Annotated in this window: 53 protein-coding genes and 1 riboswitch (2 of these 54 running past the window's edge); of the genes, 14 read left to right on the top strand and 39 right to left on the bottom strand. The window is 41.9% G+C overall.

What is annotated here, in order from left to right; all coding sequences use genetic code 11:
• On the bottom strand, nucleotides 1–1600 hold the 5' portion of the coding sequence (gene ftsH / locus H8B17_RS17645) for an ATP-dependent zinc metalloprotease FtsH (protein ID WP_190310557.1). Its footprint begins 455 nt before the window's first position; only the first 1600 of its 2055 coding nucleotides appear in the window; it begins with the start codon at nucleotides 1598–1600; its stop codon lies off the left edge, out of view.
• Nucleotides 1601–1643: 43 nt separating this feature from the next.
• Complete coding sequence (rsfS, locus tag H8B17_RS17640) at nucleotides 1644–2018, bottom strand: ribosome silencing factor (protein ID WP_190310556.1); 375 nt, start codon at nucleotides 2016–2018, stop codon at nucleotides 1644–1646.
• Between the two features lie 28 nt (nucleotides 2019–2046).
• Between rsfS and H8B17_RS17635 the strand changes: the two genes are divergently transcribed.
• From H8B17_RS17635 to pfkA, 4 genes are all read left to right on the top strand, one after another.
• Complete coding sequence (locus H8B17_RS17635) at nucleotides 2047–2841, top strand: biotin--[acetyl-CoA-carboxylase] ligase (RefSeq protein WP_190310555.1); 795 nt, start codon at nucleotides 2047–2049, stop codon at nucleotides 2839–2841.
• A gap of 152 nt (nucleotides 2842–2993) precedes the next feature.
• Complete coding sequence (locus H8B17_RS17630) at nucleotides 2994–3443, top strand: protein-disulfide reductase DsbD domain-containing protein (RefSeq protein WP_190310554.1); 450 nt, start codon at nucleotides 2994–2996, stop codon at nucleotides 3441–3443.
• A gap of 77 nt (nucleotides 3444–3520) precedes the next feature.
• Nucleotides 3521–5230 (top strand): protein-disulfide reductase DsbD family protein, encoded by a 1710-nt coding sequence (locus H8B17_RS17625; protein WP_190310553.1) that lies wholly within the window; start codon nucleotides 3521–3523, stop codon nucleotides 5228–5230.
• 26 nt (nucleotides 5231–5256) lie between these two features.
• Nucleotides 5257–6231: a 6-phosphofructokinase gene (pfkA, locus tag H8B17_RS17620; RefSeq protein ID WP_190310552.1), complete on the top strand. Its 975-nt coding sequence runs from the start codon at nucleotides 5257–5259 to the stop codon at nucleotides 6229–6231.
• A gap of 32 nt (nucleotides 6232–6263) precedes the next feature.
• Here the strand turns inward: pfkA and H8B17_RS17615 are convergent, their stop codons facing one another.
• A complete protein-coding gene (locus H8B17_RS17615) occupies nucleotides 6264–6950 on the bottom strand; it encodes a response regulator transcription factor (protein WP_190310551.1) in 687 nt (228 codons plus the stop codon).
• A gap of 14 nt (nucleotides 6951–6964) precedes the next feature.
• Nucleotides 6965–8824 carry a sensor histidine kinase gene (locus tag H8B17_RS17610; RefSeq protein WP_190310550.1) on the bottom strand — a complete coding sequence of 620 codons (1860 nt, stop codon included), beginning with the start codon at nucleotides 8822–8824 and terminating at the stop codon, nucleotides 6965–6967.
• A gap of 198 nt (nucleotides 8825–9022) precedes the next feature.
• On the opposite strand from H8B17_RS17610, the gene H8B17_RS17605 reads away from it, so the two are divergent.
• The 3 genes from H8B17_RS17605 (at nucleotide 9023) to H8B17_RS17595 (ending at nucleotide 10951) form a co-directional block, all read left to right on the top strand.
• Nucleotides 9023–9298 carry a hypothetical protein gene (locus tag H8B17_RS17605; protein ID WP_190310549.1) on the top strand — a complete coding sequence of 92 codons (276 nt, stop codon included), beginning with the start codon at nucleotides 9023–9025 and terminating at the stop codon, nucleotides 9296–9298.
• A gap of 78 nt (nucleotides 9299–9376) precedes the next feature.
• Nucleotides 9377–10018 (top strand): 4'-phosphopantetheinyl transferase family protein, encoded by a 642-nt coding sequence (locus H8B17_RS17600; RefSeq protein WP_190310548.1) that lies wholly within the window; start codon nucleotides 9377–9379, stop codon nucleotides 10016–10018.
• 102 nt (nucleotides 10019–10120) lie between these two features.
• Complete coding sequence (locus H8B17_RS17595; protein ID WP_190310547.1) at nucleotides 10121–10951, top strand: UDP-2,3-diacylglucosamine diphosphatase; 831 nt, start codon at nucleotides 10121–10123, stop codon at nucleotides 10949–10951.
• On the opposite strand, the gene H8B17_RS17590 is transcribed toward H8B17_RS17595, so the two are convergent.
• Nucleotides 10948–11469: an NADPH-dependent FMN reductase gene (locus H8B17_RS17590; protein ID WP_190310546.1), complete on the bottom strand. Its 522-nt coding sequence runs from the start codon at nucleotides 11467–11469 to the stop codon at nucleotides 10948–10950. The genes H8B17_RS17595 and H8B17_RS17590 overlap by 4 nt on opposite strands.
• Before the next feature lie 452 nt (nucleotides 11470–11921).
• On the opposite strand from H8B17_RS17590, the gene H8B17_RS17585 reads away from it, so the two are divergent.
• Genes H8B17_RS17585 through lepB form a run of 5 tightly spaced genes read left to right on the top strand, consistent with a single transcriptional unit; the run spans nucleotide 11922 to nucleotide 16669 of the window.
• Nucleotides 11922–12719, top strand: a complete 798-nt coding sequence (locus H8B17_RS17585) for a ParA family protein (protein WP_190310545.1) — start codon at nucleotides 11922–11924, stop codon at nucleotides 12717–12719.
• Nucleotide 12720: 1 nt separating this feature from the next.
• Nucleotides 12721–13638, top strand: a complete 918-nt coding sequence (locus H8B17_RS17580) for a ParB/RepB/Spo0J family partition protein (protein ID WP_190310544.1) — start codon at nucleotides 12721–12723, stop codon at nucleotides 13636–13638.
• Complete coding sequence (locus H8B17_RS17575) at nucleotides 13638–14417, top strand: DUF5683 domain-containing protein (protein ID WP_190310543.1); 780 nt, start codon at nucleotides 13638–13640, stop codon at nucleotides 14415–14417. Before H8B17_RS17580 ends, H8B17_RS17575 begins: the two co-directional genes overlap by 1 nt.
• Before the next feature lie 12 nt (nucleotides 14418–14429).
• On the top strand, nucleotides 14430–15170 hold the full coding sequence (gene dapB, locus H8B17_RS17570) for a 4-hydroxy-tetrahydrodipicolinate reductase (RefSeq protein WP_190310542.1): 741 nt from the start codon (nucleotides 14430–14432) through the stop codon (nucleotides 15168–15170).
• Nucleotides 15171–15178: 8 nt separating this feature from the next.
• Complete coding sequence (gene lepB, locus H8B17_RS17565; RefSeq protein ID WP_190310541.1) at nucleotides 15179–16669, top strand: signal peptidase I; 1491 nt, start codon at nucleotides 15179–15181, stop codon at nucleotides 16667–16669.
• Nucleotides 16670–16739: 70 nt separating this feature from the next.
• Here lepB and H8B17_RS17560 read toward each other — a convergent pair whose 3' ends face one another.
• Nucleotides 16740–17459, bottom strand: coding sequence for a pyridoxine 5'-phosphate synthase (locus H8B17_RS17560; protein WP_190310640.1), 720 nt, complete (start codon nucleotides 17457–17459; stop codon nucleotides 16740–16742).
• Between the two features lie 25 nt (nucleotides 17460–17484).
• A complete protein-coding gene (gene nagB / locus H8B17_RS17555; protein ID WP_190310540.1) occupies nucleotides 17485–18285 on the bottom strand; it encodes a glucosamine-6-phosphate deaminase in 801 nt (266 codons plus the stop codon).
• Nucleotides 18286–18415: 130 nt separating this feature from the next.
• Between nagB and cdaA the strand changes: the two genes are divergently transcribed.
• A complete protein-coding gene (gene cdaA / locus H8B17_RS17550) occupies nucleotides 18416–19210 on the top strand; it encodes a diadenylate cyclase CdaA (protein WP_190310539.1) in 795 nt (264 codons plus the stop codon).
• Nucleotides 19211–19216: 6 nt separating this feature from the next.
• Here the strand turns inward: cdaA and H8B17_RS17545 are convergent, their stop codons facing one another.
• The 4 genes from H8B17_RS17545 to metE form a co-directional block, all read right to left on the bottom strand.
• Nucleotides 19217–23794 carry an efflux RND transporter permease subunit gene (locus tag H8B17_RS17545; protein WP_190310538.1) on the bottom strand — a complete coding sequence of 1526 codons (4578 nt, stop codon included), beginning with the start codon at nucleotides 23792–23794 and terminating at the stop codon, nucleotides 19217–19219.
• 38 nt (nucleotides 23795–23832) lie between these two features.
• Nucleotides 23833–24936, bottom strand: coding sequence for an efflux RND transporter periplasmic adaptor subunit (locus H8B17_RS17540; RefSeq protein WP_190310537.1), 1104 nt, complete (start codon nucleotides 24934–24936; stop codon nucleotides 23833–23835).
• A 251-nt stretch (nucleotides 24937–25187) separates the two neighbouring features.
• Complete coding sequence (locus H8B17_RS17535; protein ID WP_190310536.1) at nucleotides 25188–25559, bottom strand: hypothetical protein; 372 nt, start codon at nucleotides 25557–25559, stop codon at nucleotides 25188–25190.
• Nucleotides 25560–25696: 137 nt separating this feature from the next.
• Complete coding sequence (metE, locus tag H8B17_RS17530) at nucleotides 25697–28009, bottom strand: 5-methyltetrahydropteroyltriglutamate--homocysteine S-methyltransferase (RefSeq protein WP_190310535.1); 2313 nt, start codon at nucleotides 28007–28009, stop codon at nucleotides 25697–25699.
• Nucleotides 28010–28081: 72 nt separating this feature from the next.
• A riboswitch (SAM riboswitch) is annotated at nucleotides 28082–28181 on the bottom strand.
• Nucleotides 28182–28319: 138 nt separating this feature from the next.
• Here metE and H8B17_RS17525 point away from each other — a divergent pair.
• Entirely contained in the window at nucleotides 28320–29489 is a 1170-nt protein-coding gene (locus tag H8B17_RS17525; protein ID WP_190310534.1) for an alpha-hydroxy acid oxidase, read from the top strand.
• A gap of 31 nt (nucleotides 29490–29520) precedes the next feature.
• Here the strand turns inward: H8B17_RS17525 and H8B17_RS17520 are convergent, their stop codons facing one another.
• The 28 genes from H8B17_RS17520 to H8B17_RS17385 form a co-directional block, all read right to left on the bottom strand.
• Nucleotides 29521–30567 carry an AI-2E family transporter gene (locus H8B17_RS17520; protein ID WP_190310533.1) on the bottom strand — a complete coding sequence of 349 codons (1047 nt, stop codon included), beginning with the start codon at nucleotides 30565–30567 and terminating at the stop codon, nucleotides 29521–29523.
• Between the two features lie 36 nt (nucleotides 30568–30603).
• A complete protein-coding gene (locus tag H8B17_RS17515; RefSeq protein ID WP_223816654.1) occupies nucleotides 30604–31386 on the bottom strand; it encodes an enoyl-CoA hydratase/isomerase family protein in 783 nt (260 codons plus the stop codon).
• 134 nt (nucleotides 31387–31520) lie between these two features.
• Nucleotides 31521–34055: a DUF5686 and carboxypeptidase-like regulatory domain-containing protein gene (locus H8B17_RS17510; RefSeq protein WP_190310532.1), complete on the bottom strand. Its 2535-nt coding sequence runs from the start codon at nucleotides 34053–34055 to the stop codon at nucleotides 31521–31523.
• Nucleotides 34056–34165: 110 nt separating this feature from the next.
• Nucleotides 34166–34432, bottom strand: a complete 267-nt coding sequence (locus H8B17_RS17505; RefSeq protein ID WP_190310531.1) for a 5-oxoprolinase — start codon at nucleotides 34430–34432, stop codon at nucleotides 34166–34168.
• A 228-nt stretch (nucleotides 34433–34660) separates the two neighbouring features.
• Nucleotides 34661–36043: an NADH-quinone oxidoreductase subunit N gene (locus H8B17_RS17500; RefSeq protein ID WP_190310530.1), complete on the bottom strand. Its 1383-nt coding sequence runs from the start codon at nucleotides 36041–36043 to the stop codon at nucleotides 34661–34663.
• Between the two features lie 19 nt (nucleotides 36044–36062).
• Entirely contained in the window at nucleotides 36063–37508 is a 1446-nt protein-coding gene (locus H8B17_RS17495) for a complex I subunit 4 family protein (RefSeq protein ID WP_190310529.1), read from the bottom strand.
• Nucleotides 37509–37524: 16 nt separating this feature from the next.
• Nucleotides 37525–39444, bottom strand: a complete 1920-nt coding sequence (gene nuoL / locus H8B17_RS17490) for an NADH-quinone oxidoreductase subunit L (protein WP_190310528.1) — start codon at nucleotides 39442–39444, stop codon at nucleotides 37525–37527.
• A gap of 31 nt (nucleotides 39445–39475) precedes the next feature.
• On the bottom strand, nucleotides 39476–39805 hold the full coding sequence (nuoK, locus tag H8B17_RS17485; RefSeq protein WP_190310527.1) for an NADH-quinone oxidoreductase subunit NuoK: 330 nt from the start codon (nucleotides 39803–39805) through the stop codon (nucleotides 39476–39478).
• The gene (locus H8B17_RS17480; RefSeq protein WP_190310526.1) at nucleotides 39805–40311 is read right to left on the bottom strand and encodes an NADH-quinone oxidoreductase subunit J family protein; all 507 of its coding nucleotides are present in this window, start codon (nucleotides 40309–40311) and stop codon (nucleotides 39805–39807) included. Before H8B17_RS17480 ends, nuoK begins: the two co-directional genes overlap by 1 nt.
• A 2-nt stretch (nucleotides 40312–40313) precedes the next feature.
• On the bottom strand, nucleotides 40314–40838 hold the full coding sequence (locus tag H8B17_RS17475) for a NuoI/complex I 23 kDa subunit family protein (protein WP_190310525.1): 525 nt from the start codon (nucleotides 40836–40838) through the stop codon (nucleotides 40314–40316).
• A 4-nt stretch (nucleotides 40839–40842) separates the two neighbouring features.
• The gene (gene nuoH, locus H8B17_RS17470) at nucleotides 40843–41880 is read right to left on the bottom strand and encodes an NADH-quinone oxidoreductase subunit NuoH (RefSeq protein WP_190310524.1); all 1038 of its coding nucleotides are present in this window, start codon (nucleotides 41878–41880) and stop codon (nucleotides 40843–40845) included.
• Nucleotides 41881–41893: 13 nt separating this feature from the next.
• On the bottom strand, nucleotides 41894–42904 hold the full coding sequence (locus tag H8B17_RS17465; protein ID WP_190310523.1) for a 2Fe-2S iron-sulfur cluster-binding protein: 1011 nt from the start codon (nucleotides 42902–42904) through the stop codon (nucleotides 41894–41896).
• A gap of 11 nt (nucleotides 42905–42915) precedes the next feature.
• On the bottom strand, nucleotides 42916–44262 hold the full coding sequence (nuoF, locus tag H8B17_RS17460) for an NADH-quinone oxidoreductase subunit NuoF (RefSeq protein ID WP_190310522.1): 1347 nt from the start codon (nucleotides 44260–44262) through the stop codon (nucleotides 42916–42918).
• Nucleotides 44263–44264: 2 nt separating this feature from the next.
• The gene (locus tag H8B17_RS17455) at nucleotides 44265–44789 is read right to left on the bottom strand and encodes an NADH-quinone oxidoreductase subunit NuoE family protein (RefSeq protein WP_190310521.1); all 525 of its coding nucleotides are present in this window, start codon (nucleotides 44787–44789) and stop codon (nucleotides 44265–44267) included.
• Complete coding sequence (locus H8B17_RS17450; RefSeq protein ID WP_190310520.1) at nucleotides 44782–46017, bottom strand: NADH-quinone oxidoreductase subunit D; 1236 nt, start codon at nucleotides 46015–46017, stop codon at nucleotides 44782–44784. The genes H8B17_RS17455 and H8B17_RS17450 overlap by 8 nt, the downstream gene beginning before the upstream one ends.
• An 18-nt stretch (nucleotides 46018–46035) precedes the next feature.
• Entirely contained in the window at nucleotides 46036–46539 is a 504-nt protein-coding gene (locus H8B17_RS17445; RefSeq protein WP_190310519.1) for an NADH-quinone oxidoreductase subunit C, read from the bottom strand.
• Nucleotides 46532–47086: an NADH-quinone oxidoreductase subunit B gene (locus H8B17_RS17440; protein WP_190310518.1), complete on the bottom strand. Its 555-nt coding sequence runs from the start codon at nucleotides 47084–47086 to the stop codon at nucleotides 46532–46534. The genes H8B17_RS17445 and H8B17_RS17440 overlap by 8 nt, the downstream gene beginning before the upstream one ends.
• A 21-nt stretch (nucleotides 47087–47107) precedes the next feature.
• A complete protein-coding gene (locus tag H8B17_RS17435; RefSeq protein WP_190310517.1) occupies nucleotides 47108–47488 on the bottom strand; it encodes an NADH-quinone oxidoreductase subunit A in 381 nt (126 codons plus the stop codon).
• 103 nt (nucleotides 47489–47591) lie between these two features.
• The gene (locus tag H8B17_RS17430; RefSeq protein ID WP_190310516.1) at nucleotides 47592–49331 is read right to left on the bottom strand and encodes a tetratricopeptide repeat protein; all 1740 of its coding nucleotides are present in this window, start codon (nucleotides 49329–49331) and stop codon (nucleotides 47592–47594) included.
• Between the two features lie 143 nt (nucleotides 49332–49474).
• Nucleotides 49475–50434, bottom strand: a complete 960-nt coding sequence (locus tag H8B17_RS17425) for a PstS family phosphate ABC transporter substrate-binding protein (RefSeq protein ID WP_190310515.1) — start codon at nucleotides 50432–50434, stop codon at nucleotides 49475–49477.
• Between the two features lie 253 nt (nucleotides 50435–50687).
• Entirely contained in the window at nucleotides 50688–51563 is an 876-nt protein-coding gene (locus tag H8B17_RS17420; RefSeq protein ID WP_148918578.1) for an energy transducer TonB, read from the bottom strand.
• Nucleotides 51564–51582: 19 nt separating this feature from the next.
• Nucleotides 51583–52134 (bottom strand): ExbD/TolR family protein, encoded by a 552-nt coding sequence (locus tag H8B17_RS17415; protein ID WP_190310514.1) that lies wholly within the window; start codon nucleotides 52132–52134, stop codon nucleotides 51583–51585.
• A 19-nt stretch (nucleotides 52135–52153) separates the two neighbouring features.
• Nucleotides 52154–52804 (bottom strand): ExbD/TolR family protein, encoded by a 651-nt coding sequence (locus H8B17_RS17410; RefSeq protein ID WP_190310513.1) that lies wholly within the window; start codon nucleotides 52802–52804, stop codon nucleotides 52154–52156.
• Between the two features lie 187 nt (nucleotides 52805–52991).
• Nucleotides 52992–53825: a MotA/TolQ/ExbB proton channel family protein gene (locus H8B17_RS17405; RefSeq protein WP_190310512.1), complete on the bottom strand. Its 834-nt coding sequence runs from the start codon at nucleotides 53823–53825 to the stop codon at nucleotides 52992–52994.
• A gap of 434 nt (nucleotides 53826–54259) precedes the next feature.
• Complete coding sequence (locus tag H8B17_RS17400) at nucleotides 54260–54607, bottom strand: translation initiation factor (protein ID WP_190310511.1); 348 nt, start codon at nucleotides 54605–54607, stop codon at nucleotides 54260–54262.
• A gap of 20 nt (nucleotides 54608–54627) precedes the next feature.
• Complete coding sequence (locus H8B17_RS17395; protein ID WP_190310510.1) at nucleotides 54628–55506, bottom strand: diacylglycerol/lipid kinase family protein; 879 nt, start codon at nucleotides 55504–55506, stop codon at nucleotides 54628–54630.
• A gap of 213 nt (nucleotides 55507–55719) precedes the next feature.
• Entirely contained in the window at nucleotides 55720–56472 is a 753-nt protein-coding gene (locus H8B17_RS17390; protein WP_190310509.1) for a DUF3823 domain-containing protein, read from the bottom strand.
• 40 nt (nucleotides 56473–56512) lie between these two features.
• On the bottom strand, nucleotides 56513–57671 hold the 3' portion of the coding sequence (locus H8B17_RS17385) for a RagB/SusD family nutrient uptake outer membrane protein (protein WP_190310508.1). The gene runs 806 nt beyond the window's last position; 1159 of the gene's 1965 nt are visible here — the last part of the coding sequence; the start codon falls outside the window, past its right edge; it ends in the stop codon at nucleotides 56513–56515.

Here is a 57671-nt window from a genome sequence, read left to right as displayed (position 1 = left end):
TAAACGTAATATCTTCTGCTACGCGCCCCCCCATGGTCATACACATACTATCTAGCAATTGCTCCGTCGTATATAAGAACTGCTCTTTCGGCAAATATTGAGCATATCCGAGTGCGGCAACACCACGCGGAACTATAGAAACCTTAACCAAGGGATCCGCAAACTCCAAGAACCAACCAGCGATAGCATGGCCCGCTTCGTGATAAGCCACTATTTTCTTCTCTTCTGGAGAGATAATTTTATTTTTCTTTTCAAGCCCTCCAATAACCCTGTCAATGGCGTCCTGGAAATCTTGCATATTAATAGACGCTTTATTTTTTCGAGCTGCGATTAATGCCGCTTCGTTACATACGTTAGCGATCTCTGCCCCCGCAAAACCCGGTGTTTGTGCCGACAGCTTCTTCGCGTCCACTTCTTCTGCTAATTTCAACGGTTTTAAATGGACGTTAAATATATGCTCACGTCCGATCAAATCGGGCTTATCGATAGAAATCTGTCTATCAAATCGTCCCGGACGCAACAACGCTTGATCCAATACATCTAAACGGTTGGTCGCTGCTAAAAGGATGACGCCTAAGTTCGTACCGAAACCATCCATTTCCACTAACAACTGGTTTAACGTGTTTTCGCGCTCGTCATTCCCGCCCATAACCGAGTTTTTACCACGGGCGCGTCCAATCGCATCAATTTCGTCGATAAATATAATACAAGGTGCTTTTTCTTTCGCTTGTTTGAATAAATCTCGTACACGAGATGCGCCAACACCTACAAACATTTCTACGAAATCCGATCCTGATAAAGAGAAGAACGGCACCTGCGCTTCTCCAGCTACAGCTTTTGCTAATAATGTTTTACCTGTCCCTGGAGGCCCCACCAGTAAAGCTCCTTTTGGAATTTTACCCCCTAGATCTGTATATTTCTTTGGATTTTTCAGAAAATCAACGATCTCCATCACTTCTGTTTTTGCTTCTTCCAGTCCGGCAACATCATTGAAGGTGATGTTTATCTGAGACTCCTTGTCAAAAAGCTGCGCTTTAGATTTCCCGATATTGAAAATTGCGCCACCACCAGTACCCGCGCCTCCGCCCATACGACGCATCAATAACATCCATATAGCCACAATGATTAATAACGGAAGCATAAACGAAATGAACCAACCCGCCCAGGGATTAGATCTATTTTCGTAATGTGGCTCAATGCGTGGTTGATCTTCTGGCAAGTTCGCTTGTGAGTTTTTCAGCTTCTCATTTAAAATCACATCAGAAGGCTCCGTAAATGTATATTGCGGCCCCACCTCTGGAGACAACAATAGCGAATTGGGGCTAGGTGCCACATCCTTATACCGATCTTCTTTAAGTTTATCTTTTTTTATGTATACTTCCACCTCGACTAAATCATTACTCTTAAAGGCAACAAGCTTTTCTACATCGCCAGGTAGTAATATCTCCTTTTCAAATTTTGAATAAGTAATCTCTTCAGTATTATCGCTACTAAAAAAGTACTGCAGTCCAAAGAACCCGAGGATAATTAATATCCATAACCACATCATATTAAATTTGGGTGGAACAGGAGTTACTTTTTTACTTGGAATTTTCTTCATTACAATCTATTATATCTATTTCTTCTACTCTTACTTGTTAAATTTACGCACTTCGATATGTTTCTACCTGAGCGTCACCCCATAAATCTTCTATGCCATAATGGCTTCTTTTTTCCGTTTTAAAGATGTGAACAACAACATCTACAAAATCTAACAAGATCCATTCTGCGTTATGTTGACCTTCTTTGCGCCATGGTTCTTGCCCGAAGGCTTTATAAACCTCCTCTTCTACACTACTCGCTATGGCATTGATTTGTGCTGCAGAGTCCGCATGACAGATCACGAAATAATCAGATAAGGTGGCATTAACGTTCCGCATATCCATCCGCACAATATCGTTGCCTTTTTTCTCTTGCATACCCTGTACGACAACTTCTGCAAGTCTACCTGATAGTTCCTTTTTTGTATCTTTATTCATTAAAAAACATTAGTTTTGAACGCTATTTATGTCTTTAAATATTTTTCCTTTGCAAAATAACACATTTTCCCGACTTTACCTTAGACAAAATTTAATTGTACTGGAAGAAGTAACGTCTACAAACGATTATTTAAAACAACTTTTGTCAAATATTAAGCCACTTCCCGAAGCAACTGCCATTATGGCAACCCACCAAGTAAGAGGAAAAGGGCAACGGGGGAATTCTTGGCTTGATGAGCCTTCTGAAACATTAGCGATAAGTTTCGTCTTATATCCCAAAGACATTTCCATACACCAATCGTTTAATTTAAACATGTTAATTTGTGTAGCCATCCAACGATGGGCTTCTACATTACTTCCTGATGTCCAAGTCAAATGGCCCAATGATATTTATATCCGTGGCAAGAAATTGGGCGGAGTCTTAATTGAAAATCAATTGTCTGGTCAATATATTCGCTCTAGCGTAATTGGCATCGGTATCAATATAAAGCAAGAAACCTTCCCCATAACGATACATGGCAAAGCAACTTCTCTTCATATCGAAAACCCCGAAGCGTCAAAACATTCTCTTGAACACTATGGCCTATCTCTCCTTTCCACGATAATAGCACAATACGAACATACAGATCTACAAGATACGGGAAAACTACTGGACATCTACAATAATCTACTGTTCAGGAAGGGGATTCCCGCATTCTATGAAATAGAAGGAGAAACGGTTATGGGAATTATCCAAGGCGTGGAAAGCAACGGTAAATTGAATATGATGATCCATGACGAAGAACGCATATTTGACCTCAAGGAAATTCGTTTTAAGGTATAAGCAGCACATGAACCCGCCAATTTTCGACTCAAGAATGCTGGACATTTTATGTAGGTTTGAAAATAATTTTAAGCTTCGATTGGATTAAACCTTATCAAACCGGATTAGTCCAACATGCTAAAGAATCACGCAATAAAGTAATTTTAGTTAGAATGAAAAAATTAACTCTCTTAATTGCCATCGTGTTATTCACTATGGCGGGTGCAGTGGCCCAGATATACAATCCCGTAAAATGGAGCGTTGCGTCTAAAAAGTTAAATGATAAAGAAGCTGTTGTGTTTATCAGAGCCACTATTGATAAAGGGTGGCACATATATGGCTTAAATGTTCCAGACGGTGGACCAATCGCGACATCGTTTGCATTCACACCGACTAAAGATTACAGCTTAAACGGTAAGGTTGCCGCTCCTGCTCCGCAGACAAAGTTTGAAAAGGCTTTTGACATGAATGTTACTTACTACGCGAAAGAAGTTACTTTTCAACAAAAAGTAAAATTAAACAAAGGCCAAACGACTGTAAAAGGAATAGTTGAATTCATGGCTTGCGATGCTGAAAGGTGTTTACCTCCAGAGGAATATGCTTTCAACGTCACAATTAAGTAGTATTTATCATAAATAGAAAACGATAAGGCGGTAAGTTTACCGCTTTTTTTTATTTTAGCGAATTATCAAAATAAGTTATGCGTTCATTATTTAAATACTTTGTAATCCTACAAATTTTCATATTTACCTTATATAATTCGTCTTTTGCACAGCAGGATAGCCTAGTCTCGTTCGACGATGTTGAATTTACAGATGGCGCTATCGACACAGCGGACGACACACTTGTAGAGATACCTGAAGATCTCATTTTCGAGGACGGGACGACGAATGAAATGGAGAAGGGGCAGGCAACAGATTCCCCGGTGCAAGAGGTAGACGCCAGCGGAACCGAACAGCAATCTCTCTGGGGCATCTTTATTGCGGGGCTATTGGGAGGTTTTGCCGCCTTCATTATGCCTTGTATATTCCCCATGGTTCCATTAACCGTCAGCTTTTTCACTAAGAAGGGAGGATCCCGCGCCAAAGGTGTATCGCAGGCCCTTCTATACGGTCTGTTCATCATCGTTATCTACGTGGCGCTGGGCATGCTCATTACTATAGCTTTTGGTTCCGATGCACTCAATGCCCTGTCTACCAACGGTGTTTTTAATTTTCTATTCTTCTTGATTCTAGTGGTCTTCGCCGCTTCTTTTTTTGGGGCATTCGAACTTACCCTCCCTAGTTCTTTTGTAAACAAAATAGATGCACAGTCAGATAGAGGCGGATTGTTGGGTTTGTTTTTTATGGCGTTCAGTCTGGCGTTGGTATCCTTTTCCTGTACTGGGCCGATTATCGGCACATTGTTGGTAGAAGCAGCGGCAAAGGGCGAGCGTCTTGGGCCCGCAATCGGCATGCTCGGCTTTTCAATTGCGCTGGCCATACCTTTTGTATTATTTGCCTTCTTCCCCTCGATGCTGAAATCTCTACCGAAGTCAGGTGGTTGGCTTAACAGCGTTAAGGTCGTATTAGGTTTCCTTGAGTTGGCATTGGCACTGAAATTTTTGTCTAACGTGGACCTTGCCTATCACTGGAACTGGTTAGATAGAGAGGTGTTTTTGGCACTTTGGATAGCCATATTCGGACTGTTGGGGCTGTATTTGATCGGCAAGCTACGTTTTGTACACGACAGTCCTTTACAACATTTATCCGTACCCCGAACCCTATTGGCTATAACCGTGTTCGCCTTTGTGGTATATATGGTACCGGGTATGTGGGGAGCACCGTTAAAGTCTATATCGGCATTTTTACCCCCCTCAGCGACGCAAGATTTCGATCTTTCCACCATAAATTTTGGTACCGCACCTACCGGGACAACCAACACAGGCAAGCAGAAGAAATATTACGAGATTTTTCATGAGCGTGGTACACCGAAAGGATTTGATCCCTACTATGATTACGAAGAAGGGCTTGCTGCGGCGAAAGCGTTAAATAAACCGGTGCTCATCGACTTCACCGGCTGGAATTGCGTAAATTGCCGCAAGATGGAGGCCAACGTATGGACCGATCCCAAAGTAGCAACGCTCCTGAGGGAGAAATTCGTCATGGTAGAATTGTTTGTAGACGATAGAACGGAGTTATCGCCTGAGGAGCAATATGTTTCAGCATACTCGGGCAAACGCATCCGGACTATTGGAGCAAAAAACAGTGACTTCCAAGCGTCTACATTTAATAGTAATTCACAGCCATTATACGTCATCGTAGATACGGACGGCAATGTACTGATACCACCCACCGGTGCAGACTACAATGTGAGTAGTTATGCGACGTACCTACAGCAGGGAATTGATGCATTTAATAATAACGAGTAGCCATAAAAATTAAAAAAATATACTAAATGAAAGCTATAAAAAACATTGCCGTTTTAACATCTGGAGGTGATGCCCCGGGTATGAATGCGGGTATACGCGCCGTCGTGCGTACGGGAATATATAACGACTTAAATGTATTTGGTATACGTCGGGGTTATGATGGTTTGGTAAAAGGAGAGATTGTACCGATGGACGCTAAATCGGTTGCGAACATCATCCAACGCGGCGGAACAATGCTCAAAACAGCTAGAAGTGAGGAATTTAAAACTTATGAGGGGCGTAAACAGGCATACGAAAACATCCAAAAGTTAGGAATTGACGCCTTAATCGTCATCGGTGGAGACGGGACATTTACAGGTGCCTCCAAGTTCATCGAAGAGTTTGACATTCCTATTATAGGGATGCCAGGCACAATCGACAATGACTTAGCAGGAACGGATTTTACTATCGGATACGACACGGCTATTAATACCGTAGTTGATGCGGTTGACAAGATAAGGGATACAGCGGAATCTCATGATCGCGTATTCGTTATTGAGGTTATGGGACGCGACTCTGGCTTGATTGCCTTACGGTCTGGGATCAGCACAGGAGCAGAGGCTGTCTTAATCCCGGAGTTAAACGTAGATTACGATGCCATTATGAAACGTTTAGATAAATCTCGTAAAAACAAGTCTTCTCGCATTATCATTGTAGCAGAAGGGGATAAAGAGGGAGGCGAAGTCGTGGCGGATAAAATCAAGGAGAACTTCCCTCATTACGATGTACGTCTTTCCATCTTAGGCCACATCCAACGGGGTGGCAGACCAAGCTGTATGGATCGCGTGCTGGCGAGTAGACTGGGGGTCGCTTCTGTAGAAGGACTTCTACAAGGTAGACGAGGAGAAATGGCAGGACTTATCTGCGGGCAAGTGCAGTTCACACCATTCAACAAAGCGATTAAACATATTGACAAAATAAACGAGAATTTGACAAGAATCGTAGAAATTCTGTCGCTATAAAAGTAAGAGGGGCGCGTGCTGTACGCCCCTCACTAACTCACCAATAACTTGTAGCCTTTTCCGTGTACATTCACAATTTCTACATTCGGGTCTTCCTTTAGATATTTACGCAATTTACTCAAAAACACATCCATACTACGGCCCGTAAAATAATTATCATCGTGCCATATTTTCACCAATGCTTCTTCTCGCGTAAGCACATCATTTTTATTCAAACATAGTAGTCGAAGCAACTCTGCTTCTTTGGTAGACAGTTTTTGCTGCTGCCCTTTAAAAGAAATAACTTGACTAGTATAATCGAAGAAATAATCCCCGATTTCAAACTTATCTGCTAACTCTTCGTCTTTCTCATTGGACACGCGTTTTAGCAACGCATGGATGCGAAGCAATAATTCTTCCACGCGGAATGGCTTTGTAATATAATCATCGCCACCCAATTCGAATGCTTGCGTTTTGTCTTCCATCATACCTTTTGCCGTGGCATAGATAATAGGCACAGTTTTGTCCATTTTTCGGATGTCCTTACCCAACGAAAATCCGTCTTTTTTTGGCATCATCACATCAAAAATGCATAGGTCATATTTGTCTTTGCGAAAAGCGGTCAGCGCTTCATCACCATCTTGCGTTAGTGTGACATCAAATTTTCCTTTTAACTCTAAGTAGTCTTTTAGAAGTTCGCCTAAATTAGGGTCGTCTTCAGCTAGTAATATTTTTTGCATACGCGTGTCCGTTTTTACACTTCACGATCAAGTGAAGCACCTTTTAATGGAAAAGTTAACTCAAAGACTGTGCCTTTGTCTTTTTCACTTTTTACTTGAATTTTACCGTTAAGTCTTTTTATAATATCGTTAACATAACTAAGTCCTAGCCCAAATCCTTTGACATTATGCACATTGCCGGTTGGAATCCGGTAAAACTGGTCAAAGATTTTCTCCTTTTGGTCTTTTGTCATTCCCATGCCCTTATCAGCGATAGTCACTAAAATATGATCTTTCGCGTTATACGTTTTTACGGTAATCTCGGGAGCGGCCTTACTATATTTAATAGCATTGTCCACTAAGTTAAAAAATACATTCGACAAATGGAGCTCATCACCAATCACTAAATCCTTTGGAGCTGATATATCTGTATGGAGTACCCCATTTGCACGGTGGAGCTGTAGGTTCATACTATCTAAAACATGGGCAACAACCGAGTTGATATGTACATCGACCTTTTCTATTTTTAGATTTTCCTTTTCTAAACGAGCGATATTCAAAACTCGTTCAATGTGATTCCCCAAACGAACATTTTCGTCATAAATAATATTAGCCAAGCGGTTTACACGCTTGCCATCGGCAGCAATCTCTGGGTCACGGAGCGATTCACTCGCAATCATAATAGTCGCAACGGGGGTTTTAAATTCATGCGTCATGTTATTCATGAAGTCGGTTTTCATCTCCGAAATTTTCTTCTGTCTGAAAATAATACTGAGGGTGTAAGCAAAGGCTCCGATAAGTAAAGCCAGAAGTGCTATCATCGGCAACATCATATAGCCCATGGTATCTCGGATTACAGATGACTTGTTGGGAAAGTAAACAGACAACAGCCCCGGGGAACTATTTAGGTCGTTCTCAAATAGTTTGGTACTATATTTCGCAAGTTGTTTCCTCGATTTCGGACTATTGCTTTGTAGTGTCTCGTAGATAATATAACTCTGATCGTCCCTCACCTCGATATTAAAGGGTACATAAATATCCCGTTTATTAAGTTCCCTGTCTAATTCCTTTTTTAAAAATTTAATGTTCAATCTTTCCCGGAACGGTTTTTTGGCCAGTAACATGCTTGATTGTACATCTTTCAAGATATGCTCACTTTTTCCACCAATAATAGCTAACGTATCAAAAAGTGTAGTCGCCTGCTGCAATTTCTTAGCATTTAGCATAACCAATTGCCTTTCCAACTCCTGCAACTGATCCGATATTTCGCTGTTTACACGTGGAATCAAGGTCGCTGTCTGCATGGCCTCCACTTGATTGTTTCTAAAGTATGGGATGATAAATCGAGTACTGTCATCTTTCGCCGGAACCAAAGGTACTTCTCGTGTTGCAGTTAATCGGATATCGGTATCAAAATAGCCTTCGCCCAAATATTTATTGTCTACATTAAAGTTTATAAAACTTTGGTAACGCTTCCTTCTGATATAGGTTTCATAAAAAGCATTATCAACATGAATAGCATTTGGAAAAACAGCTTTCAAGTTCTCTTCCTCCCCTCGATAACGCTGCTGATAATCAAACTGTTGCCTTTGTAGCTTTTTTATTTTCTCTTGAATTTGTAATTGACTGGCCAAAAGCTGCTCATTGCGTTCCCGCATCGCTTGGTCAGCTTTAAACTTTTCCTGGTTAATCCGATCCTGTTCCCGAGCAAATTCAAAAATTTCCTGCTTTTCAATTTTACTGGCAACCGAAGCAAGTGCTGCGGTAACACCTTCATCAAAAAGCTGGGATTTTTGTTTAAAGGATTCTCTTACAAAATAGTACTGCATAGCCATCACGCCTATTAAAGCAACAGACATTAACCATATAATCAATGTGATACTACGCTTCTTCATTTCAAACCACAAAAATAGGCATGGCTGGTCGTTAAAGGCTAGCCTTTAACACTATTTAACAGCGAACAACCTATAAATCAACTTTTTTATGTAACTTTAACTAGTGTAAATTAGCATTATCATATGAAATTGTTGCTAACTATATATTGTTGTTTATTATGCGCCTCATCTTTTGGGCAACGCAAAGACACCAACGCGGTGAAACAGAAATCCATATCACAGGTGGATACTGTAAAGATTCGTCTAATACGGAATCAAGACAGTATATTTTTAAAAAATAAAAAGGATAGTTCGATCGATATCCCTACGGTAAAACCCGACTCGCAGATCGCCTATGCAACACCGATAAAGAAATTATCGGGGAAAGGGTTATCTCCAATGCCTGGCACAGACAGCTTAGATGGTCAAAAAAATGCTTTTGACTCCGTATATTCCCCTAAGATAATCATCAAGACAGCCCCCTTTATAAAGTAAAATTCATCTTAAAATTACACATGGTATTTTTATATTTTAAGAGTTCGTGAATGCAATGCATTTTATGTAGGTTTGGTTATGGCATTGGTATACCTTAAAGAACTGGATACAGAAACGAAACTCGCGATATGGAAAATTGAGGAAACAGCGGAAGAACTGTTAGACCGCCTACAACTCGATGAGCGAGAGAAAGCTATATTGGACCGCTTCAGCAAGGGGAAACGTACCCTTCACTGGTTGGCGTCACGCGTCCTCCTCCGCTATCTTCTCAAAACAAATGAATTTATCTCCTGTCCGTCCGATGAAAACGGGAAGCCTTATTTACCAAATTACCCGTATGAAATATCATTTACGCACTCCTACGACTATGCCGGACTTATTATGAGTCAAAAAGGACCGTGTGGTATCGATCTTGAAATTATCAAAGATAAAGTGGTACGCATCAAAGAAAAATTCCTCAAGCCTGATGAACTGGCTTTCATTCTCAACGACAACATAGAACAATTGTATGCTTGTTGGTGCGCCAAAGAAGCTGTTTATAAACTACAAGGCAACAAAGGCATTTCTTTTCTGGAAAATATGACTATCCTGCCTTTTCAGTATAAACCACAAGGCGTTATGACCCTTATGCTCCGTAAAGGAGGATTAATTAAATCCTTCCAAGTATACTATGAAAATTTTCAAGATTACATGCTTGGTTACGTAGTGGACGAGCCTTAACAAACGACCCCTTGTTTCGGAGTAAACTTGACAATTTGTTAATTTATACCACATCATAGATTAACAAAAGTTAGCTTACTTTAAAAAACGAAGATAAAACAGATGAAACGAAACGTTGAATTGGTCGTTATCTCCGACGTTCACCTCGGAACGTATGGTTGTCGCTCGAAAGAGCTACTTAGATATCTCAACTCTATTAATCCTCAAAAGCTCATTCTCAATGGTGACATTATTGACATATGGCAATTTCGGAAAAGCTATTTCCCCGAATCGCATCTGCGTGTGCTAAAACATATTCTCGATCTGGCCTACAAGGGCTGTGACGTCGTATATATCACGGGTAATCATGACGAAATGCTCCGAAAATTTGGAAAGATGCAGTTCGGAAGGATCGAACTCACCAACCGAAAACTCTTGAACATTGACAACAAGAAGGTTTGGTTTTTCCATGGAGACGTTTTCGACGCATCCATACAACATACAAAATGGCTTGCGAAGCTTGGTGGGTGGGGATACGACCGATTGATTCAACTGAACAACATTATCAATTGGGGATTGGTAAAATTGGGTTATGAAAAGTATTCTTTATCAAAACGAATCAAAAACTCGGTAAAAAAAGCGATAAGATTCATTTCGGATTTTGAAGAAACCGCATCACACCTTGCGATCGAAAACGGTTATGATTACGTCGTCTGCGGCCATATACACCAACCACAAATTCGGCAGGTAGAAACAAAAAAAGGCGTGTGCACCTACATGAATTCGGGCGATTGGATTGAAAATCTAACCGCCTTGGAGTACCATCAGGGCAGATGGAACTTATTTAACTATGAAAACCACAAAATTCAATTGGAACAGCGACCTTCAGAGGACACAGATTTACAACGAAATGTAGAAGAGTTATTGAAAAGCATCGTTAACGGCCCGATTTAGAAACGCGCAATTTCGTTAATCTGCTCCTGTACAAACTTGGTTGTCAACTCGTCGATAAGTTGATCATCACTATCTAACTCGTCGTGCACTTTTGATAAATGGATTTTCAAAGGCAATACGTGCATACGCATATAGTTACATACGCCTGTGAAATGATCCACCCCGCGTATGTTACCATATTTCCCTGTTGACACCCCAACAAGTGCCGCTTTTTTATGGAAAAACGAAGCAGGAAAGGAACAGGCATCTATAAAAACCTTTAGTATCCCCGGGAAACTACCATTATACTCGGGAATGATGAAAACAAATTTTTGAGCCGCGGACACTAAAGCCTGTATTGGTTTAAAAGCTTCGCTACGTTTTCCATACAAATCCGTAACAGTAATATCACTAGGCAAATCAGATAGTGACAATAATTCCCACGATTCCCCCTTCCGCTGTAACTCCTGCTGGTAATATTTAGCAATTTTTAAAGAGTTGCTCCGCTCGCGATTTGTTCCTGATATAATTAAGTTCATCTAATTATTTTTCTTTTATTTGCTGATGAAGCCTCGATATAAATATGGAATACCATCTGTATCAATATTATTTATATCTCGGTTTCATCTGTTTATTTTTTGTCGTTTAATTGTCATATGGATCCTTTGATGATGAAAATAACCACAACAATGGCGAAGTTCATTGACATCTTAAAAACTTTTGAATACTTGTCGATAATCATTACCTCGTATACTTAATGATATTTTCATCATGTCGGGTCCATACTATAAAATAGTACTGTTACAAAAAGCCCTCATTCTATATAAAAGGATAATGCTATTTTTTGTATCTTAGCAACCTTAGCCGTTGGGTAAGAGCTTTTGCCAAAAATACGATTTTTAACATCATTTAAGCATTTGCTTTATTTTAGGAATGTAACTTTGGAAAGTTTTATTCGATCGGCGTTTAGATAAAAAAGGGGTTCAATCTCATGGGAAAAATAATAGCAATAGCCAATCAGAAAGGTGGTGTAGGAAAGACAACAACTTCTATCAATTTGGCGGCGAGTTTAGCTGTTTTGGAGCATAAGACATTGTTGGTAGACGCCGATCCTCAGGCAAACTCTACTTCGGGAATTGGGTTTGACCCTCGGGTGATCAAGGCAAGTGTATATGAATGTTTAGTGAATGACTTACCTCCTCGTGAGGCTATTCAGCAAACAGATACGCCCAACCTCGATTTGCTACCAGCACATATTGACCTCGTAGGTGCAGAAATTGAAATGATCAACATGCATGAGCGAGAATTCAAAATGAAGAAAATGCTGGATGAGGTAAAAGACGATTACGATTTCATTATCATAGATTGTTCGCCCTCGTTGGGATTAATTACCATAAATGCGTTAACAGCATCGGATTCGGTTATCATTCCGGTACAATGTGAATATTTTGCATTGGAAGGTCTAGGAAAACTGTTGAACACCATTAAAATAGTTCAAACACGACTAAATACAGATCTAGAGATCGAGGGTATACTATTAACCATGTATGATGTACGTCTTCGCTTGTCGAACCAGGTGGTGGAAGAGGTTCGTACGCATTTCAGCGATCTAGTTTTTGACACCATCATTCAACGAAATACCAGATTAAGCGAGGCACCTAGCTTTGGTATCTCCGTCATTATGCACGACGCATCATGTAAAGGTGCTATCAACTACTTAAATCTCGCACGTGAAATATTACAAAAGAATGGTTTAGTGACAGAGAATTCGCAAACAGCAACAGTATAGTATGGCAGTACAAAGAAAAACAGGATTAGGAAAGGGCTTGGGTGCGCTATTGCAAGGAGACGATCTACAAGTGACAAAGAACGCAGGCAAAGCAGATTCTGTCGCAAAAGAAAATACCAATACGGCTGCGGGCAGCATCAATTTTATTAAGGTTAGCCAAGTTGCCGTTAACCCCTTCCAACCCCGTACAGACTTCGATGAGCAAGCGTTGCAGGAGCTTTCGGAATCTATTAAAGTACAGGGACTAATCCAGCCCATTACCGTACGTCAGGTAGGAAAAAATGAATATCAATTAATTAGTGGTGAGCGCCGTTTACGAGCCGCAAAAATAGCCGGAATTGATGATATTCCTGCCTATGTGCGTACAGCCAATGATCAGCAAATGCTGGAAATGGCACTTATCGAGAATATCCAGCGCGAAAACCTCAACGCCATTGAAGTTGCATTGAGCTTCCAACGCATGATTGAAGAATGTAATCTTAAACAAGAAGAACTCGGTGAGCGAGTAAGTAAAAATCGCTCGACCGTAACGAACTATCTTCGTTTGTTGAAATTACCTCCCGTCATCCAGGCAGGTATTCGTGATGGACAGATTTCTATGGGGCATGCACGTGCACTAATCAATGTAGGCGAAATCGAAAAGCAGCTCTATGTCTATCAGGAAATTATCGACAAGGGACTTTCGGTACGGATGGCAGAGATTTTAGTCCGTAATATACAACAACAGAGCAAGCCGAAGAAAGCCCCTGTAGGGAAGCAATTGGACTTTCAGTACCAAAAAATTGAGGATGATCTAGCCTCTAGGTTCTCTACACGTGTAAAGCTAAACTTGAAAAACAACAGAGGTAAAGGAGCTATTGAAATTCCTTTTGAGAGTGAAGACGACCTAAGTCGCATCTTAGAATTATTGGACTGGTAATGCGTTACATATTTATATTGTTCTTAAGCATTTCTGCCTCACTTAACCTATGGGCGCAAGAGCAGGATTCAATAGTAAAAGGCGCAGATACGGCAATAGATACTGTGAAAAAGGAAAAGGCACTTCAGGATACTTTAGATCGATCCGTAGACTCCGTGGAAGCGGCGCAGGACACTATAAAAAAAGAGACCAGAAAAGAACGCAGAGCAAGGGAAAAAGCAGAAAAAGAACGGGAAAAATATTATTATAAAGACATCAAAAAGGATTCCGCTCGATTGGAAATTGAGCAGATTTCCCGCACAGCATGGAAACGTTCTTTGATTTTACCGGGCTGGGGACAATATACTAATAAAGGGTTGTGGTGGGTCAAAGTCCCCATCATATACGGTGGGTTGATCACCGGATATGTAGTATTTGATTACTGGCAGTGGTATTATAAAAAATTCCTGGATGAATTGGATTATCGTATAAAATACAACGATGCGCCGAATGATCCCGATCTCATTAACTGGGGAACACAAGGCTTGGTACAACAAAAAGATTATGGACGTAGAAACCGAGATTTGACCATTCTTATTACAGCCGGTTTTTGGGGATTAAATGTTGTAGAAGCCTACGTGGATTCTATGTTAAAATATAGATGGAATATCGGTTCCGACATGACGATGCGTGTTCGTCCTACGCTTATGCCTAGTATAAATACAACACACATAGGCTCACACGCTTTGGGAGGGTTTGGCGTAGCGCCGGGAATCAAACTTACAATGAATTTAAATTAAATTAGCCAGTTAATGAAAGTAGTAATTTTAGGTTACGGAAAAATGGGCCAGCTTATCGAAAAATTTGCAATGAAGCGTGGACACGAAATTTTTCTCATTATCGATAAAGATAACCGTGAATCCATTTCTGCGAATGATATTGCTGAAGCAGACGTCGCCATAGATTTCAGTGAACCTGCAGCAGCACTGGACAATATTCATTTGTGCTTTGAAGCAAATGTGCCTATAGTCGTTGGTACCACCGGTTGGTATGACCATTTGGATGAAGTAAAATCGATATGCGAAGATGAAAACCAAACGATGCTGTATGGTTCAAATTTTAGTATAGGCGTAAACGTTTTTTTCCATGTCAATAAACTTCTAGCAAAAGCGATGAGCCCCTACAAGCAATATGACGTTCAGGTGGAAGAAATACACCATATCCACAAGCTCGACGCTCCAAGCGGGACCGCAATTACCATCGCGGAAGGAATTTTAGAAAACACACCCAGCAAAATAAAATGGGTGAATGATGTCATTGGTGAGGGGGAAGAAGTGATTCCAAAACAAGATGAGTTACTGATTGAAAGTCATCGTATAGAAGAAGTTCCCGGCACACATACTGTTTTGTATAGTTCGGAAGTTGATCAGATCGAATTTAAACATACCGCACACAGTCGTGCCGGATTCGCTTTGGGCGCAGTGGTTGCCGCAGAATGGGTGCAAGATAAAAAAGGATTTTATCAAGTAACAGAGATGTTTGACTTTATTTAATAACCAATATGTATTATATCATTTTCGCCATATTAACGATTGCCACACTATACGGATTGTGGCTGCTATTCAGAAAGGCTGGAAAGCAGGGTTGGGAAGCTATTATTCCGTTTTATAGAGAGTACATCATGGCGCAATTAACGGCTCGCCCGACTTGGTGGGTTATTCTTCTTTTAGTACCTATTGTCAATATTTTTATTTTTTATGGTCTGTATCTCGATTTCCTAAAAGGTTTCGGGAAGCGTCGCTTTTGGGAAACCGTTGTCGGCGTGCTATTCCCTTTTATATTCCTACCTTTATGGGGAAGAGATCCCAATGTAAAATATCTAGGGCAGTCTAACACAGAAGAATTCCATAAAAAATACCCTTACAAAAAATCAGTCGCACGAGAGTGGGCAGATGCCATTATCTTTGCAACGATAGCAGCATCGTTGATTCGGGGTTTTCTCATCGAGGCTTATATGATCCCTACCGGATCGATGGAACGCAGTCTTTTGATTGGCGATTTTTTATTTGTAAGCAAACTAAACTATGGCCCTCGAATTCCGATTACTCCTATCGCCTTCCCGTTCGCACATCACACGATGCCCGTAACAGGAGGTAAAGCATATTCTGAAGTCATACAGCTACCTTACAAACGCTTACCCGGTTTTCAAAAAATCGAGCGGAATGATGTGGTCGTGTTCAATTTTCCGGCAGGAGACACTGTAGCGTTAGAATACCAAGAAACAACCTATTCTGACCTCGTGCGAAACATGGGAAAAGAAACGGTGCACAACCAATTTACCATCGTAACCCGTCCTATAGACAAGCGTGAAAATTATATCAAACGTTGTGTTGGAATGCCCGGTGATGTTGTATCACTAGAACGGGCAAAACTACTGATTAATGGAGAGCCCGCATTTACACCTCCAGAAATGCAACACGCTTATTTTGTTTACACGGATGGGTCCGGTCTCAACCGCGAAAGGATGCATGATTTACGTATTGATTTTCAGCAAATGTCTGACCCGAGCGTTTTCATGATGCATATAACTGTAAATCAAGCCGAAATGATTAAAAATTGGGGAAATGTGAAAGACGTAGAAATGATCGTCGATGATAGCACAATTGCATACCCCCACGACAAACACTACAGTTGGAGTATTGACAATTTCGGGCCGCTTACCATTCCTGCTAAAGATTGGACAATAACTTTGGATTCTCTCACCATTCCACTCTATGGACGCGCCATACGTGACTATGAAGGCAATACCCTAGAGAAAAAAGCAAACGACTATTACATCAACGGCGAGAAAGCAACGAGCTATACCTTTAAACAAAACTACTATTGGATGATGGGGGATAACAGGCATAACTCATTAGACTCCCGTTCATGGGGTTTTGTTCCAGAAGATCATATCGTCGGTAAAGCACTATTTACTTGGATGAGTTGGGATGAAAAGGGAACATTCCTTTCTAAAATACGTTGGAACAGGATCTTCAAAGGAATTCATTAACAGCAAAACCCGTACTGCGCGACATGTGTAATAGAAACATACATTATCCAGTACGGGTCTTTTAAATACTTTATACTTTTAGAGCAGCTAAATATCGCTTTATTGTCTCTTCCAATCCCAGATACAACGCATCGGCTATAAGTGCGTGGCCAATGCTAACTTCCAAAAGTCCGGGAATATGCTCGTTAAAATATTTAAGGTTATGAAGATCCAAGTCGTGACCAGCATTTAATCCAAGCCCTACTTCTTGCGCTTTTCTAGCGGCTCTTATATAAGGTGCTATAGCTTTTTGATCATCATAACCAAACTCCGCTGCATAGGCTTCCGTATAAAGCTCAATTCTATCGGTTCCCGTCTCTGCTGCCCCCTCTACCATCTCCTCGTCGGGATCTACAAAAATAGATACACGAATTCCGCTATCTTGGAAGCGTTTTACCATATCTTTCAAATAGGCTCGGTTTTGTATGGTATTCCAGCCGTGATTGGATGTTATCTGATCAAGCGAATCTGGGACCAAAGTTACCTGTGTTGGCTTATTCGCCAATACCAAGTCCACAAACTTAGGCTCTTGGCAATTTCCCTCTATATTGAATTCCGTAGTAATCTCCGTCTTGAGGTCATAAACATCTTGATAGCGTATATGCCGTTCATCTGGGCGTGGATGTACAGTAATCCCTTGTGCTCCAAAACGCTCGCAGGCCAATGCCGCGGCAACTACGTTGGGAATATTTCCACCTCTGGAATTTCGTAGTGTCGCAATTTTATTAATATTTACCGATAACTTTGTCATCATACTTTTTTTCGAACAGTTAAAATTATACTTCCAAATTCGCCAAAGAAGAAGCCGCTTCACTATCTAATACAAACTCCACCTGTTCACAGGTCTTCAAAAACGTGGCCGGTATTTCTGCCGTAATCTCACTTTCCATCGTTTTTTTAACGATTTCTGCTTTCCCCGTCCCCCAAGCCATCAACATAATTTTCTTAGCCGCCAATATCGTATCAATACCCATGGTAATCGCTTCCGTAGGTGTATATTCTTTACCACCAAAGGTAGATGCCGCATCTGTACGTGTCACATCATTCAGCTCCACCAAACGTGTTTTTGAATAGCGTTCTGCCCCCGGCTCATTAAAGCCAATGTGTCCCGTCCGACCGATGCCTAAAAGCTGAATATCTATCCCCCCGAATGCAGCGATCTTATTTTCGTAGGCCAAACAATATTCCTTAATCTTTTCCTTCGGTAGAGTTCCGTCTGGAATATGAACATTATCTGGTTGGATATCAATATGATCAAACAGGTGTTTCTTCATAAAAGTGACATAACTCTGCTGTGAATCGGGCTGCATCGGATAATATTCATCAAGATTAAAAGAAACCACATTTCTAAAACTCAGTCCATCTTCTCGATGTAAACGGACAAGTTCTTCATAAACATACATCGGAGTCGATCCCGTTGCCAGACCCAAAACAACCTGTTCAGCTTCGCGCTGCTTTGCTCGAACTAGCGACGCAATACGTTGAGCAACATCAATCGAGGCTGTTTTCGCATCTGGATAAACCGAAATAACGGGATGATCAGCATTAAATTTTTCCTGAGGAAAGGTGTGTGACATAATAAATACTTGCTTAAATTCTCTTTTCTAAAGATAAGGAGCAAAGTAACAGAAAACAAACCAAGCGGTATAAAATGCGCGAACAACCTTTTAAGAAAATCCAAAAAAAATCTTAAATTGCAAAAAGATAATGAACAATTTTGATCCAAACATTCTCAGCGGTTTTCGACTACTGGATATCATTGATATTTTTCTAGTAGCCATTATCATCTATTATATCTATAGCTTGATAAAGGGTACGATTGCTGTTAATATCCTAATAGGAATAGCCCTTTTCTACGGCATCTACTTGGTTGTTAAACAAATGGAAATGCGTCTGCTTACGGAAATCTTCGGCGGTTTCATCTCCGTCGGTTCCATTGCGTTAATTGTTGTTTTTCAGCAGGAAATACGACGTTTTTTAATCCACATCGGAAAAAATATTTCTCTTCGGCGAAAGAAGTTCTTTTGGTCGTTTTTAAACACAAAAAAAACAGCCCAAATGGACAATGGGGAACAAATAAAGCCAATTATCGATGCCTGCCGTAGCATGTCTCGCTCCCGGACTGGTGCCCTCTTGGTTTTTTCCCGTTACTTTGACGAAGAATATTATCAATCCAGCGGGGAATATATCGACGCACCCGTGTCCAAACGTTTGTTGGAGAGTATTTTTTTTAAAAACAGCCCGCTGCATGATGGCGCCGTCGTTATTGTTGACTTTCGCATCATGACAGCAAGCTGTGTTTTACCATTATCAGATAGTGAAGATCTTCCCCCTCAGTTTGGATTACGCCACCGAGCAGCAATCGGTGTCACCGAGGTTTCAGAGGCAATTGCCGTTATTGTGTCCGAAGAAACTGGCGAAATATCATTTACAAAAGATGGGAACGTCAATATGAACCTCAGCCCTGAAGAACTCGAAAAAATATTGAAAGAAGAACTCTAGTACTTCCTATTGCCAACCTCCCCCAAGTGCCTTGTAAATGACAATTTCATTCAACAGCTCTTCTTTCTGTACTTCTACCTCATCTAATTCAGCAGCGACCGCATCTTTTTGTGCTGTAATAATTTCCAGATAGGATACACGTCCGGCGATAAACAGTTCGTTAGCTGCCGCTACAGCTCCTTTGAGTGCTTCTACCTCCTCTTGCACATATTGCTGCCGCTGTTCAATATGATCTTGTGTTTTCACGGCGTTTGACACTTCGTTATAGGCATTAAGCACCCTCTTTTCATATTCCAAAAAACGCAGTCCATACATTGCTTTGTAAGTTTCATACTGGCTTTTCAACTGTCGCTGGTTGAAAATAGGTGCCGTCAGCCCCCCAGCTAGACCATACGTCAATGATTTATCTACGTTGACGAGCTTGTTAAAGCTAAATGCTTGCAAGCCTACAAACGGAGACAATACAACACTGGGAAGGAATGCTGCCCTAGCAAATTTCACATCCTGCTCCGATCCGATAAGTTGGAACGAGGCTTCTCTAATATCCGGTCGCAATGCAAGCATTTGAAAAGGTGCCCCCACATCCAATTTTTCAAACAAAGGCTGGCCAAAACCAGCTTCTGTTCTTTGAACCGGTACATTAAAACGTCCAGTCAAGTAATTAATATGATGTTCCAACAATACAATTTCCTGTCTAGTCCGCTCACGTTCGGCTCTTGAATTTGCCAAAAAAGCTTTAAACTGCTGTACACCAAGCTGCGTAGCCCGACCCGCATCCTTTTGTAATTCTGTGATTTCCAAAGCTTGCTCATTCAGTACAATATTGTTGTTAAAAACATTAATTTTCGCATCCAAGCTCAACAACTCGTAATATGCCGAAGCAATATTCGTAACTAACTCCGTCTCAACCAGGCGTCTGGCTTCATTCTCCGCCAGTAAACTATTAAAAGCAGCATTTTTCTGTGCTCGTAGCTTGCCCCATAAATCGAGCTCCCAGGAAGCACGAACGCCTACAAAATAGTCCGGGATAGCGGGTTCCGGTATTTTTTCATCATCTTTCAAATTTTCCGAAAAATTCGAATCATAATTACCAATCCCCTCCTCGGTATAGAAGCCGTACTTTCTCAACCCTGCTTCGGCTGCCAAATCTAAGCTGGGTAGTAAAGCCGCTTTTCTTTGCTTAAAACTTGCCTGTGCAATTTCAATACGTTGTACAGCCTGCTGCAAATCATAATTATAAACTAATGCAGAATCGATTAATTCTTTCAAGTAAGGATCGGTAAAAACGTCTTTCCACGATTGGTAAGCAATTGATGTCGTGTCCGTATTTACAGCCGTCAGACTATCATCTTGCTTAAACCTCGTCGGCAGTTCAGCGTGTGTCCCCTTTTCCAATTGCTTTGGTACACTACACGATACAATCAAACTCATAGTTAGCACGAATACTGTCGCTACTTGTGATGTCATCTTCTTCTTCTTTTTTTCCTTTTTCTTCCGCGAACAAAGCACGTATAATCCCGGAATAATAATTACGCCAAATAATGTCCCAATGAACATTCCTCCTACAGAAGCGGTACCAATCGTTCGGTTTCCAATAGCTCCTGCACCCGAAGCCAGCATCAATGGTATTAAACCAGCAATAATCGCGAACGACGTCATTAATATCGGTCGTAGTCTCACATAAGCACCTTCGATTGCTGCCTGTAACACGCTCATGCCTTGCTTTTGTTTCAATACCGCATATTCGACGATGAGGATGGCATTCTTTCCAAGTAAACCAATCAACATGACCAAGGCCACTTGGGCATAAATATCATTTTCCAGTCCCAATAATTTTAAGAACAAGAAGGAGCCAAAGATACCGGCTGGCAATCCGAGGATAACTGGAAGGGGCAATAGGAAGCTCTCATATTGAGCAGAAAGCAATAAATAAACAAAGACCAAACACAGCGCAAAAATATAAATCGCCTGATTTCCTGAAATAACCTGCTCTCGCGTCATACCCGCCCATTCTATCACATATCCTTGCGGCAACTGCTCGGCTAGTTCCTGAATCGTTTCGATAGCCTGCCCTGTACTAAAGCCTGCTGCTGGTTGTCCATTTAACATAGCCGACGTAAACATATTATACCGCGTAATTTGCTCTGGACCATAAATACGTCGCATCTGGATAAAAGACGAATACGGCACCATTTCACCATCTGCGGTCTTCACAAAGAGATTTAAAACGTCCTCTGGGCGTTGTCGATAGTGTGGATCGGCCTGTACCATAACCTTATACATCTGACCATAACGGATAAAATTCGTAGCATAAAAACTTCCCATCAACGTCTGCAAAGTGGTCATCGCATTTTCCACTGAAATACCTCTTTTAGCAGCCATATCGTAATCGACTTCTAACATATATTGCGGGAAACTCACATCAAAACTAGAAGAAACACCCTCGATAGCCTCTGAGTTGTTGAGAGCCGTAATAAATTCTTCCACAACATCTGCCGTTCGATTTAAATCTTCATTTCCACTACGATCCAATAACCGCAATTCAAAACCCGATGCATTACCGAACCCAGGAACCGTAGGCGGCGGAAAAAACTCTATCTCTGCGTCAGCGATATGCGCTGTCAGCTGTTGTAATTCTCGCATAACATCATCTACAGTCACGTTCCGTTCATCCCAAGGTTTAAGGTTGATCATCCCCATTCCGTAAGAAGCGCCTGAAACCTCCGTTAGAAGACTATATCCGGCCAATGTTGATACCGTTTCGACTGATTCTAAGCCGCGGGCAATTTCTCCCACTTCATTCAGGGCACGTTCTGTACGGTCTACCGTTGCTCCCGGTGGCGTCGTTACATTGACATACACCATTCCCTGGTCTTCGGTCGGGATAAAGCCGGATGGCAATATACTACTAGCGCCCCAAGTAGCGACGAAGAAGAAAATAAGCATCCCCACGGTTACCATTCGGCGTCCCGCAATACGTGTCAATAGTTTTCGGTAACTGCCCGCAGTTTTATCGTAGGAAGCATTAAATTTTTTAAAGAATTTACTTAGCCAGCTATTGGATTCCTTTTTATCGTGTGGCGAACGGAGGATAAGTGCACACAGAGCCGGTGTCAGGGTTAACGCATTAATTCCCGAGATCACAATCGCCGCCGCCAGCGTCAGCGAAAACTGTCGGTAGAACACACCCACCGGCCCGGAGAGAAACGCTACCGGTATAAACACGGCAGACATAACCAAAGTAATCGCGATAACGGCAGAACCCACTTCTTTCATGGCGGCGAGCGTCGCCTCCATCGGAGGTAAGTGCTCTTCCTCCATTTTGGCAAAGACGGCTTCTACCACGACAATACCGTTATCCACCACGATACCAATGGCAAGGACGAGTGCAAATAATGTTAACAAGTTAATAGAGAAGCCCATCATCATCATAAAAAATAGGGCTCCGATCAAACTTACAGGAACGGCAAGAATGGGAATAATAGTTGCTCTAAAATCTTGCAGGAAGATAAATACCACCAAGAAGACTAAGATAAACGCCTCTATTAACGTTTTTATCACACTTGACATCGATGCATCCAAAAACCGTGAGACATCATAGCCCATACTATATTCCATTCCTGGAGGGAAGGTCATCACTTTCAACTCTTCCATACGATCCTTAACACGCTGAATCACATCCTGTGCATTCGATCCTGGGAGTTGTTTCATCATAATGGAGGCCGATGGCCGACCATCTGCTTTTGACGCCATCTCATATTCTAGCGAACCGAATTCAACCTCAGCTATATCTTTAACCCGCAGAATCGAACCATCCGAATTAGCTCGAATAGGAACATTAGCGTATTCTTGGGGTTCAGTAAACCGCCCCGGATAGCGTAACACGTATTGCTGCATATTCACCGTCTTATCCGAGCCAATCCCCGTTTGTCCGGGGGCTGCCTCAATATTCTGCCGGCGTAACGCCTCAATAACCTCCTCCGTTGATATCTGATAGGAAGCCAAACGATCAGGTTTTAACCATACCCGCATGGCATAATCCTTGAAGCCCATAATTTCGGCAAAACCGACGCCTTCGATCCGTTTTAACTCTTTCAGAATGTTAATATCTGTAAAATTATAGATAAACCGTTCGTCTGCTGTTTCATCGGTCGAATAAATATTGAGGTACATCAGCATACTGTTCACCTCTTTTTCCGTCGTGACCCCTGCACGGATAACTTCCTCCGGAAGCTCGTCTAGCACGGTCGTGACTCTATTTTGGACGTTCACCGCAGCAATATCCGGATCCACGCCCACATTAAAGGTCACCTGTATAAGCGTATTACCATTATTTGTACTAACGGTATTCATGGAAGTCATACCCGCCACGCCGTTGATCGCACGCTCCAGCGGAATGGCTACCGCATCTGTACTGACTTCCGCATTCGCACCGGTATAATTTGCCGTTACGACCACCGACGGTGGCACGATATCCGGAAATTGTGTAATAGGCAATGTAAATAAAGCCAAAAGTCCCAACAATGTGATAAAAATAGATATCACCAACGAAAGAACTGGTCGTTTTATATAAGTTTCAAACATGAAGTTATTTGCTAAAAATTAGTGGATATCCAATCGCATTATTGCTGGGTCACAGATTTTATTTTCATTCCATCACGAAGTCCTCGTACACCTTCAAATACAATTTTTTGGTTATCATCGAGGCCACCTTCCACAATATAATAATGTCCCACACGCGATCCCGCTTGGAATGGCTGCATCTTCACGGTCGAATTATCATCCACGACATAGACATATGCCTTATCTTGAATCTCTACAACTGATTTTTGGTGTACAAATTTGGTATCTCCTGTCGAGACAGGTACCGCAATTTTACCGGATGCACCGTGTTTTAATATCCCTTCCGAGTTAGGAAATTTTGCGCGCAACGAGATAGAGCCTGTTCCAGGGTTGAATTCACTTTCGACAATTTTTGCTTCCCCGCCATACGGATACTCTTCACCATTTGCCAAAACAAGCTTGACCGTTCTTTTAAACGTATTGCTACGGAAATTAGAATCACTAGCCAAATCCAGGTATTCCGATTCTGAAATATCAAAATAGACATTGACCTTTCCTAAGTCTGATATCGTCGTGATCAACGAGCCTTCCTCAAGCAATGAGCCTTCTTTCAATTGAATTCGGTCAATACGCCCGTTAAAAGGGGCACGTATACGCGTTTGGGAGAGTTTAGTCTGCATCTGGTTCTTTACCGCTTTAGCCTCCTCTATTTTAGACAATGCCGCTTTATATTGTACAGCTATAAGATCAGCCTCCGTCGCAGACACAATATTTTTCGCGACCAATTTTTTGGTCCGTTCCTTCTCTAACTCTACCTTTTTTGCTTCCGAAATGGCAATATTGAGTGCTGCTTCCGCTTTTGCATAATCTGCTTTATACTCTTCGTCATTAAGTTGAAAAAGAACCTCGCCGGCCTTAACCAGCGACCCCTCATCGACATAGATTTTTTCCAAAAAACCTGTTAAACGCGATCGCAATTCCACGTTTTTCGTGGCTTGGATATCCGCAATATATTCTTTATAAACCGTGGTATCCATTACGGTAAGACTTACCACAGGCACCTGTTTCACCATCTCTACGCTATTTTCTGTACTCTTAACGGTGCAACTACCAGCAAACAACGCCAACCCTACTATCGGGAATACCAATGAAAGTGTCTTCATGTACTATAATATTTATTACTTACTAAAAAAATGATCAATCTATATTAAACTCTAACTCTTCGCGATATGCGATGTGTTTAAATATCACTCCCGTTATATCTGAATTTTATTCACATAAACAAGAAAAAAGTAGCTTAAGTTTAACAACAAGGCACACTAATTCCGTCTATTGATGCGTGTTGAATCGAAGTTCACCGCTAACATTTGCGAAATTATTCGAAGATTTGGGAAACTATTAGGAAAGAAAAAAGCTAGAAAGGCTGTAGCCTATGTAAGTATGTGTAATAATTGGGAATAATTCTTCTCTTTTTTCCGTCGTATACCGGATGCTTTACATAGGAAGCTACCTGTTTAAAGGAAAATAAGACGGCCAATACCAATACAAAGAGGGACAAAGATAAGGTCTGATGTTCGTGCGACCTATACTCATCGTAGAGGATTTCGACATCCGCCGCATCCTTATCAATCGGAAGAGCGAATACGTCATCTAAAACAATCTCCAAAAGAGACTCACCGTTTAACAGCGAATCATCATAGCGCATAGCGAAACCAGTCTCTGGCTGATAAGCCAAGATATTCAGGTAACATAGCAACACAATGGAATGAACAATCTTAAATAACATGTGCAGCAAAATTACTAAGCTTATGCGACGTTAACTATCTTCCATTGTAAAAAAACTGTTATTTCTAAGTTTATAAAAAAACAACCCGGAGTTTCCTCCGGGCCGTGTCTACTTTTATAAATACTAATTATCTGAAATTATTCTGCACGCAATATCTTGGCTGCTTCTACCATCGATTCCAACGCCGCTTTTGTTTCCGGCCACGCACGGGTCTTCAAACCACAATCCGGGTTTACCCACAATTGCTCCGCAGGTACTACCGCTTTTGCTTTGCGGAGCAAGTGTACCATTTCCTCCGTACTCGGCACGCGCGGTGAGTGAATATCATACACCCCCGGACCAATATCATTTGGATATTTGAAATCTCCAGCAAATGCGTCGAGCAATTCCATTTGCGAACGCGATGTCTCTATCGTGATGACATCAGCATCCATCGCAGCAATGTCTTCAATGATATCATTGAATTCGGAGTAACACATATGCGTATGGATTTGTGTGTCGTCTTCCACATTGGATGAAGAAACGCGGAACGCGCGAACAGCCCAGTTTAAATAATCCTTTTGATCTGCCTTGCGTAAAGGAAGCCCTTCCCGAATAGCCGGCTCATCAATTTGAATAATTTTGATGCCCGCTTTTTCCAATGCTTGCACCTCGTCCAAAATAGCTAAAGCGATTTGATAAGTTGTAGTCGAACGCGGTTGATCATTACGTACAAACGACCATTGTAAAATTGTAACCGGCCCAGTCAACATACCTTTTACCGGACGGTTAGTTAAGGATTGTGCGTAAGCAGACCAACGAACCGTCATATCCGCAGGGCGGTAAACATCGCCATAAATAATCGGAGGTTTTACACAACGGGAGCCATAAGACTGTACCCATCCGTTTTTCGTGAACGCATAACCTGCTAGTTGCTCACCGAAGTATTCTACCATATCATTACGCTCAAACTCGCCGTGCACTAACACGTCAATATCAAGATCTTCTTGCAATCGTATAGTTCTTTCGGTTTCTTCCGCGATCTCTTTATCGTATTGCTCTTGTGTAATTGTACCTTTTTTCAAGTCTGCTCTCCACTTACGGACATCTTTCGTCTGCGGAAAAGATCCGATGGTTGTTGTCGCAAAAGCCGGCAAATTAAATTTCGTCTGTTGCGCCGCTTTACGGGCAGAGAATGGAGAAGTACGTGTTGCGTCGTCATCTGTGATATTCGCTGTGCGTTCTTTCACCTCCGGTCTGTGAATCAAAGGCGATGTACGACGGCTTTCCGCAGCCGATTTGTTCGCCTCAAAACGCTCTGTCGTTTTCGCATCCACCTCACCATCAGCCAACACAGCTAAATCTTTCACTTCTGCTAATTTCTGTTTTGCAAAAGCCAGCCAATTCTTCACCTCAGCCGGCAAAGATTCTTCATTATCTTCGTTATCTAAATCAAACGGAACGTGCAGCAACGATGAAGAAGGAGCTACCCATACGCGGTCAGCACCCAGCGCGTCTACAGCTTGTTTAATTTTTGCCAACGATTTTTCATAGTCGTTTTTCCAAATGTTTCTACCTTCCACAACACCCAAAGAGAGCGTTAAGGATGCAGGAACTTTTGATAAAACAGTATCTAGTTGATTTTCTCCACGAACAAGGTCAAGGTGAAGCGCGTGAACGGGTAAGTTCACAGCTGTTTCCTCATTGTCGCGGAGTGCTTCGAAATAAGTCGCCACAATTAATTTGATGCCTTTAGCAGCTGTCACTAATTTTTCGAAAACTTTACTATATAAAGTGCGCGTAGCATCATCAATATCCAAGGCCAAGAAAGGCTCATCAATCTGCACATATTGTGCACCTGCATCAGCCAGTTTGCCCAAAATTTCTTCGTAAACAGGCAATAATCTATCGATCAAATCAATCCGATTGAAGCCTTCTTCTTTTTCTTTACCTACTAAAAGGTAAGTTATCGGACCAATCAATACAGGTTTTGTCTCAATACCGAATGATTTAGCTTCCTTATATTCGTTCAGGAATTTTTCCGAAGTCAATTTAAAGGTCTGATCTTTCGTAAATTCGGGAACTAGGTAATGATAATTCGTATCGAACCATTTTGTCATTTCCATCGCGGTGACATCGACACCTTCTTCCTGAAAACCGCGTGCCATCGCAAAATACAAGTCTAAATTATATTGACGGTCGATTCGATTTAACAATGACTTATAACGGGCTGGAATAGCTCCCACAGTCAACGACAGGTCCAATACTTGGTCATAAAAGGAGAAGTCGTTCGATGGAATCAGGTCAATACCTGCATCCTGTTGTGTTTTCCAATTGCTTTCCCGGATTTTAAGTCCAGCTTGCAATAATTCTTCCGCGCTGATTTTTTTAGCCCAATATGCTTCATTGGCCTTTTTCAATTCACGGAACGCACCCACTCGTGGGTATCCTAAATTGTTTGTTAATAACATAAATATTACGTGTTGTGTTTAAATTCTTTTACCGTTTGCTTTGGAGAAAAGGACACCAGAAGAAGTGTGCTCAGCTTATCATTCTCCCTAAGGAGTAGAATGTAGCACCTTGTCAAGGGACAGGTTGCTAAGGCTTCACCGGGTCTACTCCCTCGGCCTTTCTCTATAAGCGGTGCTAAGATAAGAATAAAACGGGATTTGACAAATTTTTCTTCACTCTCTTTTTCTCAAGAGCGACACACAGCAGGATAGTACTTTATAAAATAGTGCGTATATTCGCTACACTTTTTTATAAATTACTCTTTTAATAATGAGCAAGAAAATCGTATATCGATATAGTTCAAAATATCCTTCTATCGCCGATTTAAGGAAAAAAGCTAAATCCCGGATTCCAAAATTTGCATTTGATTACCTCGAAGGTGGTTGTAACGAGGAATGGAACTTAGCAAAAAATGAAAGTGACTTCGACGATATTGTACTTAAACCGCAGTACCTTCGCGTATCTGGCGACATCGACATGTCCGTAGAGCTTTTTGGCAGGCGTTACAGCGCACCATTTGGTATCTCACCCATTGGCCTCCAAGGACTGATGTGGCCTAATGCCCCTGAAATTCTAGCCAAAGCAGCGGCCAAAAATGATATTCCCTATACACTAAGTACGGTATCTACCGCTAGTATCGAACGTATCGCAGAGGTCTCCGAGGGTAAAGCGTGGTTTCAACTTTACCATCCTACCGAAAATAGGCTTCGCGATGACATTTTGCACCGTCTTGCAACAGCAGAATGTCCTGTATTGGTTGTATTGGTCGACGTTCCGTCCTTTGGCCTTCGCTATCGCGAAATCAAAGCCGGCTTGTCCATGCCACCCAAAATGAATATCTCCAACATCACCCAAGCTATGACACGCCCGCTATGGGGTATCAAAACGCTGCAACACGGCATACCTTCCTTCGCCACCTTAAAACCTTATATGGAAAAAGGTCTTGACCTTGCACAATTAGGCAAGTTTATGGATCGGACCTTTACCGGTAAGGTCAATATAGAAAAAGTAAAAGCTATCCGTGATATTTGGAAAGGCGCGCTTGTCGTAAAAGGCATCACAAGCGATGAAGATATGGAAGCCGTTATTAGCATAGGAGCTGACGGCGTGATCGTATCCAATCACGGAGGACGTCAAATCGATGCTGGAGAGTCTTCTATTAATTCATTGATACATCTCGCAAGCAATCCTATTTATAAAGAAAAAATAAAAATTATGTTGGATGGCGGTATACGCTCCGGCGTGGATCTTGCACGTGCGCATGCCGTTGGTTCCGAATTTAACTTTATGGGACGTCCGTTTATGTACGGTGTTGGCGCATTAGGTGACGAGGGAGGAGAACATACTATCAATTTGTTCAAAGCACAGCTATATCAAGTGATGCAGCAACTCACGTTAGAGAATGTAAGTCAATTCCCAGAACGGTTATTGAAAAGATAAGCGTAAAAGGATCTGTCAATGGCAGGTCTTTTTATACTTTTTTTTCTCCTAGTTGTTCTTTCTGCAATGACAGACGTTTATTCGCTTTGTATATCTTCACCGCGATCAGGAAATACGCCAGCAATAAGGGGCCATAAACCAGCCCGATGAGCCCAAATAACGGAAGTCCGATAATAACACCTATCACCGTGATCAGCGGATGAATATTTCCGATCTTCTTATTAATCATAAAACGGAGTACATTATCGATATTAATAACCAGACCAAACCCCCAAATAATTAGCCCTAACCCTTGCCAAGTTTGCCCCTGGGAAAGCAATATTAATGCCGCCGGCACAAAAATTAACGGAGGTCCCAAAAGTGGTATAAACGACAGAATCGCACAGATAACACCCCAGAACAACGCATCGCTAACCCCAAATATCCAGAAACCAATCGCCAAGCACCCCCCTTGAACGATAGCGATGATCGTTTGCCCTACAATATTAGAGTAGGTAATATTTTTCAATTCTGATCCGAAGGAAACCGCCTGTTCCTCGTCGAACGGCAAATAGTATAATATACCACTTTCAAACCCTCGGTAGTTGACAAACAAAAAATATAGAATGAAATACATCACTGTTATTTCCAGAAATATGTTTGCCGCACCTCCTAACACCGCCGTCAGCAACTTACCAAAATAAGCTGCACTCGATTCAAGCTGCTCCTGAAGCAGATCAGGTTTACCCAACTTATCTCCCGCAAATTGGTTTATGGCGTTAATAACCTGTTTTATCCAAGTCGGATTTTCCTGCAGTTCTATTGCCTTCCTAACGAGCATACTACCAATCCCAACGAAAGGTAATACGATGATGAAAATAGAAACGATAATAATAACCACAGCAGACAAAGGCCTAGGCCATCGCCATTTCTCGATAAAAAAAATATTTAACGTACGAAAGAGCGTGTACATCACCAGCGTACCTAAAAACGCACCAAAAATTCCTCGTGTGGCATATAAGAGGATACCACCTAATGCGAGGACGATCAAGAGAATAATGACGTTTCTCTCTTTTTGTGAAAAAACAGGATTGTTCATACAGCTAATAGTGTCTATAACGGATGAACAATTATATTAAAAGTTTGGTTTTCGCTTTTCCAAGAAAGCCGCAACTCCTTCCTTAAAATCCATCGTATCAAAAGCATCTGCAAAGGCGTCCATTTCTTCTTCGTATCCCTTTTCCGGTTGCATAAGCCCCATATTCACCACCCGGATAGCAGCTGCGATCGCTTTTTGCGAACGTTGGTATATTTTTTCCAAGAGCCTTTCACAGGTAGGAATCAATTCCTCGGATGACACTACTTGATTAACCAGCCCCCATTGCAACGCATCTTGCGCATCGATCATCTCACCGGTCATAATCATTTCCAATGCTTTTCCGCGTCCAACCAATTGCGGCAACCGTTGTGTACCGCCGTATCCCGGAATAATTCCTAGAGAAACCTCCGGAAGTCCCATCTTTGCTTGTTCACTCGCCAAGCGGATGTGGCATGCCATCGCCAATTCCAACCCTCCACCCAATGCAAACCCATTGATAGCCGCAAGCACTGGTTTCGGAAAAGTATACAGTTCATCCATGACCTCTTCCTGTCCCGATTTCGATAGTTGCCGCGCCTCAGCAGACGAAAATTTCTGAAATTCTTTAATGTCGGCACCCGCCACAAAAGCTTTATCTCCCACACCGGTTAAGATTATACCCCGGACATCATCATCCACTTTTAGTCTTGTCAATATTTCCGCAAGTTCTTTTAAGACAAGCGTATTCAGTGCATTCAACTTATCCGGTCTATTTACCGTGATATAAGCCGTTTTATTTTTAATCTCCAACAGAAAATATAAAGGTGCTTCTTTCATCATAGTAAATTATTCTAAAGGTGATGGAGCAATCAGGTCTTTCACCCCGTGTTTGTTTAATTATTTGTTCAAGAGATCGCAAGCTCAGTTCATTCCTCCCTGTAAGATTTCCGCTAAATCATAGTGGTTGCTCCGCATTAGAAATTTAAATGAAGACTTACCCGATACCTGTCCTTATCGACGTTTGGTAATCCCGTATAATTTAACCGACGTATATATTCAACGCGCAACAGACGAAAAATATTATCGATACCCACTTTTCCTTCCCAGTAAGGCACCTTATTATCAAATACGTGGGTCATGATATTACCATCTGCATCGGTATCAAAAAGAATGACATCCTTACTAATGTATGGGTTATTCAAATCGCTTAACCGACCATAAAACATTTTTCCTCCCCAAATCTCCCTTAGTTTAAGTTTCTTAATCAGCGGAATCTTATTGAGGATAAACCCTTCTAGCTGATGTTCAAACGCCAACCGGATGTACTCGTCCGCAACAAACTCCATGCTACGCATCATCGAAAAATCTATTTCATGGCGCGTATCCTCATCGCGGAATACATTTGGCATTTCCAACAATGGGTAAGGGAGAGCACCCCAAATTTTCCCCCCGCTTAATGTCATATCCGCAAAACCAAATTGATTTAAGAAAAAACGCTTCGACACGGAAGCCCGAACGGCATCAAAAGCATAATCTCCGCTCCAAAATCCTTTTAGTCCACGATTATATTGCAGATTAAAGACGGGATATTTCTCGATAATTGTGTTACGTGTCAGGTTACGGTAGTAGAATTTCTCCTTTGGCGCCCATCGCAATATAAATTCCAACTCATTCGTATTTATATTGGAGATATCCTGTTGGACATCTCCAGAAGAAATGAATTCTAAATCCCCTATCGCTCGTCGACGGTGATGGATAAAAGAGCTTTGCAGGCTTACGTGGTTACCAAATTCTATTAAGTGTTTGAACTGATATGCGTACGTATCCATCCATTTTGTCGGACGATTACTCCGTATTGACTGAAAGAAACTATCTCCCTTCTTAAAACCCAACATCCTGCCCGGATCAAAAATATCATGTTGCACCGCTAGTTGCAGATAATGCGCCGGAAAAGCAGCAACCGATTTCCCATTGAGCGAAAATGTGGGTCGCATAAAGTATTTCACAGCACCATCTTGTGTACCATATGCCAAATATCCCTCGATAAACACTTTCTCCGAAAACCGAAGCGTTGTCCGTCCACTCAGCCGTATCCTATTGCCTTCGATATTATTCCGTGAATACAAATATTCCAATGGCCCAAACTCGACAGGTCCTGCCGGATAGAATCCCTGCGCTAATAGATAACCAGCCACTAGCATTGTCCGAAACGTACGATTGTTGTTCAGCGAATCAACGTTTGCATAAACTCGGTTTTCAACCGGTGATAGTTGCACCGGTCGTTGTTGGTGAACAAGCTTCTCATTGTCCTTTGCCGTTGTCAGTACCTCTGTAGGTGCTCCCTTAAAGATATCATCCGAAAAAGATGGAGAGAAGTCATAATCATAATTATATGTCGTTTTGCGTCCATATACGGCATCATTTCGATTCGTTCCGAACATGATATCCACGTGGCTGCGAACTAAAAACATATATCGCTCGCTATTCGGACGGAAGTACAAATCAATCGTTATGTCGTTCACCCAATTCAGATTTGCTTCTTTGTTTGCGTGTAAAGTAGCGCCCTGTACGGCAAACCGGCCATCCGTTGTGATCCGCAATTTACCACTAAGCAGCAGATCTGTTTTATTTCTGGGTTCGAAATTCAGCTCTATGAAACGACCATCTTCTGTATCAATCGTATCCGCTATATAATATTTATAAAAGACTGGCGCATTATTGGCTATTGGACTTAAGAACAATTTATTAATCAGAAAAATATTTTCATCATAAATCTCAATATCCTGAAAAAGGTAAGATAAATACGATTGGATATTGTGGTTGTTCACATATCGGTCGTCAAAATCTGTCTGTTTGATAGATTTTACACGCTTTTTAAATGCTTTGGGGTCATTTTTAGAGTAGACATCGCTCAGCTGTTCTTGCATAAAAATGGTGAGTAATTTATTTCCCGGCGAGGTCAATGTATCTACATTATCAAAGAAAAAGCGTAAGCTTCCCATCCGCTTATTATACTGCTCAGAGGGGTTAACGAGTCCAAATTGCAGTTTATCATACTGTTGAAAAGATAATCTCGGCTGATTTTCCAAACGGTTAGATCGCTTGTTTTTAATGACTTGATGAATAATATCTACCGCTGGATTTCGATTTCGATATTTCTGACGACGAGAAATTTCCACGGCATCAATTACATTTTTATCATTCTCTAACGCAATATGCAAATGCTTCTGTGATGTGTCAACCCCCACAAGCATTTCCTTATAGCCGATAGCCGACACGACGAGTTCCAGTGGAAGCTGTGCATCTGTCGTCAAGGAAAATCGACCAAAAGCATCGCACGAAGTACCATCCGATGTCCCCTGCACGCGTATGCTCGTCTGCGGAACACCTTTCCCCGTTACACCGTCTACTACCGTTCCACTGATTTTTTGTTGGGCCACGCTATGCTGTACAGCAATGCCAAGAATAAATATCAATAGCGACAATTTCAGCAAGCATATTCTCCTCATATTCAAAATGGCTCCGCATAAAGATACAATTTGTACAATAAGATTAAAATGAAATTGATTTTTTTATAACGATGAACTTCGTCAGCGTCGATTTTATATTACACAGCGTCTTATTCTGGTAGCGGAATCAATACATTATTCTCGGCTAACGCCACGGGAACGATCTGTATCGTCGTAAAACCATCGTTACGATGAATGATAGCGGATAAATCGACCCCCTTCTTTGATAGCGTATTTAAGACTGCCGTACGAAAAGTGCTTCGGCTTGCCCCCCATCTGCCGGATACGAGTTCATTATTAAGTTGGACCAATTCTTCAGCGCTATAGTTCTGAAATTGTCTAATAAGATGATGGTAAAGTTCGTTTCTTGTGTCCATACAATTTAGAATTAAAGTGTTTAACCATAAATTGTATTCAGAAAATCGGGAAGACGACGTTTATTTTGGACGATGCCCGTATTATCTTTCCACCGTGGTGACTACACTCGGTTGGCATTGCACAACATGCAATTCTGAATACCCTACAAATATAGTAGACTTTTTCTTATTTTATATAAAAATTGTATAAATCAGTCCATGCAAATACTGTAAGTAGTCTTTTTAGAGTTATAGGAACCCTAAAATACTATCAGGATAGACCCCGATGATCACAGTTAACACAGCGGCGACAATCAATACGACCTTGTAGCTGACTGGTACATGTTGTGTCACCACTTCGTCCTCCGATTTGCGGAAATACATATTCACCACCACATGCAAATAATAATACACGCCAACAGCCGCATTAATAACAGCCAGAATAAGGAGGGTGATATTATAGGTTCCCATTACATTATTGAACATCATAAATTTCCCCATAAAGCCTGCCGTCAACGGAATACCGGCAAGAGAAAGCATCGCAATGGTCAGTACGAAGGCAAGCATGGGCTCCTTTTTAGCCAAACCGTTAAACGATTCAAAATTTTCCGAGCCGCTACCCCGTTTAACTAAAATAAGTACACCAAAAGCAATCACTGAAGCCAATGAATAAGCCGTTGCATAAACCAGCATACCCGAAACCGAAGTTGCACCAATGGCGATAATTGCAAACAGCATATACCCCGCATGCGAAATACTCGAATAAGCCATCATCCGTTTAAAACTAGATTGCAGCAACGCCGTGATATTCCCTATAAAAAGTGTGATGATAATGATGGTCAGCAATACAGGTGTCCAGAAATCGTGTAATGGGACCAACACAGTACTGAAAAGTCGTAAGAAGCCAACAAACGACGCAACTTTTACGACCGTACTCATAAAGCTGGTTATCAATATCGGCGCCCCGTCATAGACATCTGGTGTCCAGAAATGAAAAGGAGCCGCACCCACTTTGAAACACAAACCACAAAGTAATAACAACACGCCTCCGTAGAATAATGGAGAGATCTCCGAAGCGGTTTGTACGTAGGCTTGTAACTCCGTTAAATCAAATGTGCCCGACGCTCCATACAAGAGCGTGATACCGAAAAGGAGGAATCCCGTTGAAAACGCGCCCATCAAAAAGTACTTAAGTGCCGCTTCATTTGAAGCAAGATCCGTTTTTCGGATACCTACCAGAATATACAAGGCAACCGACATCACTTCTATACCGATGAACAACATGGCAAAATTATGGTAGGCGTTAACCAGCAATGCACCAGTCAACGAAAAGATAATCAAACAAAAATATTCCGAAAGATACGTGCTGATATTTTTGAAATATTCTTTTGAAAGAAGAATCACTAGCCCCGTGATGACCACACACAGAATCGAAAAAGACAACGCTAAGCGATCAAAAATTACCATTCCATGAAGTTGTGGTAGTGCTTCGCTGTTCCATCCTGACAACAGGAATCCCAGTGTTACGACCAGTCCCAGCAAGGTTACAGGAAGCAGCGCATTCTTTGCTTTGAATAAGCCCAGATATAATACCACGATTCCCAAGATACACAATGTAATAATTGCCCCCATAATATTCTACAATCGCTAATTAAAATTTAATTTGATTCAATAAGTTCACTACCGATGCTTCAGAAAGATGTAAAATAGCTTTCGGCCACACACCTAAAAACAGCGTAAAAAATACAATCACCCCCAACACCAATAACTCGTAGCCTTTGATATCTACGATCCCCTCAGCGCGTTCCGATAACGAACCTAACATCGATTTTTGATACAAGCGTAACATATAAACTGCCCCCAAAATTAACGTGAGCCCACCAAAAACAGCGTACCATACGCCATAATCAAACAATCCTTTCAACAAGAGAAATTCACCGATAAAGCCATTGGTTAACGGCAATCCGACGGCTCCCATCAAGATGACAAGAAATACCGTTGCTAAGCGAGGAGTCTTGCTCGCTATTCCACCCCATTCTGCCAACGTGCGCGTTTCTGTACGCTCCTGTAAAATATCGATGATAAAAAATAGTCCCACTACACTCAAGCCATGGTTCACCATCTGTATGATTGCCCCTTGTAATCCTTCCATATTCCACGAAAATACGCCGGCTGAAATAAGCCCGACGTGTGCAATAGAAGAATAGGCGATCAATCGTTTGGCATCCTGCTGTTTAAAAGCAATGATCGAAGCGTATACAATCCCAATAACACAAAGAGCCATGACAACTTGGCTGTAAGCCAATGCACCAAGCGGAGCAACGGGTAATAGCCAACGAATCAATCCATATACCCCCATTTTAAGCATAATACCCGCCAATAGCATCGTTCCCGCTGCCGGTGCGTGGGTATAGGTATCCGGTTGCCAGGTATGGAACGGCAAAATCGGGATCTTAATGGCAAACGCCAAGAAAAAGGCCCAGAATATCCAGCGCTGTGTAGATTCAGACAAGTCCAATGCTACAAATGCACTCCATTCAAAGCTTGGTGTGGCACTTTGGTTATATAGATAAATAAGCGCCACCAACATCAATAAGCTTCCGAAAAATGTATAAACAAAGAATTTAAGATTAATACGAATACGGTCGCCATCACCCCAAAGGGCGCAGATAAAATAAATAGGGATCAACGCTATTTCCCATCCGACATAGAATGTGAAAGCGTCCAACGCCAAGAATACAAGCAATAATCCCGCTTGCATAAAGGAGATCAACGCGAAGAAATTCCCCTTATGTGCTTTGCGAAACGAAGACAGCACAATAAGCGGAATCAGTCCATTTGTCAACAGCAACATGGGTAGGCTAATACCATCTAAACCAATATGAAACTGAATACCCAAAGACTCGACCCACATCCAATGCTGTTCGAATTGTATACTTGCGTCTGGAATAAATCCGCACAGAAACGGAATAGAAAGTCCTAATTCCAATATTGCTACAAACAATGCTATCCATTTAGCCCGTACAGCATCTTTTATAAAACATAATACTATTGCCGAAATAACAGGAACTAATAGTAATATAAATAGGTTACTCATTGTTTAAAAGTCAAAATTATATACTAAACACGGCATACAACAAAATAGCAATAACACTCACCACCATCATCATCATATAAAACCCCACATAACCACTTTGCCATTGTCTTATGCCTTTTCCCGCACCAATAAAGAAGTTGCCAATCCCATTTACGAACCCGTCAATACCTAAACGATCCACGTATTTATAGAAGCCTACTGATAATTTCTTCAATGGCTGCACAATAAGCGCATCATAAAACTCGTCCACGTATAGCTTCCGATAGGACAACTTATGTAATCCGCTTGATGCATCTGTATCAGCTGTCGGACGCGTTTCTTTTCTCACATATCTGTTGTAAGCCACAAACCCCATGATCAACGCACCACCCGCAGATACCCCCATCAGCAGGTACTCCGTGCTATGGCTTAATGTCAACGCTTCCGCATGCATACTTCCGGCTTCAAAAATCGGCGCTAGAAAAGCGGCTAAGCTATGATGCCCACCCAATGCTTCCGGAATATTAATAAAGCCACCAACGACGGATAGTACCGCCAAAACAATCAACGGAAGTGTCATTTGCCACGGCGACTCATGCAAATGTTGTTTCTGTGTTTCCGTTCCCCGGAACTTCCCGAAGAAAGTTAGATATAACAAACGGAACATATAAAAAGCCGTGCATAGCGCGGTCAAGAAACCAACTACCCACAAAACAGGCTGGTGTTGAAACGCGTGTGCCAATATCTCATCTTTAGAAAAGAATCCGGCAAACGGTGGGATTCCACTAATCGCAATTGTTCCGATAAACATTGTGATAAACGTAATGGGCAGCGCCTTTCTTAAACCTCCCATCTGACGCATATCCTGTTCATCATGCATGGCGTGGATTACCGATCCGGCTCCAAGGAACAATAATGCTTTGAAAAACGCGTGTGTTAGAACGTGAAAAAAAGCCCCGGTGAACGCACCGACCCCGAGGCCGAGAAACATGTATCCCAATTGAGATACCGTAGAATATGCCAATACCTTTTTGATATCAGTTTGTGTAATTGCTATAAATGCTGCCAATAATGCTGTCGCCAATCCCACCACCGCCATCACCTCCATCGTCACAGGAGAAAGCGTAAACAATATATTCGAACGAACAACCATATATATACCTGCTGTTACCATAGTAGCGGCGTGGATTAGCGCGGATACCGGCGTAGGTCCCGCCATGGCGTCTGGTAGCCAGGTAAACAATGGAATCTGTGCTGATTTACCCGTCGCAGCAACAAACAACAAAAGCGTAATCACAAGTAGGGTAGAACTTCCCATAGGCATACTCGCCGCTTCTGCAAATACAGTTCCGTATTCCAAGCTACCAAAAGCCTCCAGAATAAAGAACATCGCGATAAGAAAGCCTAAATCTCCGATACGATTCATCACGAAAGCTTTCTTCGCAGCCGAAGCGTACGAACCATTTTTGAACCAAAACCCGATCAATAAGTAAGAACAAAGCCCTACACCTTCCCATCCAATGAACATGACGAGGTAATTCGAACCTAACACCAGGATAGTCATAAAAAAGATGAAAAGATTGAGATAGGCGAAGAATTTTCCAAATCCCGTATCGCTAGCCATATAGCTACACGAATATAAATGAATCAAAAAGCCTACACCGGTAATAATCAAAAGCATAATAGCACTCAGCGGATCCGCTAAAAAAGAAAGCGCTACTTGCAGCTTACCTACTGTAAACCAGTCGAAGAGATGCACATATATTTCTCCGGAAGCACCGGTCGTACGCGCCGCGGCGACTTCAAAGTAAACAAATAAGCTTAACACAAAAGAAGCGAGTACCACGCCACAGCCAATAATAGCCGTAATCGCTTTCGGCACACGATTCCCCATTAAGCCGTTTACTACAAAACCTATAAAAGGTATTAATGGGATCAGCCAAATTAATTCAGACATACAGTTTCTTAGTAAAAATTCTCTTATTCAATTACCAACGCAATTTACTCAACGATTCAATATCCACCGACTTCGTATTTCGGTACACCATAATGATAATCGCCAATCCTACAGCCACCTCCGCTGCTGCTAACGCCATGATGAAAAATACGAATACCTGTCCTGTCGGATCGCCCCGATAGGCAGAAAAAGCCGCTAACAATAAATTGACAGCATTCAGCATCAATTCTATAGACATCATAATGATAATTACATTCCGACGGATAAGTACGCCCGTAACACCGATAGCGAACATAATACTACAAAAAATAATGTAGTGGTTGAGCGGAACACCCTGAATCTGCGTTACAATATTCTCCATTATACTTTTTTAATCTCTTTAACTTCCTTTTTAGCCAATAGTACCGCTCCGATCATGGCGATCAACAATAAAATCGCTGAAATCTCAAAAGGCAACAAAAACTCATTAAACAGCACGTTCCCTAAATGTTTCACGAGTCCTATATCCGTATTTCCACTTACAATCTCGTTGGAAGGTTCGATTACACGAAAAGCTCCTAAGAGCGTCGCAAACAAACACATCCCCGCTATAACCCCCATAATCTTCACCAGATTGGACTTCATCGGTTCCGTATCCTCATTAAGATTCAACAGCATAAGAACAAATAAAAAGAGCACCATTATCGCTCCCATATACACGATAAAATTGACCACAGCCAGAAATTGCGCATTCAATAGAATATAATGAACCGTCAGCGTAAAAAACGTCACAACCAAATACAACACGCTATGTACCGGATTTTTGGTAAAGATCGTCATCAACGCGAAAAAAATAGCCACAAAAGCTACAAAATAAAATAGGGACATGGTTAGTTTGTTTTTTCCGGGTTTAGTTTCGTAATGTCAAATACCGGCTCGACCAATTTGTCTTTCCCGTAAATAAAATCCTTTCTTAAATAATCTGCCGTCACGTGGGGACCGTCCAGATAAATTGCCTCTTTTGGACAAGCCTCCTCACATAAACCACAAAAAATACAACGTAGCATATTGATTTCATATACTGCCGCATATTTTTCCTCACGGTACAGGTTCTCTTCCTCCTTTGTTCGCTCCGCAGCTATCATTGTAATAGCCTCCGCCGGACAAGAAAGTGCACATAAGCCACAGGCTGTACAGCGTTCACGTCCCTCTTCATCGCGCTTTAACGAGTGCAGCCCTCGAAAATTCTTCGAATAAGGTCGTTGTTCCTCTGGATATTTCACCGTAGGGATTTTCTTAAAAAAATGTCGTATCGTAATACCCAATCCCTTGGCAATAGCAGGCAGATACATACGTTCCCAAAAATTCATGGGTTTCTGCTCAATAACTTTCTTTCTATTTGATAAAGATTGCATAGTCTTAAAAATAAGTATCTTTCACCACAATTACCACAGCCGTCAAGACAATATTCGCTATCGCCAGCGGAATTAATATCTTCCATCCCAGCCCCATCAACTGATCATACCGGAAACGTGGCAATGTCCATCGTACCCACATGAAGAAGAAGATAAACCCAAAGATTTTAAGGAAGAAAACCAATACACCAATAATCGTAATCCAGTTTTGCGATAGCCCTAACTCGTACATAAAAGGAAAGTTATATCCACCGAAGTACAAAGCCGCCATCAGTGCAGACGAAACGAACATATTGATATACTCTGAAAACATATATAAGCCGAGTTTCATCGACGAATATTCGGTATGATATCCCCCGATAAGCTCCGTCTCGCACTCCGGTAAGTCAAATGGCACCCGATTACATTCGGCAAACGCACATATCATGAAAATCAAGAAGCCTAACGGCTGAACCCAAATATTCCAATTAACAAACCCCGACTGTTGAGCGACGATATCTCCCATAGATAAGGTCCCACTCACCATCAATAATGCAATGATAGAAAGCCCCATCGGAATTTCGTAGCTAATACTTTGTGAAGCCGCACGTACCGCCCCCATTAACGAGAATTTGTTATTTGACGCCCAACCACCAAGCATAATACCGTATACGCCCAAAGCAACAACACCAAAGATATACAGAACACCTACGTTGATATCAGCTACCTGCAAAACTACCTCACGCCCACCTATACTCAGCGTCTGTCCCCACGGAATGACAGCCGAGCTAATACATGCTGTGATAATAGCCAAAGTAGGTCCTAGAATAAAAAGAGGTTTATGTGCCCCCGCAGGAATAATTTCTTCTTTAAAAAAGAACTTTCCACCGTCACAAAGGGGTTGTAAAATCCCGCCGAATCCAGCCCGGTCTGGTCCATAACGATCCTGCATAAAGCCAGCTATTTTACGTTCTGCCAAGGTCGAGTACATCGCTATCACCAAGGAAATCGTAAAAACAATCACGACCAAAATCAATTTTTCTAAAATAAAAGCTCCTTCCATGTGTTTCCTTTGCTTATTTTAAACGTTCCGTTCTCGCCAACTGCTCTTCATTCGCTTCTTGCAAGCGCGTATTTTCTTTGATCACCGGTGGCGGATTAAAGATACCATAGTGATTCGCGTCGATGACGGATTGCTTACTAACCGGAGTAGGTTCCTCCAATACCCAGTCAGCTGTTTTCTTTTTCTCAAAACGACAAGTATCGCAGATAAATTCTTTCACCTCATTATATTCATCTTTACGGCCTGTCACACGCAACACCTCTTCTCCTTTATACCATAACGTGACTTTTCCCGAACAAGTAGGACAATCACGGTGCGCATCTACCGGCTTAGAGAACCACACCCGACTTTTAAAACGGAATGTTTTATCCGTCAAGGCACCCACAGGACATACGTCAATCACATTCCCAATAAAATCGCTATCCAACGCATTTTCGATAAAGGTCGATATTTCCGCATGGTCCCCCCGATGGATGATACCGTGTTCCCGTTTTTCCGTCAACTGATCTGCTACGAACACACAGCGATAGCATAAAATACAACGATTCATATGCAGCTGTATCTTATCACCAATATCTATGCGCTCAAACGTGCGGCGTTTAAACGCATAGCGCGTTTCAGCTAAACCGTGTTCGTAACTCAAATCCTGTAGTTTACATTCTCCCGCCTGATCACAAACAGGGCAGTCCAAAGGATGGTTAATCAACAACATTTCCACCACGCCTTTACGTGCGTCCAACACATCTGGTGAAGTGATATTCTGTACCTCCATTCCATCCATCACGGTCGTTCTACAAGAAGCAACCAGTTTCGGCATCGGGCGGGGATCCTTCTCTGAACCTTTGGACACCTTAACCAAACACGTACGGCATTTTCCACCACTACCTTCCAACGTCGAGTAGTAGCACATAGCAGGGGGGACAATATCCCCGCCGATCTGACGCGCCGCGTTCAATATCGTCGTTCCCGGCGCTACTTCGACCGGAATCCCGTCTATCGTTATCTTAAATTTTTCGTCTGCCATTATTTATTTCGTTATTCGGGATTCATTACCCCTTCGCTCACCAATCCAAAATTTCTTGTTTGCGCTTCTTCAGGTTGGAGTATATGCCACTCAAATTCCTCTCGGAAATGACGTATGGCACTTGCTACCGGCCAAGCCGCTGCATCACCTAACGGACAGATGGTATTTCCATCAATATTCTTCTGGATATCCCATAACAAGTCAATATCCGACATGTCTCCATATCCATATTCGATTTTATGTAATACCTTCTCCATCCAACCCGTCCCCTCCCGACACGGAGAGCATTGCCCGCAACTTTCGTGGTGATAAAAACGGGTAAAATTCAAGGTGTTACGCACGATACATTGATCCTCGTCAAAGGCAATGAATCCACCCGAACCCATCGCCGTACCCGTTACAAAACCACCATCTGCCAACGACTCATACGTCATTAATCGAGGTTCTCCTTTTGCTGTTTTCAACGCAAGATGGGTCGGTAAAATTGGTACCGATGAACCTCCCGCAACCACCGCCTTCAAGCGTCTACCATTCGCTATACCACCGCAATATTCCTCAGAATAGATAAACTCTTCCATGGATAAGCCCATTTCAATTTCATATACGCCGGGACGCACTAAATTGCCCCCTGCGGATATCAACTTCGTCCCTGTACTGCGTTCTATTCCAATTTTCGCATATTCTTCTCCACCATCATTTACAATCGGCACAGTTGCCGCGATCGACTCCACGTTGTTCACCACCGTTGGGCAACCGTACAACCCTGCGACCGCAGGAAACGGCGGTTTAATTCGCGGATTACCTCTTTCGCCCTCGAGCGATTCCAACAAAGCTGTCTCTTCCCCACAAATATAAGCGCCCCCTCCAGGTTGAACATGTATTTCTAAATCATAACCTGTCCCTAATATATTCTTGCCTAAAAAGCCCGCGGCTTTTGCTTCCGCAATCGCTTTTTCCACAATGCGAATCTGCGGCATCATTTCCCCCCGAATATAAATATAGGACGTATGCGCACCTAATGCGTAACTAGAGACGATCATCCCCTCTATCAGTAAGTGCGGAATATAGGTCATTAGAAATCGATCCTTAAATGTCCCCGGTTCCGATTCGTCTCCATTGCAGACCAAATAACGTGGAACACCTTCCGGTTTAGCCAGAAACCCCCACTTCATTCCGGTCGGGAATCCGGCGCCCCCCCGTCCACGAAGCCCAGATTTCTTCACTTCCTCCACCACATCGTCGGGCGACATTGATTTAAGTGCCTTTTCTACCGCACGATACCCCCCCTTTTGACGATACACATCAAAAGTATGGATACCAGGAACATCAATATGCGCCAACAATAACTTACGTGCCATACTTATTTCGTTTGTGCTTTTTGCTTCAATTCATCGATCAACTGATCCACTTTTCCTTCTGTCAGGTTTTCATAAAACGTGTACTCCGGGCCAATTTGCAAAACTGGGCCGAAACCACAGGCTGCCATACACTCCACTCCCCTCCACGAGAACAAACCATCCGTTGTTACCTCCCCCTCTTTCACGCCCAATTTATTTTCTATATGCTGCATAATGCGTTCAGCTCCTACCAAGCAACATGGCCCTGTACGACAAATCTCTAACACATATTTTCCTTTCGGCTCCAGAAAAAACATCGTATAAAATGTAGCAACTTCGTACACCTCTATAGGTCTTATATTCAAATAAGCCGCAACTTTATCCATCGCGTCCACACTCAGCCATCCATATTCGGCCTGCACCAAGTGTAAGATTGGTAAAAGTGCAGATTTCTGTCGACCATCTGGATAGCGCGTAACCACTTCTGCAAACTTTTCCAAAAGAGGCGCACTAAACTCCACGACCATATTTTCTTTAACACTAAGCATCTAATTCTCCAGCAATAACGTTTAAACTACTCATATTAATAATCGCATCAGAAATAAGCATCCCACTACTCATCGGTGCAAACATCTGGTAATTGATAAAAGATGGCCTCCTAAAGTGCAAACGATAAGGTGTGCGCCCTCCATCATGGATAAGGTAGAATCCCAATTCACCATTACCACCCTCCACCGCATGGTACACTTCAGATTTTGGTGTTTCCCATTCGCCCATCACAATTTTAAAATGATAAATAAGCGCTTCCATATTCGTATATACCTGCTCTTTCGGCGGCAAATAAAACTCCGGCACATCAGCATGAAATACACCCGCGGGTTCTTTTTTTATTTTTTCCAATGCCTGTTCTATAATGCGCAATGATTGCCACATCTCCTCATTGCGTACCATGAAACGATCATATACATCTCCGTTTGCTCCCACCGGAACGTCAAAGTCAAATTCTTCATACGATGAATACGGCGCTGTAGAACGCACATCATAATCCACCCCCGTAGCCCGGAGAATAGGCCCCGACCAACTGTAGTTTAAGGCGTCTTCCGGTGTAACCGCCGCGACACCCGATGTCCGTTCAATAAATATCCGGTTACGGACAAACAGATTTTCAAATTCCTTCAACACCGGCGGAAAACGTTTTAAAAACTCTTCAATTTTATGAAAAGCAATCTCATTAAAATCACGCTCAAATCCCCCAATACGTCCAATGTTAGTCGTCAGACGTGCGCCACAAATTTCTTCGAAAATTTCGTATATAAATTCCCGTTCCTGCATCACATAGAGGAATCCCGAAAAAGCTCCCGTATCCACGCCTAAGATGCCATTACAGATGATATGGTCCGCTATACGTGCCAATTCCATCACGATAACGCGCATATATTGCACCCGCTTCGGCAGCTCAATGTCCAGCAACTTCTCCACTGTCATGTGCCAACCCATATTATTTATCGGAGACGAGCAGTAGTTCAGCCTATCCGTCAACGGCGTTATCTGATAAAAAGGACGGTGTTCTGCAATTTTTTCAAAAGCTCGATGGATATAGCCTATCGTAGAGACACCGCTCACAATACGTTCTCCATCAATCTGCACTACATTTTGAAAAACTCCATGTGTAGCCGGGTGTGTCGGTCCAATATTAAGGGTAGTTAACTCATCTTGTGGATCGTTATCAAAGAATACGGCTGCATTTGGTGTTATCTTGGTTATCGGTTTACTCATTTTTGTCTTCTTTAGGATTTAACGTCCAAAATAAAAATCTTTCTTATCCACTCGATTAGGATCCTCCAGCGGATATTCCTTACGCATCGGAAACACCTCCAATTCGTCCATGTTCAGAATACGTCTTAAATCAGGGTGTCCTTCAAACACGACTCCAAAAAAATCAAACGTTTCGCGTTCCATCCAGTTAGCTCCATTCCATAATGTAGTCGCGGAAGGGATCGTCGGCACAGGTCCATTGATAAATACCTTTATTCGTAGACGCACATTATGAAGCAAATTATGCACATGATACACCACGCAAAAATCCCGTTCATCATTTGGATAATGCACAGCCGTAATATCAGTCAAGTAATTAAAACGTAACTGTTCATCCTCCTTAACAAAAGCAAGCAAATCCAAAATAGTCGTTGCTTCTGTCGCCACGGTCAGTAAACCGTGCGGATCCGATACGACACGTACCTGCTCCGCAAACTGTTCCTGCAGTCGATTTATTACGATTTGATTATCCAGCTTATCCATTATCTGTCACTATTCCATATTTTTCCAACAATGCCTTATATTCCGGCGTATTCCGACGGTTCAAAGATTCACTCTTCACAATTTCCTGTAATTTCAGCACCCCGTCCAATATCGCTTCTGGACGCGGCGGGCACCCGGGAACATATACATCCACAGGAATAATCTCATCGATCCCCTGCAATACCGAATAGGTATCAAAAATCCCTCCACTAGAGGCACAAGCTCCGACAGCAATAACCCAACGAGGTTCCGCCATCTGTGTATACACCTGTTTTAAGACCGGCGCCATTTTTTTTGCTATCGTCCCCATCACCAACAGCATGTCAGCTTGTCTGGGGGAGAAGCTTGGTCGTTCTGCACCAAAACGGGCCAAATCGTATGTCGATCCCATAGTGGCCATAAATTCAATTCCACAGCAAGATGTTGCAAACGGAAGTGGCCATAGGGAATTTGCCCTAGCCAAACCGATCACTTTGTCTAAAGATGTCGCAAAAAATCCAGCTCCCTCTACGCCCGGAGGCGCTTCCGCCAATGTGACTTTACTCATGATTTTTCTGTTATTGTTGCATTAATCCCAATCCAGCGCTCCGCGTTTCACCTCGTACACCAAACCGAGAATGACAATCCCGAGGAAAATTCCCATTTTCCAAAGACCATCCATTCCCATTTCTCTAAAATTAACCGCCCAAGGATACATAAAAATAACCTCCACATCGAAAACGACAAATAAGATGGCGGCCATAAAATACTTGACGGAAAAAGGTTGTCTCGCGTTACCGATTACCTCCACACCAGATTCGAAAGCACCCAATTTATTTTCCGTACGAACCTTCGGCCCAATCAAATGCGTACCGATAATTGTCAATACACCAAATGCCACGGCAACGCCCAATTGTATCAGAATGGGAATATAATCTACAGGAGTACTTTCTAAGGTTACGCTTTCCATATTTCAGTTCCTAGTTTTGTTCTCTTTTTAACAAATATATCATTTTTTCACCACAAAAAAAGGGGCTGTACACAGCCCCTCTCTTATTTGTTATGATTCTAAATTACAGCTGATCAACGAATTGCCCAGCGAATTCGTCTTCCGGACTCACCTTAATAGTTTCTTGAAAATGTGCTTTCGCTTTTTCCGTTTCGCCCTTCAAATAATAGAAGTAACCTAAATAGTTATTTGCATCTACAATGTAAGAATTCACCGTCGTTTCAGGCACCTCGGTGTTCTGCACTTCTTGCAACAATCTGGTAAAAGAATCTACAAAAAGTCCTTTCGCATTTTCAGGATCATACATCACCCCGTCTAACGCCAGTTCAGATAAACCTTTGTAATATAATGAATTTACCAAATATTTCTTTTTCACATCCTCTTTATCTGTTGAAATAACAATACCGAACGACTTTATCGCCTCATCGAGTATCGGTTTAGCCGCTGCTATTTTCTGCACACCCAATTCCGGTGTTATTTCTTCGCCTTCTGCTGGCGACACCAATTTCGATCCCTTAGTATATTGACCAAGACCTATGAAATAGTTCGCATCATAGTAATAATCAGACGAATCCTGCGCAGCCGGTATACGGAAAATTTTAACCGCTTCTTCGACCTCACCATCTTGATATTTAGCGAATGCAGTTTCCGCAATCTCTGTTTCCAAATTGTCTTCCGCCGTTTGCTTCTCCACCGCTTGTTTTAACAACTCCTCGCCTTTTGTGGTATCACCCGCACTCAAGTTCGCCAAACCAGCGTACAAATAGTCACGCGGGATCAAACGTTCCGGTTGTACTTTTTCGAATAAGATATTCATATTCTCAGCAGCTTTCGCGTAATCCTTATCTTGGTTATAGGCAATATAACCCAAATAACGGTAAACCTTAGCATCTACACCCGGCATATTCGCCAGTTCTTCAGCAACAGTCTTCAATTCTTCATAGTTACCAGAATACACCAAGAAGTCAGCGTAACGCGTTTTCGCCTCTACGGTAGCATCTCCCGTTAAGCTTAGGTATTTTTGATAAAATTCCAAGGCTTTCTGGTTGATTTCACGATAGTCATCCTCTGGCGCTTTTAACGACGACAAATAATACGTTTCTGCAAGCTCACGGTATAGCGGAGCATAATCCGGGTTCTCACTCGAGAGCTTCGTCAACGACTCGATGACCACATCATACGCCTGTGCCCGTCTCGAGATCAATGCCTGTCCAATTTTTGGGGCTAGCAAACTCTCATCAAGATATTCCGCGTCGCGGTAACTTACAAACGCTTGGCTACTTTCGCCCATACCCGCATACGCATCACCTAAGGCAATCAATATATCCGGATCCTTTTGATTTTTTTCTTTCGCCTGTGTCAAATACTCAATTGCTTTTGTATAATCCGGCTCTGGCGCTTTAATATAAGCTTGCCCAACATACAGCAAAGGCAAATAGTCCTTTCTGCCGAGATCAGAAACAGCCGTCGAAAATTTCGTTTCAGCCGCTGCTTTGTCGCCTTTCATGAGGTCAACAATACCCAACCCCACATTGTTCAACTTTTCCTTAGGTGCGTTGGTTACGCCTTGGTTGAACGCATAAGCAGCTGAATCGACTTTATCATTGATCAAATGGATTTGACCAAGATAAAACCAATTCTCTCCATCTCTCGCCTTTTTTTCTACTAAATTCTGAAGCATACCTTTGGCTTCATCATATTTCTCTTCCGCTATAGCGGCCTTCGCATCTTTTAAGCTCTGTGCACTCACAGAACCTATTGTTCCCGCCAATAATAGACTTAAAAATAATTTGCTTTTTGTCATAATCTATTTGTGTTCTTTTTTCCTTTTTTACTAACGATACACGAATTTAACAGGAAAAATCGCAAATCTAAACGAATTCCACGATTTTTTTGTTCCGCTCGCATTTTCTATTTTGACTATCTATATGTACTTATGTTCAAATATTACAAAGAAATATCATCCCTTATTATAATGTCGCGCCCAGGCATCGTAGCCGGCACTAAACCAGATTTCAAAACGATGCGTTGCCCTCGATCCCCTGTCAAAAACGCCGAAAATCCTATCCCCAGTCCTAAATTAGGCTGATAGTTCTGCACGTAAAACATACGTCGCAACGGATACTGCTCCGCAGCAATTGTCGACTGACTGGGCTTATAATATTTATTATCCGCCCCCTCGCCCACCGTATTTTGGACGCTCAAGATACGAATATTATTTTTATTTGGGAACGAAGATATCAGATCTAAATATACGTTATATCCCAATATTCCAATTTTATTCGGATCATTTGCCACTGCTTCCAACACCTTCTCACTACCATCTTGAACCTCCACAAAATTACCAGCGACCTTATCCAATTTACCCAACTCTTTCAAGTGTCGGAATGTGCTCGAATTCAGATTATCGAAAACGATCTTTCTCCGGTCCGCACTTTCTCCCTTCATCGCTTGAACCAAGTACGAAATAGTAACGGTCGTATCTGCCAGTTTAGTATTATTGATCACCACAATTGCGTCCGTCCATACGGAAAAGATACGAGGTTTAATCGAGCGCTTTTTAAAATAATCATTCTCCTCCTCATTAAGTTCCCTAGCTAACACACCTACTGCAGCTTCGTTTGACAGCAATTCACGTACTGCCAACAGTTCCGGCTGCGCAATAATATTCAATTTAGCATTCGGATAAGCCGACAAAAAAACCTCCTCCTGTTCTTTGACCAGCGGCAAAACTGTTTCATCTACCACCAAATTAAGCACGCCGACCAGAATATCCTCTTTTGATCCATCTCTTACCCCCGCTTCATCGGCAGCGGAATGCTTTTTATCTGTTCTGGAGCAAGTCGAACACCCGACCATGCTCGTCACCAAGATTGCTAAAAAGCATATGTTAACTATTTTTTTCATCAAAATAACCAATCCTATCCTCAAAAATTATTCTGCCATAACCGAGCAAAGCGAAAGAACGAATAAACAATGAGCAAAATGCCAAACATGTTCTTGTATGTGGGGTCAATATCCAGAGGGAATTTCTCCCAAAAAATAATCAGGACTCCCAGAATAAAATAGAAGGCAAACATCGCCAGCCCCAAAATAGACAGAAATCGCTTTGTTGGCGATTTCTGACTAAATTTCCTTGTGTTGTTACGCAAACCCATGCTTACTGTTGTAGGTTCAACGTAATAGGCAATGTGTAAGCTACACGCACAGGACGACCGTTCTGAATACCCGGCTTCCAAGGTTTTGCTTTTTTCAACACATTCACAGCTGCCGTACCGGTACCGTATGATAAATCTTTCACCACTTTGATATCCGTCAAACTACCGTCACGCTCTACTACAAACGAAACTACAACTTGTCCTTTCACACCCGCGTCAATAGCCCCTTGCGGGTAGCTATAGTTACGTCCAACCCATTCCCGGAAGGCATTTAAGCCCCCATGAGGTTCAGGATTCACCTCTACTGCAGTAAAGATTTTGTCAGCACCACCATCTGGATCGCCGGTAGCACTACCTGTAATCTGTCCTTCGACTTTTTTCGGACCAAATTCTCCGGTAGGCACACCCGATGCTCCCTTTGTACCCTTCAAGGTAATACGTGCCGGTGTTTTATTTTCTTTTTTAATTTCCTCTTGCGAGACCACTTCCTCTTTCACCTGACTTTCAGGCACCACCTTCGGCTCCGGGAAGCGCACCAAGTCTTCTGCTGGTGGTTCCTGTGCAATACGTTGAGGTGGTTCTTCCTCCTGTGGAAGTGGTTCTTCTTCCTCTTCTTCAGGCTCCGGTATATCCAAATCTTCCAGTGTCACCTCCGTTATCACGGGAGCTTCTTCCACTGGTTTATCCGGAAATACTTTAATGTTAAACATTTTTGGAGCACTCAAAACAAGAACAATCGAGACAATCGAAAATAGAGCCACATTGGTTGCTTTCGGAGCAAACTTCCGTAAGTCGTAGGCACCATACTCTTTATTTCTATTCGCAAAAACGACGTCAAGCCATTCTTTTTTGAATATATCTAATTTAGAACCAAACATATTTTACTTAATTATGCGATTAATCGTTAAAAAGACCTTCGCTTTTCAACACTTCTATTTCGTCACTATTGATTTTTGAAATCATGTAGCGTTTTACATCCACAATCCGCATCTCGTCCAAAACATCTACGAGATTACGTTGTACAGATTTTTCGCTCGGTCTGATTACAACAATCAAATCTTTACCTCCTGCGCGCTGAGGCACCTCTTTTTGCATTCTGAGCAATACTTGACGAATTCCTTCTTTACCATAATCTATCGTCGTAGGTGGGTAGATCGGTTTCGCCAATTGACCATAATACCAAGAGATTTTGTTGTCCGATCCCAACAGAAGTGTGATGGAACGATTATCTGCAATTTCCAGGTTGTCGTTTTGATCCATCTTGTTCTTATCAGGCATCGCCACATCCATGGCCTGCGGGGTATTTAGTGACGTTGTTAACATAAAGAAGGTAATCAGTAAGAAGGCTAAGTCTACCATGGCGGTCAAATCGACCTTACCACCGGCTTTCTTGGCTCTTACCTTACCACCTTTATTGCCTTTACCACTATCTTGATTTAATTCTGCCATTTTCTTCTCGTTTATGCGTTTAATTATCCTGTCTCAAACCGGTCACAAAACTAAATTTGTTTTGTTTTTGGTTACGTAGCGTCTCGATAATCAAGTTGATAGCCGGATATTTCTCTTCGGCATCCGCTTTGATCGCTACTTTCATCGGTCCTGGATCCACATATCCTTTTTCGCCTTCGCGTGAACGGTTGAACTCGATCGTTGCCCGACGTGCCTCCTGTACCCAGGAATACAGCTCGTTTGAGTTTGTCTCCGTACTATCTACAGGTATGCCCGGCTGTATACTCTCTGTCCGCTGATCGTTTGGCAACGAAAGCAATTGACGCAAATTCCGCACAGGAACGCCAAACTCTTCCAACTGCTTAAATTTCTCGTATTCCTCCGCTGAAAAATTAACACTATATTTCTGCGATATATTCTTTAACGTGAGTTCCCGTACATTGGGGTTCTTCATACCGAAGAATATTTTGCCGTTTGCTACCGAAATAATTCCCAACCCATCATCCGGCAATTTTTCCGGACTTGACGACTGTGGTGTATCTACCACTAACACTTCAGGTTGACGCGCCGTCGCCGTTAATACGAAGAATGTAAGAAGCAAGAACGATACGTCACACATCGCTGTCATGTCGATGGAGGTACTGGCTCTTTTTACTTTTGCTTTACCCATTTTTCATTTAGCTTATTTTCTTCTTAAAGGCAATAAAGCTTGCATGATCATTTTATTTATCGATCCCCTGTAGTTTTCAGGGTTTCTCATGCGGTTTCTTTACTTCCTTAGTTAATCCTTATTCCTTTACGTCTATGATGCATGCTCTTCACAAATTCCATAAAAGAATTTGAAAAAAGTTGATTTATTATTTGTGGTTTGCAGCGTACGTTTGTACGATGGAAAAACCAGCCTCATCAATAGAATAAGTCAATTTATCTATTTTCGCAGTTAAGATGTTATAAAACACAATCGCAAAAGTAGATGTCGCGATACCTGTCGCCGTGTTGATTAGGGCCTCAGAGATACCGTTTGCTAACGCCGCCGAATCTGGAGCACCGCCTGTTGCCAAAGCCGAGAATGCACGAATCATACCCGTTACTGTCCCTAATAGACCAACCAACGTACCAATAGAAACCAATGTCGCCAAAACGTTCATGTTTTTTTCCAACATCGGCATTTCTAATGCAGTGGTCTCCTCAATTTCCTTTTGGATCGCTACGACAGATTTTTCTGAATCCATATCAACGTTAGCTGAAACATCTTTGTACTTCAATAGACCAGCCTTTACAACGTTTGCTACCGAACCTTTTTGTTTGTCACACTCTGAAATAGCGGAATCAATGCTACCACCGTTGATTAAAGTCTGGATTTTTCTTACGAAGTTACCCACATTACCTGTACCGGAAGCTCTACCGATAACAATAAAACGCTCTACAGCGAATACCCATACCATTAAAAATAGACCTAAAAGGACAGGTACTACGACACCCGCGTGGTAAATCATTCCTAAATAGTTACCAGGAAGAGGCTGATTTTCTCGATTGCCGTCTATAAAGTTTGAAGGATCTCCCATTACAAATCTATAAACGACGATACCAATCACAAAACAAATGATGATTGCTAAACTCGCAAATAAATTACCTGAATTTCCGCTTTCTTGTTTTTTAGCAGGAGCAGTAGTTTTTGGTGCGTTTGCCATTTTACTAATTTTTAGATTTTTACTGTTGTTTAATATTTAATGTTTAATTCAATTTGTGCAATTCAAAAGCACTTATTCTGCTATAAAGCAAAACAAATATACTATTTTGTGTTAAAAATAAAATTTTCTAGACATTAATTTATACATCTTTCAATGCGTCACATATTAGTAAACCATCAGCGGTTCCGTGTCCTTCCCAATATGCTTATTAGCTATACGGATTAACGTTAATACCGCGCTAATATTTTACAATGAAAACCATTTTTTTTGGTTTATGCAAATTAAAAAATCATTAACAGCAAAAAATAAGTAAGTATTTACTCACAAAAAGAAAGTGAATCTTTAACCAAAAACATCATCAAGCAATTGTCATAATTTTACAGTTTTTAGTTCTACTTTTATCTTATTTTAACAAAATAAGTGTCGATAAAACACTAACCTCCAGCCAATTTCACAGCATACCCCTCGGTTTGCAGCAAATCAAAAATCTTCTGTTTAAAATCCCCCTGAATCAAGATCTCACCCTCTTTTGCCGCTCCTCCTACGCCACATTTTTGTTTTAACTTTTTTGCCAGATCGTTCAAATCTGTTTCGGTTCCTACGAAACCTTGTACAATTGTAACAACTTTTCCCTTCCGCGCTTTACGATCTAAAAGCACCTTCAATTTTTGCTTCGCAACAGGCAGCGTCTCTTCTTCGACAGTTCCTTCCATATCGATATAACTAAAATCATCTGCTGTCGAGTAGACGACACCTTCAAAACGTTGTTTTTTCTTTTTCATACTCGTCATTTCTTACTTCATTAACAAATAACCTTCAATGATCTCGGTTTAATCGTAATTTCCAACTTCTTCCCCATTTCCACAGGCTCTCCATCGACATGCACCGGTCCTTTTTCGTCCCGCAGAATAGTAATCTCCTTCCCTGGAATAATTTCCACATACTCCGATTGGTCAGCACTCTTCGTGAACAAGTGAAATACCATTTTTGGAAAGAGATAGAGCGGAAATTTTTTTACGACACATACATCCAGCAAACCGTCATTGATCGATGCTTGCGGCGCGATATAGGCATTGTTACCATACTGAGGGGAATTTGCCACACTAACCATAAAAGCCTCTTTCTGATATTCCTTGCCATCTATCAACAAGGTATAGGTACTAGGTTGGAAATCACTTAACACATTAATAGCCGAACGTAAATAGCCAATCGGCCCTCTGATGTTATCCGTAGCAAAACGGTCACTTACAGAGGCATCAAAACCCAGCCCAGCAATGTTAAAAAAATGTCGCCCGTTCACCACCCCCGTATCGACCTCTGTGGTTTCAAAGCGGTTTATTCGTCGAATGGCGGCCGATTCATTGAGTGGAATGCCCAAATAAAGCGCCAAGCCGTTTCCCGATCCCTCGGGAATGATCCCCAACGGCATATCTGTTCCCGAAATCGCAGATCCCAATTCGTTGATTGTACCATCACCTCCCACGGCTACTACCGCATCATATCTCTCCTCAATCGCCGATCTCCCTAGTTCAAACGCGTGGTTAGCGTGATCGGTGATCTTAAATGTCGGATCAAATTTTTCAAGATCCAGCACCTCCAGCACCTGCTTATTGAACGCCGTCTTCTTTTTCCCTCCTGAAATTGGGTTAATTACAAACAATATTCGTTTACGTTGACGCATATCTTCATCCGAAATAGGTTATAAAGATAACGTTATTTGTGTTCTTTTTTCCCTCAAAAAAGAACCAAAAAAATCGTCGCTTCGAATATTTGAAATAATGTGCAGTGCAATATGCAAATTTCTACATACTTCAAATATTCGGATGCGACTTTTAGTGTCAATTGAGGATTGTGCAATACCGTGTATAATTCCGGTAAATACGTTTACGCTTTACTATGGAATAAGTACCTCTTTGACGTCGGTATAGTTATACCTATTTGTGGCATCAAAAGATATCTGCGAGCGTGCTCCAAATCTAAAAAAATATTTTCTGCTGTAATCCGGGAAAGCCTTTTGGGCTTGAGCAGTTGTAATGGTTAATACAACACCATCGTCATCTAATATCGTCGATGCTGTTAATCCCATTTGGGCCGGATTCAAGATAATGGTATAATTCGGACTGAAGCTAAAATCGCCAACATATTGGTTTTCACTAACAAATAGCCGTGATTCTACCAACGGCGTCCGGTACCGGGGATCTTCACTTCCGTATGTAAGTTTAACCTTGAAGGTTACTGTTCTATCGGCATTTAAAACAGGTTCTCCCATCCATTCTACTTGAAGAATGGGTACTACCTCATATACGCGCTCAACAACCCCTTTTATCTCTAAACGTTCTTCTTCTAGCGGCACAAACGCTCCTGACGGCAGGATACCATAGTAACCTGAGAAAATCTTGTCATTATAAAATGAGCCATCCATTTTACAATTGAAATCATACGGTTGCGGCTTATCGTCCCAACTATATTCCATCATTCGAATACGTATCCCCGTATTCCCAATTGCTGTCTGAAATGGCTTTCCACTGTTTTTGTCGACGAACTTCCCTTTAAAGGTTTCTTGAGGCGCCGGAAAATTGTCCTGTTCACAACCCGTGGTCATGAAGAGCAACAGACATATCTTTGTAAGAAGTTTTAATGCTTTCATATCGTTAAAAGTCTTTTTTTTTTAAATAATTCACCGCTCATTAATACCCTGGGTTTTGTCTGCAATTCGGATTTTTTGTTATTTCCGCAGGCGGAATCATTTGATAATAATTACGGCTATCAAAATTGAAGATATAATTTGCACCACCACCTTTAGACTCCATGTAGCGGGCATCCAGAAAATACTTATCGGCGTCAGTTGAATAAAAAGGATACAATACTCTATAACGCTTATTGCTCTGTTCAGCCTCCATAATTCTCCATCTCTTAAGATCCCAATATGTTTTGTGTTCGAATGCCAGTTCTTTTCGACGCTCTGTACGGATGGTATCTATACTATTGATCGCACTGGGCGAAACCAAAAGCGTTGCGCCGGCCCTTTCTCTTATCTGGTTGATGCAGTCAAAGGCATCTTGCCTATAATCTCCTCCACCAGAAGAAGCCGCTCCAGCTGTAAGGAGTTCATAGGCCGCCTCTGCCCGGTTCAACAATACCTCAGCATAACGTATCTCTATCCAGCTCTGCGTCGATTTATTTCCGTTATTATCTGTCTGTTCAGGGTTGAGGTATTTTCGCAGATAGAATCCGCTGATATTACCGAAATCCCAACCAGATACGACACCACTTTCGCCAGATCTCTTTTTTCTGCTGCCATCTTTCAATGTAATCTGATTGCCCGGGTCATTGTTAAAAGCAAAATTGCTCGAAAGCTTAAGCGGGCTCGATTCATTATAGACATTTGTATAATTCACCACACTACCAGCAGGCATTAAAGGCGAAATACCATTTTGACTCGACCCAGTCCATATCCCTCTTCGTATATCAATTGTCTGTCCCATAAATTCGGACATCGGCAGAATAACCGTGCCTTTCAATCGAGGTTCTGCATTGACAAATGCATCTAACGGAGATGCATACAATTTGTATTTATCGTTTGCATCCAAAAACACAAAATGACCGTCTGCATCCTTTTCGATTCCATCAAACATTTCGATAAAGTCCAAGGTGGGGCAGAGTTCCGAGTTATTTCCACCGGAAGAAGTTTGCATAGGCTGTGCCGAGTCATCAAAATTGTGCAGACTTTCGGGATCTTTGTAGTAGCGTACAAATATATTCTCGTAAGTATCTTTGAGGAAAATATGGGTGAAATTTTGCGCTTGCGCCTCTGCATCGTCAGCTACCCATTCGTCTTTATACAAG

Origin of the sequence: Sphingobacterium arenae (assembly GCF_014692505.1) — a bacterium.
Lineage (GTDB): Bacteria > Bacteroidota > Bacteroidia > Sphingobacteriales > Sphingobacteriaceae > Sphingobacterium > Sphingobacterium arenae.
This window is presented reverse-complemented; position numbering and strand designations above follow the sequence as displayed.

Excerpts from the sequence above, each read along its gene's own strand:
- H8B17_RS17510 (WP_190310532.1), bottom strand. The coding sequence starts at position 34,055 with ATGAGGAGAATATGCTTGCTGAAATTGTCGCTATTGATATTTATTCTT.
- H8B17_RS17600 (WP_190310548.1), top strand. The coding sequence starts at position 9,377 with ATGGCATTGGTATACCTTAAAGAACTGGATACAGAAACGAAACTCGCG.
- H8B17_RS17435 (WP_190310517.1), bottom strand. The coding sequence starts at position 47,488 with ATGGAAAGCGTAACCTTAGAAAGTACTCCTGTAGATTATATTCCCATT.
- rsfS (WP_190310556.1), bottom strand. The coding sequence starts at position 2,018 with ATGAATAAAGATACAAAAAAGGAACTATCAGGTAGACTTGCAGAAGTT.
- nuoF (WP_190310522.1), bottom strand. The coding sequence starts at position 44,262 with ATGGCACGTAAGTTATTGTTGGCGCATATTGATGTTCCTGGTATCCAT.
- H8B17_RS17405 (WP_190310512.1), bottom strand. The coding sequence starts at position 53,825 with ATGGCAAACGCACCAAAAACTACTGCTCCTGCTAAAAAACAAGAAAGC.
- H8B17_RS17615 (WP_190310551.1), bottom strand. The coding sequence starts at position 6,950 with ATGCAAAAAATATTACTAGCTGAAGACGACCCTAATTTAGGCGAACTT.
- H8B17_RS17495 (WP_190310529.1), bottom strand. The coding sequence starts at position 37,508 with ATGAGTAACCTATTTATATTACTATTAGTTCCTGTTATTTCGGCAATA.
- H8B17_RS17535 (WP_190310536.1), bottom strand. The coding sequence starts at position 25,559 with ATGTTATTTAAGATTGTTCATTCCATTGTGTTGCTATGTTACCTGAAT.
- nuoK (WP_190310527.1), bottom strand. The coding sequence starts at position 39,805 with ATGGAGAATATTGTAACGCAGATTCAGGGTGTTCCGCTCAACCACTAC.
- H8B17_RS17610 (WP_190310550.1), bottom strand. The coding sequence starts at position 8,824 with ATGAAGAAGCGTAGTATCACATTGATTATATGGTTAATGTCTGTTGCT.
- H8B17_RS17445 (WP_190310519.1), bottom strand. The coding sequence starts at position 46,539 with ATGGATAAGCTGGATAATCAAATCGTAATAAATCGACTGCAGGAACAG.
- cdaA (WP_190310539.1), top strand. The coding sequence starts at position 18,416 with ATGAACAATTTTGATCCAAACATTCTCAGCGGTTTTCGACTACTGGAT.
- H8B17_RS17425 (WP_190310515.1), bottom strand. The coding sequence starts at position 50,434 with ATGAAAAAAATAGTTAACATATGCTTTTTAGCAATCTTGGTGACGAGC.
- H8B17_RS17545 (WP_190310538.1), bottom strand. The coding sequence starts at position 23,794 with ATGTTTGAAACTTATATAAAACGACCAGTTCTTTCGTTGGTGATATCT.
- H8B17_RS17440 (WP_190310518.1), bottom strand. The coding sequence starts at position 47,086 with ATGAGTAAAGTCACATTGGCGGAAGCGCCTCCGGGCGTAGAGGGAGCT.
- nuoH (WP_190310524.1), bottom strand. The coding sequence starts at position 41,880 with ATGGAAGGAGCTTTTATTTTAGAAAAATTGATTTTGGTCGTGATTGTT.
- H8B17_RS17455 (WP_190310521.1), bottom strand. The coding sequence starts at position 44,789 with ATGCTTAGTGTTAAAGAAAATATGGTCGTGGAGTTTAGTGCGCCTCTT.
- H8B17_RS17595 (WP_190310547.1), top strand. The coding sequence starts at position 10,121 with ATGAAACGAAACGTTGAATTGGTCGTTATCTCCGACGTTCACCTCGGA.
- H8B17_RS17420 (WP_148918578.1), bottom strand. The coding sequence starts at position 51,563 with ATGTTTGGTTCTAAATTAGATATATTCAAAAAAGAATGGCTTGACGTC.
- H8B17_RS17465 (WP_190310523.1), bottom strand. The coding sequence starts at position 42,904 with ATGGCAGACGAAAAATTTAAGATAACGATAGACGGGATTCCGGTCGAA.
- H8B17_RS17410 (WP_190310513.1), bottom strand. The coding sequence starts at position 52,804 with ATGGGTAAAGCAAAAGTAAAAAGAGCCAGTACCTCCATCGACATGACA.
- H8B17_RS17625 (WP_190310553.1), top strand. The coding sequence starts at position 3,521 with ATGCGTTCATTATTTAAATACTTTGTAATCCTACAAATTTTCATATTT.
- H8B17_RS17500 (WP_190310530.1), bottom strand. The coding sequence starts at position 36,043 with ATGGGGGCAATTATTACATTGTGTATCTTGGGAATCGTGGTATTATAT.
- H8B17_RS17630 (WP_190310554.1), top strand. The coding sequence starts at position 2,994 with ATGAAAAAATTAACTCTCTTAATTGCCATCGTGTTATTCACTATGGCG.
- H8B17_RS17515 (WP_223816654.1), bottom strand. The coding sequence starts at position 31,386 with ATGATGAAAGAAGCACCTTTATATTTTCTGTTGGAGATTAAAAATAAA.
- H8B17_RS17395 (WP_190310510.1), bottom strand. The coding sequence starts at position 55,506 with ATGCGTCAACGTAAACGAATATTGTTTGTAATTAACCCAATTTCAGGA.
- H8B17_RS17525 (WP_190310534.1), top strand. The coding sequence starts at position 28,320 with ATGAGCAAGAAAATCGTATATCGATATAGTTCAAAATATCCTTCTATC.
- H8B17_RS17520 (WP_190310533.1), bottom strand. The coding sequence starts at position 30,567 with ATGAACAATCCTGTTTTTTCACAAAAAGAGAGAAACGTCATTATTCTC.
- H8B17_RS17430 (WP_190310516.1), bottom strand. The coding sequence starts at position 49,331 with ATGACAAAAAGCAAATTATTTTTAAGTCTATTATTGGCGGGAACAATA.
- H8B17_RS17590 (WP_190310546.1), bottom strand. The coding sequence starts at position 11,469 with ATGAACTTAATTATATCAGGAACAAATCGCGAGCGGAGCAACTCTTTA.
- H8B17_RS17480 (WP_190310526.1), bottom strand. The coding sequence starts at position 40,311 with ATGTCCCTATTTTATTTTGTAGCTTTTGTGGCTATTTTTTTCGCGTTG.
- H8B17_RS17575 (WP_190310543.1), top strand. The coding sequence starts at position 13,638 with ATGCGTTACATATTTATATTGTTCTTAAGCATTTCTGCCTCACTTAAC.
- nagB (WP_190310540.1), bottom strand. The coding sequence starts at position 18,285 with ATGTCACACACCTTTCCTCAGGAAAAATTTAATGCTGATCATCCCGTT.
- H8B17_RS17580 (WP_190310544.1), top strand. The coding sequence starts at position 12,721 with ATGGCAGTACAAAGAAAAACAGGATTAGGAAAGGGCTTGGGTGCGCTA.
- H8B17_RS17560 (WP_190310640.1), bottom strand. The coding sequence starts at position 17,459 with ATGACAAAGTTATCGGTAAATATTAATAAAATTGCGACACTACGAAAT.
- pfkA (WP_190310552.1), top strand. The coding sequence starts at position 5,257 with ATGAAAGCTATAAAAAACATTGCCGTTTTAACATCTGGAGGTGATGCC.
- H8B17_RS17635 (WP_190310555.1), top strand. The coding sequence starts at position 2,047 with ATGTCTTTAAATATTTTTCCTTTGCAAAATAACACATTTTCCCGACTT.
- dapB (WP_190310542.1), top strand. The coding sequence starts at position 14,430 with ATGAAAGTAGTAATTTTAGGTTACGGAAAAATGGGCCAGCTTATCGAA.
- H8B17_RS17475 (WP_190310525.1), bottom strand. The coding sequence starts at position 40,838 with ATGCAATCTTTATCAAATAGAAAGAAAGTTATTGAGCAGAAACCCATG.
- H8B17_RS17585 (WP_190310545.1), top strand. The coding sequence starts at position 11,922 with ATGGGAAAAATAATAGCAATAGCCAATCAGAAAGGTGGTGTAGGAAAG.
- metE (WP_190310535.1), bottom strand. The coding sequence starts at position 28,009 with ATGTTATTAACAAACAATTTAGGATACCCACGAGTGGGTGCGTTCCGT.
- H8B17_RS17415 (WP_190310514.1), bottom strand. The coding sequence starts at position 52,134 with ATGGCAGAATTAAATCAAGATAGTGGTAAAGGCAATAAAGGTGGTAAG.
- H8B17_RS17450 (WP_190310520.1), bottom strand. The coding sequence starts at position 46,017 with ATGAGTAAACCGATAACCAAGATAACACCAAATGCAGCCGTATTCTTT.
- H8B17_RS17505 (WP_190310531.1), bottom strand. The coding sequence starts at position 34,432 with ATGGACACAAGAAACGAACTTTACCATCATCTTATTAGACAATTTCAG.
- H8B17_RS17540 (WP_190310537.1), bottom strand. The coding sequence starts at position 24,936 with ATGAAGACACTTTCATTGGTATTCCCGATAGTAGGGTTGGCGTTGTTT.
- H8B17_RS17390 (WP_190310509.1), bottom strand. The coding sequence starts at position 56,472 with ATGAAAGCATTAAAACTTCTTACAAAGATATGTCTGTTGCTCTTCATG.
- H8B17_RS17400 (WP_190310511.1), bottom strand. The coding sequence starts at position 54,607 with ATGAAAAAGAAAAAACAACGTTTTGAAGGTGTCGTCTACTCGACAGCA.
- lepB (WP_190310541.1), top strand. The coding sequence starts at position 15,179 with ATGTATTATATCATTTTCGCCATATTAACGATTGCCACACTATACGGA.
- nuoL (WP_190310528.1), bottom strand. The coding sequence starts at position 39,444 with ATGTCTGAATTAATTTGGCTGATCCCATTAATACCTTTTATAGGTTTT.